General features: G+C 35.0%; 59 protein-coding genes and 1 tRNA gene (2 of these 60 only partly in view). 40 read left to right on the top strand and 20 right to left on the bottom strand.

What is annotated here, in order from left to right; all coding sequences use genetic code 11:
- Positions 1-1,673, top strand: partial view of a phosphoesterase gene (locus ABJ955_RS10460; RefSeq protein ID WP_347374569.1) — the final stretch only. It extends 2,008 nt beyond the left edge of the window; 1,673 of the gene's 3,681 nt are visible here — the last part of the coding sequence; its start codon lies beyond the left edge, outside the window; the stop codon is at positions 1,671-1,673.
- Between the two features lie 7 nt (positions 1,674-1,680).
- On the top strand, positions 1,681-5,394 hold the full coding sequence (locus tag ABJ955_RS10465; RefSeq protein ID WP_347374570.1) for a metallophosphoesterase: 3,714 nt from the start codon (positions 1,681-1,683) through the stop codon (positions 5,392-5,394).
- Positions 5,395-5,533: 139 nt separating this feature from the next.
- Here the strand turns inward: ABJ955_RS10465 and ABJ955_RS10470 are convergent, their stop codons facing one another.
- Complete coding sequence (locus tag ABJ955_RS10470) at positions 5,534-6,211, bottom strand: class I SAM-dependent methyltransferase (RefSeq protein WP_347374571.1); 678 nt, start codon at positions 6,209-6,211, stop codon at positions 5,534-5,536.
- A 263-nt stretch (positions 6,212-6,474) separates the two neighbouring features.
- On the opposite strand from ABJ955_RS10470, the gene ABJ955_RS10475 reads away from it, so the two are divergent.
- The 25 genes from ABJ955_RS10475 (at position 6,475) to ABJ955_RS10595 (ending at position 28,137) form a co-directional block, all read left to right on the top strand.
- The gene (locus ABJ955_RS10475) at positions 6,475-7,704 is read left to right on the top strand and encodes a hypothetical protein (protein WP_347374572.1); all 1,230 of its coding nucleotides are present in this window, start codon (positions 6,475-6,477) and stop codon (positions 7,702-7,704) included.
- A gap of 207 nt (positions 7,705-7,911) precedes the next feature.
- On the top strand, positions 7,912-9,144 hold the full coding sequence (locus tag ABJ955_RS10480; RefSeq protein ID WP_347374573.1) for a hypothetical protein: 1,233 nt from the start codon (positions 7,912-7,914) through the stop codon (positions 9,142-9,144).
- Between the two features lie 209 nt (positions 9,145-9,353).
- Positions 9,354-10,592: a hypothetical protein gene (locus ABJ955_RS10485; protein WP_347374574.1), complete on the top strand. Its 1,239-nt coding sequence runs from the start codon at positions 9,354-9,356 to the stop codon at positions 10,590-10,592.
- Positions 10,593-10,993: 401 nt separating this feature from the next.
- Complete coding sequence (locus ABJ955_RS10490) at positions 10,994-11,440, top strand: DUF1572 family protein (protein WP_347374575.1); 447 nt, start codon at positions 10,994-10,996, stop codon at positions 11,438-11,440.
- A 109-nt stretch (positions 11,441-11,549) separates the two neighbouring features.
- A complete protein-coding gene (locus ABJ955_RS10495; protein ID WP_347374576.1) occupies positions 11,550-11,771 on the top strand; it encodes a hypothetical protein in 222 nt (73 codons plus the stop codon).
- A gap of 305 nt (positions 11,772-12,076) precedes the next feature.
- Positions 12,077-12,514: a VOC family protein gene (locus tag ABJ955_RS10500; RefSeq protein WP_347374577.1), complete on the top strand. Its 438-nt coding sequence runs from the start codon at positions 12,077-12,079 to the stop codon at positions 12,512-12,514.
- A gap of 58 nt (positions 12,515-12,572) precedes the next feature.
- A complete protein-coding gene (locus ABJ955_RS10505) occupies positions 12,573-13,922 on the top strand; it encodes a S41 family peptidase (RefSeq protein WP_347374578.1) in 1,350 nt (449 codons plus the stop codon).
- A gap of 149 nt (positions 13,923-14,071) precedes the next feature.
- A complete protein-coding gene (locus tag ABJ955_RS10510) occupies positions 14,072-14,629 on the top strand; it encodes a peroxiredoxin (RefSeq protein ID WP_347374579.1) in 558 nt (185 codons plus the stop codon).
- An 81-nt stretch (positions 14,630-14,710) separates the two neighbouring features.
- Positions 14,711-15,184 carry a hypothetical protein gene (locus ABJ955_RS10515; protein ID WP_347374580.1) on the top strand — a complete coding sequence of 158 codons (474 nt, stop codon included), beginning with the start codon at positions 14,711-14,713 and terminating at the stop codon, positions 15,182-15,184.
- Between the two features lie 202 nt (positions 15,185-15,386).
- On the top strand, positions 15,387-15,716 hold the full coding sequence (locus ABJ955_RS10520; RefSeq protein WP_347374581.1) for a hypothetical protein: 330 nt from the start codon (positions 15,387-15,389) through the stop codon (positions 15,714-15,716).
- Positions 15,717-15,755: 39 nt separating this feature from the next.
- Entirely contained in the window at positions 15,756-18,155 is a 2,400-nt protein-coding gene (locus tag ABJ955_RS10525) for a TonB-dependent receptor (RefSeq protein ID WP_347374582.1), read from the top strand.
- Between the two features lie 18 nt (positions 18,156-18,173).
- The gene (locus tag ABJ955_RS10530; protein ID WP_347374583.1) at positions 18,174-18,728 is read left to right on the top strand and encodes a type 1 periplasmic binding fold superfamily protein; all 555 of its coding nucleotides are present in this window, start codon (positions 18,174-18,176) and stop codon (positions 18,726-18,728) included.
- Between the two features lie 291 nt (positions 18,729-19,019).
- Positions 19,020-19,511: a hypothetical protein gene (locus ABJ955_RS10535; RefSeq protein ID WP_347374584.1), complete on the top strand. Its 492-nt coding sequence runs from the start codon at positions 19,020-19,022 to the stop codon at positions 19,509-19,511.
- Positions 19,512-19,919: 408 nt separating this feature from the next.
- Positions 19,920-20,159, top strand: coding sequence for a hypothetical protein (locus ABJ955_RS10540; protein ID WP_347374585.1), 240 nt, complete (start codon positions 19,920-19,922; stop codon positions 20,157-20,159).
- Positions 20,160-20,285: 126 nt separating this feature from the next.
- Complete coding sequence (locus tag ABJ955_RS10545) at positions 20,286-20,603, top strand: hypothetical protein (RefSeq protein WP_347374586.1); 318 nt, start codon at positions 20,286-20,288, stop codon at positions 20,601-20,603.
- Positions 20,604-21,028: 425 nt separating this feature from the next.
- Positions 21,029-21,463 (top strand): cupin domain-containing protein, encoded by a 435-nt coding sequence (locus ABJ955_RS10550; RefSeq protein WP_347374587.1) that lies wholly within the window; start codon positions 21,029-21,031, stop codon positions 21,461-21,463.
- A 275-nt stretch (positions 21,464-21,738) separates the two neighbouring features.
- Complete coding sequence (locus tag ABJ955_RS10555) at positions 21,739-22,554, top strand: sialate O-acetylesterase (protein WP_347374588.1); 816 nt, start codon at positions 21,739-21,741, stop codon at positions 22,552-22,554.
- A gap of 124 nt (positions 22,555-22,678) precedes the next feature.
- Entirely contained in the window at positions 22,679-23,338 is a 660-nt protein-coding gene (locus ABJ955_RS10560; RefSeq protein ID WP_347374589.1) for a hypothetical protein, read from the top strand.
- 115 nt (positions 23,339-23,453) lie between these two features.
- On the top strand, positions 23,454-24,017 hold the full coding sequence (locus tag ABJ955_RS10565) for a TetR/AcrR family transcriptional regulator (RefSeq protein WP_347374590.1): 564 nt from the start codon (positions 23,454-23,456) through the stop codon (positions 24,015-24,017).
- Positions 24,018-24,145: 128 nt separating this feature from the next.
- Positions 24,146-24,706 (top strand): carboxymuconolactone decarboxylase family protein, encoded by a 561-nt coding sequence (locus tag ABJ955_RS10570; protein WP_347374591.1) that lies wholly within the window; start codon positions 24,146-24,148, stop codon positions 24,704-24,706.
- Between the two features lie 71 nt (positions 24,707-24,777).
- Positions 24,778-25,434, top strand: coding sequence for a DsbA family oxidoreductase (locus ABJ955_RS10575; RefSeq protein ID WP_347374592.1), 657 nt, complete (start codon positions 24,778-24,780; stop codon positions 25,432-25,434).
- 592 nt (positions 25,435-26,026) lie between these two features.
- Entirely contained in the window at positions 26,027-26,935 is a 909-nt protein-coding gene (locus tag ABJ955_RS10580; protein ID WP_347374593.1) for a DUF5996 family protein, read from the top strand.
- 10 nt (positions 26,936-26,945) lie between these two features.
- Positions 26,946-27,365, top strand: coding sequence for a DUF3995 domain-containing protein (locus ABJ955_RS10585; protein ID WP_347374594.1), 420 nt, complete (start codon positions 26,946-26,948; stop codon positions 27,363-27,365).
- A 253-nt stretch (positions 27,366-27,618) separates the two neighbouring features.
- Positions 27,619-27,969, top strand: coding sequence for a DUF2200 domain-containing protein (locus ABJ955_RS10590; RefSeq protein ID WP_347374595.1), 351 nt, complete (start codon positions 27,619-27,621; stop codon positions 27,967-27,969).
- 18 nt (positions 27,970-27,987) lie between these two features.
- The gene (locus ABJ955_RS10595; protein ID WP_347374596.1) at positions 27,988-28,137 is read left to right on the top strand and encodes a DUF6122 family protein; all 150 of its coding nucleotides are present in this window, start codon (positions 27,988-27,990) and stop codon (positions 28,135-28,137) included.
- Positions 28,138-28,283: 146 nt separating this feature from the next.
- On the opposite strand, the gene ABJ955_RS10600 is transcribed toward ABJ955_RS10595, so the two are convergent.
- Complete coding sequence (locus ABJ955_RS10600) at positions 28,284-31,019, bottom strand: fibronectin type III domain-containing protein (protein ID WP_347374597.1); 2,736 nt, start codon at positions 31,017-31,019, stop codon at positions 28,284-28,286.
- Between the two features lie 168 nt (positions 31,020-31,187).
- Here ABJ955_RS10600 and ABJ955_RS10605 point away from each other — a divergent pair, with 168 nt between their 5' ends.
- A complete protein-coding gene (locus ABJ955_RS10605) occupies positions 31,188-31,496 on the top strand; it encodes a DUF6122 family protein (protein ID WP_347374598.1) in 309 nt (102 codons plus the stop codon).
- Positions 31,497-31,659: 163 nt separating this feature from the next.
- On the opposite strand, the gene rlmH is transcribed toward ABJ955_RS10605, so the two are convergent.
- The gene (gene rlmH / locus ABJ955_RS10610; protein ID WP_347374599.1) at positions 31,660-32,133 is read right to left on the bottom strand and encodes a 23S rRNA (pseudouridine(1915)-N(3))-methyltransferase RlmH; all 474 of its coding nucleotides are present in this window, start codon (positions 32,131-32,133) and stop codon (positions 31,660-31,662) included.
- Positions 32,134-32,239: 106 nt separating this feature from the next.
- Between rlmH and nadC the strand changes: the two genes are divergently transcribed.
- From nadC to priA, 4 genes are all read left to right on the top strand, one after another.
- Complete coding sequence (gene nadC, locus ABJ955_RS10615; RefSeq protein WP_347374600.1) at positions 32,240-33,097, top strand: carboxylating nicotinate-nucleotide diphosphorylase; 858 nt, start codon at positions 32,240-32,242, stop codon at positions 33,095-33,097.
- The gene (locus tag ABJ955_RS10620; protein WP_347374601.1) at positions 33,097-34,023 is read left to right on the top strand and encodes a YihY/virulence factor BrkB family protein; all 927 of its coding nucleotides are present in this window, start codon (positions 33,097-33,099) and stop codon (positions 34,021-34,023) included. Before nadC ends, ABJ955_RS10620 begins: the two co-directional genes overlap by 1 nt.
- 11 nt (positions 34,024-34,034) lie before the next feature.
- Positions 34,035-34,463 carry a DUF2147 domain-containing protein gene (locus ABJ955_RS10625; RefSeq protein ID WP_347374602.1) on the top strand — a complete coding sequence of 143 codons (429 nt, stop codon included), beginning with the start codon at positions 34,035-34,037 and terminating at the stop codon, positions 34,461-34,463.
- Positions 34,464-34,558: 95 nt separating this feature from the next.
- A complete protein-coding gene (priA, locus tag ABJ955_RS10630; protein ID WP_347374603.1) occupies positions 34,559-37,009 on the top strand; it encodes a primosomal protein N' in 2,451 nt (816 codons plus the stop codon).
- On the opposite strand, the gene ABJ955_RS10635 is transcribed toward priA, so the two are convergent.
- The gene (locus tag ABJ955_RS10635; protein WP_347374604.1) at positions 37,003-37,722 is read right to left on the bottom strand and encodes a LytTR family DNA-binding domain-containing protein; all 720 of its coding nucleotides are present in this window, start codon (positions 37,720-37,722) and stop codon (positions 37,003-37,005) included. The two genes, priA and ABJ955_RS10635, sit on opposite strands and share 7 nt — an antisense overlap.
- 216 nt (positions 37,723-37,938) lie before the next feature.
- Between ABJ955_RS10635 and rpsF the strand changes: the two genes are divergently transcribed.
- The 4 genes from rpsF to ABJ955_RS10655 all read left to right on the top strand — a co-directional run bounded on the left by rpsF (position 37,939) and on the right by ABJ955_RS10655 (position 39,585).
- The gene (rpsF, locus tag ABJ955_RS10640) at positions 37,939-38,277 is read left to right on the top strand and encodes a 30S ribosomal protein S6 (protein WP_347374605.1); all 339 of its coding nucleotides are present in this window, start codon (positions 37,939-37,941) and stop codon (positions 38,275-38,277) included.
- Positions 38,278-38,280: 3 nt separating this feature from the next.
- A complete protein-coding gene (rpsR, locus tag ABJ955_RS10645; RefSeq protein WP_111881944.1) occupies positions 38,281-38,577 on the top strand; it encodes a 30S ribosomal protein S18 in 297 nt (98 codons plus the stop codon).
- A gap of 15 nt (positions 38,578-38,592) precedes the next feature.
- Positions 38,593-39,045, top strand: a complete 453-nt coding sequence (gene rplI, locus ABJ955_RS10650; protein ID WP_347374606.1) for a 50S ribosomal protein L9 — start codon at positions 38,593-38,595, stop codon at positions 39,043-39,045.
- Positions 39,046-39,111: 66 nt separating this feature from the next.
- Positions 39,112-39,585, top strand: coding sequence for a DUF6495 family protein (locus ABJ955_RS10655; protein WP_347374607.1), 474 nt, complete (start codon positions 39,112-39,114; stop codon positions 39,583-39,585).
- A 145-nt stretch (positions 39,586-39,730) separates the two neighbouring features.
- Here the strand turns inward: ABJ955_RS10655 and ABJ955_RS10660 are convergent, their stop codons facing one another.
- Complete coding sequence (locus tag ABJ955_RS10660) at positions 39,731-40,972, bottom strand: ABC transporter permease (protein WP_347374608.1); 1,242 nt, start codon at positions 40,970-40,972, stop codon at positions 39,731-39,733.
- Positions 40,973-41,131: 159 nt separating this feature from the next.
- Between ABJ955_RS10660 and hisS the strand changes: the two genes are divergently transcribed.
- Positions 41,132-42,505: a histidine--tRNA ligase gene (hisS, locus tag ABJ955_RS10665; RefSeq protein WP_347374609.1), complete on the top strand. Its 1,374-nt coding sequence runs from the start codon at positions 41,132-41,134 to the stop codon at positions 42,503-42,505.
- 260 nt (positions 42,506-42,765) lie between these two features.
- Here the strand turns inward: hisS and ABJ955_RS10670 are convergent, their stop codons facing one another.
- The 13 genes from ABJ955_RS10670 to ABJ955_RS10730 all read right to left on the bottom strand — a co-directional run bounded on the left by ABJ955_RS10670 (position 42,766) and on the right by ABJ955_RS10730 (position 55,022).
- Positions 42,766-43,599, bottom strand: a complete 834-nt coding sequence (locus ABJ955_RS10670) for a DUF1266 domain-containing protein (RefSeq protein ID WP_347374610.1) — start codon at positions 43,597-43,599, stop codon at positions 42,766-42,768.
- 70 nt (positions 43,600-43,669) lie between these two features.
- Positions 43,670-43,864, bottom strand: a complete 195-nt coding sequence (locus tag ABJ955_RS10675; protein WP_347374611.1) for a LemA family protein — start codon at positions 43,862-43,864, stop codon at positions 43,670-43,672.
- Positions 43,865-43,882: 18 nt separating this feature from the next.
- Complete coding sequence (locus tag ABJ955_RS10680; protein ID WP_347374612.1) at positions 43,883-44,605, bottom strand: hypothetical protein; 723 nt, start codon at positions 44,603-44,605, stop codon at positions 43,883-43,885.
- A gap of 2 nt (positions 44,606-44,607) precedes the next feature.
- Complete coding sequence (locus tag ABJ955_RS10685; RefSeq protein WP_347374613.1) at positions 44,608-46,485, bottom strand: hypothetical protein; 1,878 nt, start codon at positions 46,483-46,485, stop codon at positions 44,608-44,610.
- A gap of 3 nt (positions 46,486-46,488) precedes the next feature.
- Positions 46,489-46,641: a hypothetical protein gene (locus ABJ955_RS10690; RefSeq protein WP_347374614.1), complete on the bottom strand. Its 153-nt coding sequence runs from the start codon at positions 46,639-46,641 to the stop codon at positions 46,489-46,491.
- Between the two features lie 25 nt (positions 46,642-46,666).
- Positions 46,667-48,001 carry a hypothetical protein gene (locus tag ABJ955_RS10695; protein WP_347374615.1) on the bottom strand — a complete coding sequence of 445 codons (1,335 nt, stop codon included), beginning with the start codon at positions 47,999-48,001 and terminating at the stop codon, positions 46,667-46,669.
- A gap of 8 nt (positions 48,002-48,009) precedes the next feature.
- Entirely contained in the window at positions 48,010-48,351 is a 342-nt protein-coding gene (locus ABJ955_RS10700) for a hypothetical protein (RefSeq protein WP_347374616.1), read from the bottom strand.
- Complete coding sequence (locus ABJ955_RS10705) at positions 48,352-49,521, bottom strand: hypothetical protein (protein WP_347374617.1); 1,170 nt, start codon at positions 49,519-49,521, stop codon at positions 48,352-48,354.
- Entirely contained in the window at positions 49,518-49,964 is a 447-nt protein-coding gene (locus ABJ955_RS10710) for a hypothetical protein (RefSeq protein ID WP_347374618.1), read from the bottom strand. Before ABJ955_RS10710 ends, ABJ955_RS10705 begins: the two co-directional genes overlap by 4 nt.
- Before the next feature lie 202 nt (positions 49,965-50,166).
- Complete coding sequence (locus ABJ955_RS10715) at positions 50,167-50,934, bottom strand: hypothetical protein (RefSeq protein WP_347374619.1); 768 nt, start codon at positions 50,932-50,934, stop codon at positions 50,167-50,169.
- A gap of 1 nt (position 50,935) precedes the next feature.
- Entirely contained in the window at positions 50,936-52,012 is a 1,077-nt protein-coding gene (locus tag ABJ955_RS10720; protein WP_347374620.1) for a hypothetical protein, read from the bottom strand.
- A gap of 128 nt (positions 52,013-52,140) precedes the next feature.
- Complete coding sequence (locus ABJ955_RS10725) at positions 52,141-52,878, bottom strand: LytTR family DNA-binding domain-containing protein (RefSeq protein WP_347374621.1); 738 nt, start codon at positions 52,876-52,878, stop codon at positions 52,141-52,143.
- Entirely contained in the window at positions 52,875-55,022 is a 2,148-nt protein-coding gene (locus ABJ955_RS10730; protein WP_347374622.1) for a tetratricopeptide repeat protein, read from the bottom strand. Before ABJ955_RS10730 ends, ABJ955_RS10725 begins: the two co-directional genes overlap by 4 nt.
- A gap of 290 nt (positions 55,023-55,312) precedes the next feature.
- Here ABJ955_RS10730 and ABJ955_RS10735 point away from each other — a divergent pair, with 290 nt between their 5' ends.
- Complete coding sequence (locus ABJ955_RS10735) at positions 55,313-55,522, top strand: hypothetical protein (protein WP_347374623.1); 210 nt, start codon at positions 55,313-55,315, stop codon at positions 55,520-55,522.
- A 248-nt stretch (positions 55,523-55,770) separates the two neighbouring features.
- Here ABJ955_RS10735 and ABJ955_RS10740 read toward each other — a convergent pair.
- Positions 55,771-55,844, bottom strand: a tRNA-Met gene (locus tag ABJ955_RS10740).
- A 170-nt stretch (positions 55,845-56,014) separates the two neighbouring features.
- Here ABJ955_RS10740 and ABJ955_RS10745 point away from each other — a divergent pair.
- The gene (locus tag ABJ955_RS10745) at positions 56,015-56,401 is read left to right on the top strand and encodes an START-like domain-containing protein (protein ID WP_347374624.1); all 387 of its coding nucleotides are present in this window, start codon (positions 56,015-56,017) and stop codon (positions 56,399-56,401) included.
- Positions 56,402-56,455: 54 nt separating this feature from the next.
- Positions 56,456-57,301: an aminotransferase class IV gene (locus ABJ955_RS10750; RefSeq protein WP_347374625.1), complete on the top strand. Its 846-nt coding sequence runs from the start codon at positions 56,456-56,458 to the stop codon at positions 57,299-57,301.
- Here ABJ955_RS10750 and ABJ955_RS10755 read toward each other — a convergent pair.
- On the bottom strand, positions 57,298-57,671 hold the 3' portion of the coding sequence (locus ABJ955_RS10755; RefSeq protein WP_347374626.1) for a YqgE/AlgH family protein. 187 nt of this gene lie beyond the right edge of the window; 374 of the gene's 561 nt are visible here — the last part of the coding sequence; its start codon lies beyond the right edge, outside the window; its stop codon occupies positions 57,298-57,300. The two genes, ABJ955_RS10750 and ABJ955_RS10755, sit on opposite strands and share 4 nt — an antisense overlap.

Consider the following 57,671-nt stretch of genomic DNA (forward strand, 5'->3'; position numbering starts at 1 on the left):
GAATTAAATTAGATCACGCATTAATTAAAAACTACGGCAAAAACGCTTGGTTGGAAGAAGCTGCTATCATTCAAAAATCCATAACTGATGCGGTAATAGAAAATGCTTTTAACGACCTTCCAAAAGAAACACAAGATGAAACAGCTTCAGAAATTAAACAAAAACTAAAAGGCAGACGTGATAATATTGTAAAAATTGCAGGAGATTATTACGACTACTTTGCAAAATTACAGGTTATTACGGGTACAGATAAAGATGATTATTTTGAAATAACACGCTTGCCACAAGGAAAAACCAATATTAAAACCTTTAGAATTAAAGATGATAAAAAAGGTGATTTAATGGTCGATCGCACTTTTGATGCTGCTGAAACCAAAGAAATTTGGGTGTATGGTCTTGATGATGATGATATTTTTGAAGTAAAAGGCGAAGGTGATCACCCTGTTTTTATTCGCATTATAGGAGGTCAAAACAACGATACCTATAGAATTGCAAACGGTCGAAAAGTGAAGGTTTATGACCAAAAAAGCAAAAAAAATACCGTTGAAACTAAAGGTGGCGCTGCATTTAGATTTACAGATAATTATAACTTCAACACTTATGATTATAAAAAACAAATTCAAACTATAAACCTTTTGCTTCCCGCGCTGGGTTACAACCCTGATGACGGCATGAAACTTGGTGTTTCAGATGTATTTACAGTAAATGGTTTTCAGAAAAATCCATTCTCACAGCAACACAGTATCGCTTTAGGGTATTATTTTGCGACCAATAGTTTTGACATTACTTATAAAGCAGAATTTGCAAACATCTTCGGAAGTTGGAATTTTTTAGTTGGGGGATACTTTAAGAACCCAAACTTTTCTGAAAATTATTTTGGTTACGGTAATGAAACAAGCAATCCAGATTATGAATTTGAAATTGGTAAAGATTACAACCGTGTTAGAATTGGGGGATACGGCGCAAGTATAGGTGTTACAAAAGATACTCCCTATGGAAGTAAATTTCAAATTAAAGCAACTTTTGAAGGGATAGAGGTTGAAAACAATCCAGATCGGTTTATTTCAAACGCCACGCCAGCACCAATCGAGCTTGATAAAACAAAACTTTTTGTAACTGCAGAAGGTACCTACCAATACGAAAGTTATGATACTAAAGTTAATCCAAGCCGAGGCATAATCTTCAAAATTGTTGCCGGAGGAACCCAAAATATAGAAGCTAGTGAACGCGTTTTTGGATATCTAAAACCTGAACTAATTTTTTATAATGCATTGACAAAAAACAGAAAATTAGTATTAAAAACAGACCTTCGTAGTCAATTAAATATAGGTAATAGTTTTGAGTTTTACCAAGGGGCCAAATTGGGTAGCGAAACAGGTTTACGTGCTTACAGGGATGAACGTTTTACAGGAAGAAGCGCCGCAGTTGGTGGCGCAGACCTACGGTATAGTTTTAATAAATTTAGAACCGCGCTTATTCCAATTCAGATTGGAGTTTTTGGAGGGTATGATGTAGGGCGTGTATGGATTCCAAATGACACTTCAGATGTTTGGCATAGCTCCTATGGTGGCGGATTTTGGGTTAATACTGCTGATATTTTAAGTGGAACTTTTAATCTCTTTACAGGCGAAGAAGGCTTACGGTTTACCTTTGGTGTAGCAATTTCAATGTAATTGGTGTATGATTTTTAAAAAGTGCTACTTCTTAATTTTTATTACTTTTTTTATTTCAGCTTGTGCCACTTATGCTCCACAGTTTAAAAATAAAGACCCCCAGCCAGTTTACCCCTCAGATAAAAAGATAGCAAAAACCTTTTATTTGGTTGGCGATGCAGGTTTATCGCCAATGGGAGGAATGAGCGATGCGCTAATAACTTTCAAAAATTTCCTTAAAAACGAAAAAACTACAGGGAATTACACCATTTTTTTAGGCGATAATATTTATCCTTCAGGTCTCGAACCAGAAGGGCATCCCCGCCGGAAAGAATCTGAAAATATGATAGATGCACAGCATAAGGCTGTACGTGATTATGAGGGCCAGACAATTTTTATTCCTGGAAACCATGAATGGTATAATGGTGGCGTTTTAGGAGTTGCAAGAGAAGAAAACTATGTAGAGGCTAAATTTCCAAATCAAGATGCTTTTAGGCCTAGTAATGGGTGCCCTTTAGAGAGCATAACTGTTTCTGATGCCATCCAATTAATAGTTATTGATACCCAATGGTTTTTGGAAGACTGGAATAAAAACCCCACTATTAACCAAAAGTGTGAGATTAAAACCCGTGAAAAATTCTTCATAGAGCTAGGTTTAGCCTTGGATAAAAATCAAAATAAAACCATTGTTTTTGCTTTACATCACCCCATGTTTACCAACGGAAATCACGGAGGGTATTTTGCTTTAGAAAAACACCTATATCCTTTTCAAAAGAAAATCCCTTTGCCAATTTTATCTTCACTTGTGGTGCAAATACGTTCACAAGGCGGTGTTTCTGTTCAGGATAGGTATAACGAGCTTTACAATAATTTGATGATTCGCTTACAGCAATTGGCGAAAGACACCAAGCGAATTGTTTTTGTTTCTGGTCATGACCACAACCTTCAGTATATTGAAAAAGATGGATTTAAGCAAATTGTTTCAGGTGCAGGTTCTAAGGAGTCGTATGCTGCAACGGGAGAAGATGGTTTTTTTAGTACAGGTAAGCAAGGTTTTGCTGTTTTAGATGTTTTTGATGATGGTTCCTCTTGGGTTCGTTATTTTGTAAAAGGTGAAAACTACACCCCAGAATTACTATTTCAAAAAGAAGTTATTCCTGCTCCTGAAAGCATAGATACTTCTACATACCCTAAAACTTTTCCACAGGAATATACAGTGCCAATTTATAAGCAAGACAGTATAAATGAAGCCTTATTTTTTAAAACAGTTTGGGGGGCTAAATACAAAAACGCATATTCCACAGCTGTAAACGCACAAGTTGCTTCGTTAGATACTTTATTTGGAGGTTTAACAGTGTTTCAAGAAAGTAATGGAACAGATTACAATTCACTTTTGCTAACAGATAAAAAGGGCACACGTTACCGTATGCGTGCAATGGGTAAAAATGCGCTGCAGGTTTCCAAACAAGTAGTTTTTGAAGACAATAAAAACAAACCCTCAGAAATTGAAAACACCGATGCACCATCCTTAAAAGGGCAGGATTTTAGCTTTTATACAGCCTCGCATCCGTATGCCGTTATGGCTATACCAGAGATGGCAAAAGCTATCGATGTTTTTTATACTACACCCCATCTTTATTATGTTCCCAAACAGCAACGTTTAGGGAATTATAATGAAAAATTCGGGGATGATCTGTACCTTATTTCCATAGAACCTTCCGAGAGAAGTGAAGGAGAAGGTTTGTTTAAATACCCCGATGAGGTTGAAACTACAGACGACATACTTACGAAGCTTCAAAAAACAGGAACTGTTTTCTTGGATGAAGAAAACTATATAAAGTCAAGACTTTTTGATATGCTAATTGGCGATTGGGATCGCGAACCAGACCACTGGCAATGGGCAGAATATTACAACAATGCTAAGAAAAACGTATTTGTTCCTATACCAAAAAATCGTGATAATGCTTTTTCTAGTTTCGAAGGAAACGTTTTAGATTTTACACGCTCACTTTTTAACGGCACTCAACAAAGTCATGTGTATAGCAATACACTAAACGACCTAAAATGGTTTAATAAAGAAGGCGTTATTCTAGACAGGGCCTTACTAAAAAATTCGGGTCGTGGCCAATGGACATATCTTGCAAAACTACTTCAAGATAATATTACGGATGCTGTTATTGAAAAAGCATTTAGTAGAATTCCGCAAGCGGTACAAGATGAATCTTTAATTGCCTTAAAAAACACCCTTAAAGAACGCAAGAAAAACCTTGTAGCTATCGCCAATCGCTATTATACCTACCTTTCTACATTACAAACAGTAGTGGGCACGGATTACGATGATATATTTGAAATTACACGTTTGCCAGACGGAAGAACAAACATTCGAAGCTTTACAACGATAAACGGCGTTACATCGGATACCCTCATTAACCGAACTTATTCATATAAAGACACAAAAGAACTTTGGATTTATGGTTTGGATGGAAAAGATAAATTTATTGTAAACGGGAAAGAAAATAACCTGATTTACCTTAGAATTGTTGGTGGCAATGACGAAGATATTTATACTTTAAATGAAGGAAGGCGTGTAAAGGTATATGATTCTGAAAGTCTAAAAAGTAAGGTAGTAGCTAAAAATAGAGGTACTTTTCGATTTACAGACGTTTATAATTTAAACACCTATGATTATAGAAAACAAATAGAGAGAAATCAAGGATTGGTTTCTGCAATAGGGTACAATCCTGACGATGGGTTTCGGGCTGCACTTCAATATGTATACCGTGTGGATAATTTTCAGCGAAATCCTTTTTCACAGAAACATATACTTAACGCTGCTTATTTTACCGATGTTAATAGCTTTGATATTTCCTATGCTGGCGAATTTGCAAATATTCAAGACGATCTCAATTTAAGCATTGGCGCACGGCTTACCAGCTCAAATTTTAAGCGTAACTTTTTTGGCTTCGGAAACGAGACACCCAATTTTCAGAATAGCAAAGGCTATGAGTACAATAGGGTTGCAGTACAGCATATTTCAACACATATCGGGCTCCTTAGAAACAGTAATTTCGGTAGCTATTTTAAATTACAAACGAGATTTGATGGTTATGAAGTAGGTACTTATTCAGAAGGATTTATTTCAGAAGTAACTATAGGTAACAAAGGAGAAACCAATGTTTTTGGAACTTTAGAAGGAATCTATAACTACCGGAGCTACGATGATATTCTAAACCCAACCATAGGGATGATGTTTGATTTAAATATTGGTGTTACTAATACTTTAGAAGAAGCGAAAGCTACTTTTGGTTTTCTAAAATCGCGCATAGGGTTTTACAATACTTTGGTAAAAAACCGAAAGCTGGTGCTTAAAACGAATATTGCATATCAATTAAATATAGGGAGTCAATACCATTTTTACCAAGCTGCCATTTTGGGGGGTGATACAGGTTTACGAGGGTATAGAGAACAACGGTTTTCTGGGAAATCATCTTTGGTAGGTAGTGCCGATCTTCGGTATAGCTTGCCGGCATTCAAAATTGGCTTGATACCTATTAGCTTAGGCATATACGGAGGAGCAGATGTAGGAAGGGTATGGTTGGAAAATGAAAATTCTACCCAATGGCACAATGCACAAGGTGGTGGATTGTGGGTGTATGGCTCTGGTGGCTTAAACGCTACGTTTAGTATGTTTAACTCCATTGAAGGCAACAGATTCGTTTTTGGTTTGGGATTTGACTTTTAGCCAACAAGCTTTAGAAAAATTACTATAACTTATAAAAATTAGTAGTTAAAACACAATAACTCAAAGCTAATTAACTTAAATACTTTCGTTGCGGTTTTTGGTATATTTGAAATTTATGTAAAAAACAGTTGTATTAAACCTACCAAAGCCTATAGATAGTAGTAACAATAACGCCTTTAGAATTATTTAGGGCTACAGTTAAAACTTGCTTTTCTTCCTTCACTTTAAAATTGAATGGCGGTGCTAAAATGTTTAAGCCGCTTTGTTTTTTTAGCCGAATGCCTTGTCCCGAAATAATATCTTTATTGGGTATAAAATTGCCTTGAGGAAGATGCTCCGTTAAAACAACATATTTAAAATTAGTTAATTTAGGTAGGATGCTTTGTATTTCAGCATTCGAAAGGTGTTGTAATACTTGCCTTAATATAGCACAATCTCCAGAAGGTAAATCAGCAACTGCAATGTCTAAACAATGAAATTCTAAATTGTCTACTTTAAACTTTTCTTTATTATGGCTTATCAAGCTTTCTACAATATCTATCCCAATATACGCTTTGGTGTGCGCTACCAACGCCTTCCCCACATTAAAATCGCCACAGCCTAAATCGCACACAACCAATGGGGAGGTAAAAGAAGTTAAAAAAAATTGGAGTGCTTTTATATATGGATTTATAATTTCAGGTACATGCGACCCTTCACCTGAATAGAATTCAGTCTTATTGTCACCCCAAAGTTTGAGCGCATAAACTTGTGCCATGGCATCCTTTGTTGGCCAAGGTTTCTTTCCGTTTTTAACTTCTTTTCTTGTATTATTCATAAATAAATTATTGCTTTAAAAAGCATTAAACAAATGTATGGTTACTAATAATTTCTTCAAACTATTTAAATCAATCATTCTAAAATAAACATGCTAGTAGTAAGCTGATGAATATACAGTTGTTGAAAATTAAAACCTTATAAAGTAGTGATTTAACCAGTTGTATTTCAGCTTATTGTTAATGTTGGTATAATCATTTAACATTTATTTTATTAATTAATAGCCTATATTTGCCTATATTAAAGTGCCTTAAAACCTACATATTGAAAATCAATTTTTTACTTATTATTTCTATTCTTTTATCAAGCTTTACGCTTGTTACAAACGCACAAGTTGGTATCGGTACTATCACGCCAGCTGCGGCTTTAGATATAAGCTCTACCAACAATGGGCTTTTAATTCCACGCGTTGGTTTAACTAACACAACTTCAGCGGCTCCATTAACAGAAACTCCTACAGTTTCTGAAATGATTTACAACACCGCAACTATTGCAGATGTAAGCCCGGGGTATTATTATTGGGATGGCACTAAATGGGTTAAATTGACCGTAGGACAAAATTGGTCTATAAAAGGAAATGCTGATACTACGGCTGGCACAGACTTTTTAGGAACTACAGACGCTCAAGATTTTAGGATAAAAACAAATAACGCAAACCGTTGGAATATTTCGAGTTCAAACGGACAGTTGCAATCATATTCTTTAGGCACGGCTGGCTCTCCAGCTTATTCTTTTCAGGCAGATACCAATACAGGTATTTATAGCGCTGCTGCAGATGCTGTGGGCATTTCCACAAATGGAACGGAAAAAATGAATATAAGTAACTCGGGGGTTTCTATAGGTAGTGGTGCAGCAGCTGCAAAACTACATATAAAAGGTGTTGGGAATACTGTTAGGGTAGAAAATTTAAATAGAATTAATAGTCCAACAGTAAAAGAAATAGGAACATTAGAAGCAGTTTTTGTTAACGATACTGGAGATTTGGTGTTGGGCGGTAGCACTACCAAATTGCCTGTAGCAGTTTATGGCACAACAGCGGTAAATCCCACACCACAAAGTATTGGTCATAACGATGGTGATGAAAGACATGGATTACTTACAGCCGCTCCCTATCGCATAACATTAGAAAGGGAGTCGATTGTACATGTATCTTATACAGTAGGCGCCTTAGTTACAGAAAATGGGTTAGGAGCTATTACGGATGGATCTACACGATTGTTTGGCTCTTATGTACAGATTAATCAAGCAACCCCAAATACAGGGACTAAATACGGGTATTCAAATAAACCATATGCGTCCAAGCCTAATCTTTTTGGGGGGGGCTATAGAACAATTTCAGGGTATTTTGTTTTAAATGGCTCAGCATATGTTCGCTTAGCCCCTGGCGTATATGATATACGGTTGTTTGGTCATATGCTCGCCAATAAACATAGTACGCGAGTTACTTACGCTGCTTCCGCTTATGATAGCTTTAATGTTATTATTATGAACTAATATAATTAAAAACCTTGAAACCTCCAGGTTCAGTGTACTCGCCTAAATATTTCTTACACTTTTAATATAAATTCCTAAATAAAGAATGCAGCACTATTAATATGCTATATATCAAGCCTTTACTGATATTGATATAATCATTTAACATTTATTTTATTAATTAATAGCCTATATTTGCCTATATTAAAGTGCCTTAAAACCTACATATTGAAAATCAATTTTTTACTTATTATTTCTATTCTTTTATCAAGCTTTACGCTTGTTACAAACGCACAAGTTGGTATCGGTACTATCACGCCAGCTGCGGCTTTAGATATAAGCTCTACCAACAATGGGCTTTTAATTCCACGCGTTGGTTTAACTAACACAACTTCAGCGGCTCCATTAACAGAAACTCCTACAGTTTCTGAAATGATTTACAACACCGCAACTATTGCAGATGTAAGCCCGGGGTATTATTATTGGGATGGCACTAAATGGGTTAAATTGACCGTAGGACAAAATTGGTCTATAAAAGGAAATGCTGATACTACGGCTGGCACAGACTTTTTAGGAACTACAGACGCTCAAGATTTTAGGATAAAAACAAATAACGCAAACCGTTGGAATATTTCGAGTTCAAACGGACAGTTGCAATCATATGCTTTAGGCACGGCTCGCTCCCCAGCTTATTCTTTTCAGACAGATACCAATACAGGTGTTTATAGCACTGCTGCAGATGCTGTGGGGATTACCACGAGTGGAACGGAAAAAATGAATATAAGTAACTCGGGGGTTTCTATAGGTAGTGGTGCAGCAGCTGCAAAACTAGATGTAAAGGGGGTGGGGAATACTGTTAGGGTAGAAAATTTAAATAGAATTAATAGTCCAACAGTAAAAGAAATAGGAACATTAGAAGCAGTTTTTGTTAACGATACTGGAGACTTGGTTTTAGGAGGAAGCACTACCAAATTACCTGTAGCGGTATATGGTGAATCAGCTATTAATCCAACACCACAAAGTATCGGTCATAATAATGGTAATGAAAGACATGGATTACTTACAGCCGCTCCCTATAGTATAACATTAGAAAGAGAGTCGATCGTGCATATATCTTATACGGTGGGCGCTTCAATTACAGAAGAAGGGTTAGGAGCTATTACGGATGGATCTACACGATTGTTTGGCTCTTATGTACAGATTAATCAAGCAACCCCAAATACAGGGACTAAATACGGGTATTCAAGTAAATCATATACTTCTAAGCCTGATGGTCTTATTGTTATAGGGTATAGAACGGTTTCAGGGTATTTTGTTTTAAATGGCTCAGCATATGTAACTTTAGCCGCTGGTAATTACGATTTTAGACTTTTTGGTCATATGTTTGCAAATAAACATAGTACGCGAGCTGCTTTTGCTGCTACGACTTATGATAGTTTTAAAATTACTATAATGAATTAATGCAGTTGTTTATCCTCCAATCTTCGTATGGAAGGGTCTTCTCCCTAGACATTTCTTACATTTTTAATATAAATTCCTAAATAAAGAGCGCGACACATTTAACTTGCTGTACTTCAGTTTATTATTGATATTTATGTAATCATTTAACATTTATTTTATTAATTAATAGCCTATATTTGCCTATATTAAAGTGCCTTAAAACCTACATATTGAAAATCAATTTTTTACTTATTATTTCTATTCTTTTATCAAGCTTTACGCTTGTTACAAACGCACAAGTTGGTATCGGTAATCCGGATCCAGCTGCGGCTTTAGATATAAGCTCTACCAACAATGGGCTTTTAATTCCACGCGTTGGTTTAAGTAACACAACTTCAGCGGCTCCATTAACAGAAACTCCTACAGTTTCTGAAATGATTTACAACACCGCAACCATTGCAGATGTAAGCCCGGGATATTATTATTGGGATGGCGCTAAATGGGTTAAATTGACCGTAGGACAAAATTGGTCTACAAAAGGAAATGCTGGGACCACGGCTGGCACAGACTTTTTAGGAACTACAGACGCTCAAGATTTTAGGATAAAAACAAATAACGCAAACCGTTGGAATATTTCGAGTTCAAACGGACAGTTGCAATCATATGCTTTAGGCACGGCTCGCTCCCCAGCTTATTCTTTTCAGACAGATACCAATACAGGTGTTTATAGCACTGCTGCAGATGCTGTGGGGATTACCACGAGTGGAACGGAAAAAATGAATATAAGTAACTCGGGGGTTTCTATAGGTAGTGGTGCAGCAGCTGCAAAACTAGATGTAAAGGGGGTGGGGAATACTGTTAGGGTAGAAAATTTAAATAGAATTAATAGTCCAACAGTAAAAGAAATAGGAACATTAGAAGCAGTTTTTGTTAACGATACTGGAGACTTGGTTTTAGGAGGAAGCACCGCCAAATTACCCGTATCTTTATATGGTACTGCAGCGGTTAATTCATCCCCAATACGAGTTGGTCATAACGATGGAGATGAAACACATGGATTAATTTCAGCCGCTCCCTATACCATAACCGTAGAAAGACAATCAATTATAGATATATCGTATACTGTAGGTGCAAAGATTACATTAAATAATGGTAATGTCATTATAGATGGTTCTACAAGAAAATTTGGAGCGTATATACAGATTAACCAAGCAACGCCTAACGCTGATCCTAAATATGCACATTCCAGTGAATCCTATATGTCTAAACCTGATCCTTCTGGAATTTTTTTCCCAACTTATAATACCGTTACAGGACATTTTGTTTTAAATGGTTCGGTTTCTGGAACTTTAGCCCCTGGTGTTTATGACATACATTTGTTTGGTTATATTTTTGCAAATGAGCATAGCACACGCGCTACTTTTGCGGGTTCAGAATATGATAGTTTTAATGTAGTTATAAGGAATTAATGCAATTATTAATTCTATAATTCACATAAAGCGAGATACTCGTTCAGATAGTATTGGTTTAGATCTCGGTATTACTTACTGCCTTTCAATCTTAAAAACGTATTATTGAAGCATAAAATCGTGTGCATCAGGTAAAATTTTTTCGTATTTCTTTTTTATTGGAATTAATTTTATACGAAAGTAAATCTTATAATCACAGAAAAATGAATACCTACGTTTACCAAAATTATTGTAATCACTAGAACACTTTATACCGTAGAAACATTTTTTTTAGGAAGAATCACACGTCATCAATTCAAAAAATAATCCCATTCCTTAAAACTAGTATATTTGTGTATACTAAATATAAGAATCAAGGGGGGACAAGCCGTTGAATCTATTTTAAAATAAAAAAATAACAAATGAATAAAGCCGAAATAATATCTTTTTTTGAAAGAGAATTAAACAAGTTAATTTCAGAAATTGAACTTTATAAGAAAGAAGAAAATATTTGGCATATAGAGAAAAATATTGCTAATTCAGCAGGCAACCTAACCCTACACCTAATCGGTAATTTACACACATTTATAGGCAAAGAGATTGGAAATACGACCTATATAAGAAACAGAGAACTTGAGTTTTTACAAAAAAATGTGCCTAGAAAAAAAATGATTGCCAGTATAAATGACACTCTAAAAATGATTGAAAAATCGTTAAATTCCATTACGAATGAAGATTTAAAAAAAGAGTATCCAGTTATGAAGTTTCCAAAAGCAGAAACAACAGAATTTTTACTGATTCATTTAATTAACCATCTTTCCTATCATCTCGGGCAAATTAATTATCACAGACGGCTAATTGATGGGTAAAAACCAACAGCATGCAAAAAACTCTTCTTACCAGCTTTTTATCTTTAAATCTTTATGGATGTACTATAAATCCATATAAGGAAGCCAGAATTCAGTATTTAGAATCTAAATGGAGCAGACATTGGAAAACGTAAAAAAGCCTGAAAACAGTGTTTATATACTTCAAAGTGAAAACGCTAAACCCCAAGCAAGGATTCTTTTGGTAGCGCAGCAATACAGCAACCACAGACCTATAGTATCAAGTTTTGGAAAAGAAAATTTCAAGCTGATAGAGAATGAGATTGGCGAATTAAAGTACAAAAAAATGGTTTTTAGAAAGTGCTATAGCTAAATTCAAAAACAGAAAAAAACGAACCAAACTCAAAAGCATTTGGATAAGCAAAGTTGATATTTATAAGAATGATAGTAGTATAAAAGCTATTACATTTAATTTGAAGCGTTATATGGTTATTCGATTAAAGAAACCAAACGGTAAAGAATGTAGCTATATAATGAAAAATAAACCACTATGGAAGCTTAAGTTTAAAGTTTTTGATAAATCTAGAATTCACCAATTCTCATTAAACACACCATACAAAGGTGCACCCTAAACAGTTAAAGAATTAAACCTATTTAAATCATTAATACAATAATAATATGGCAACAGTAAATACTTACCTAAATTTCAACGGAAATTGCGAAGCAGCGTTTAATTTCTATAAATCTATATTTGGCGGCACTTTTTCATATCTCGGTCGGTTTGGAGAAATGCCTGAAGATGACGGTTACACAGTCCCTGAAGCTGATAAAAATAAAATTATGCACGTGGGGTTACCCATCGGAAAAACCATTTTAATGGGATCCGATACAGGGGGAGATTGGGCACCAAAATTCGTGCAAGGAAACAATTTTTCAATTTCCATAAATCCTGAAACTAAAGAAGAAGCTGATACATTATTCAATGGCCTTTCAGAAGGGGGGCAGGTTACCATGCCAATGGAAGTGACCTTTTGGGGAGCCTATTTTGGAATGTTTACAGACAAGTTTGGTGTCAACTGGATGGTGAATTTTGAATCTCAACAAGACAATAGTTAAAACAATAAATATAAATTAATTAAAAAGTCCTCCTAATTTAAGTTCGTACCAAATAAAAATGAAAGTTGTACATTTAATTTTAGCATTATTTTTTATACCATCAATTTTAGTAGCTCAAAACCAATCATTTATTGCCACTGAAAAAGCAATAGAAGATATCAACTATATGATAAAATCTATTGAAGAGATACATTACAATCCATACTTTAAAACAGAAAAGGAAAAATTTAATACGTACAAGAACGAATTAATAAGAAATTTTAATAAGGATTCTATTTCACTAAAGCATTTTATTGCAACGGGTATGAAGATTTCCGCTCATTTAAGTGGAGGGCATACAGCTATGGATTGGCAAAACGATCGCATCATTCCAGAGTTAATGAATTACTATTTTATACCGTTTACAGGTAAATTATCGCCAAGCGATAACACATTTATAGTAAGCCGTTCTATTCATCAAGATATAAAAGAGGGCGTAAGGGTAAAGGCCATTAATGGTATAAGTATTATGGAGTTGTATAAAGAGTGTATGGCTTATTTAGGCGGCATAAAATCTTATAAAAATGCTTATTGTGAAAATATTTTCCCGCTGTATCTATTTTTCACAAATAAACTCACTCCTCCTTATAGCGTACAATTAGTTGATAGCGAGGTGCATACAACAGGCCTTGCTGTGTCAGAAATAAATAGTTTTTTAAGTGAAAGCCAAGCAGTTGACAATTATACTTTTGATATCATTGAAAATAAAATTGGACTTATCACCTACAATAGTTGTACAGATTATGATGCCTTTAAGGGATTTCTACACCAAACTTTTAAGGAAATCGAAGAAAAAAACATAAAAAAATTAATCGTTGATATTAGAGAAAATGCTGGTGGAGATTCTAAGCTAAACGATTTATTGTTATCATATATCACCACAAAGCCCTATCGGCAATCTAGTGGGAGGTATTGGAAAGTAAGTAAGCAAGCGAAGCAAGCTTTTAAAGATAACAACTACGAGAATCATTTTGGGGCCGAATTTATGAAGTCGTATTACGAATTAAAAAATGAATCAATAATCGAGTCGCTTGATGAAGAATTAATTCATCCAGAAAAACAGGATAATTATTTTAATGGCAAAACTTGTTTTCTAATTGGACCTAAAACATTTTCTAGTGCCAATTTTTTAGCTGACGCTGTAAAAACATATAAAATAAGTACTTTAATTGGATCTGCAACAGGTGAATTAACGAACGATTTCGGAGAAGTTATTTATTTCATGCTACCAAATTCAGGTAACTACGTTAATGTAAGTTCCACTTATGATATAGGAGCAAATGGAAACCCTAATCTTTTTCAACCTGTTTACCCAGACATTCAGCAAGAGGAAAATGTTCTTGAATTTGCCATTAATTGGATTAGATAAAATGCTATCATTAGCTATACCTATTGTTGGAAGGAGTGTTGATGTAAATACTACATTAATTAAACTTTGCAGTATGCAGATAGAGAAATGCTCTGAAATCTCGTAATGCGTCATATTCAAAACCATTCTATGTAATCAAAAAAAAAATTGTGAATAAATTAGAAAAATTACCTGCAAATTTACCAAAACCAGTAGATGATGGAAAATGCAACCATCTGCTGGGAATGGAAATTCCTACTATAAAACTCTGGGCTACCGATGGCAAACAGGTGGAGTTAGCAAATTTTAAAGAAAATTTGGTTATTTATTGCTATCCAATGACAGGCAGGCCAGATACAGAATTACCAAATGGTTGGGAAGAAATTCCAGGAGCAAGAGGTTGCACACCACAAGCCTGCTCCTTTCGTGACCACTACTCGGAGTTAAAAACCCTCCAATTTGAAGTTTTTGGAATTAGCACCCAATCTTCAGAATATCAAAAGGAAGTCTCAGAAAGATTGCACCTTCCATATGTTTTATTGAGCGATGACAATCTAAAATTTGTTTCAGCATTGAAACTACCGACTTTTCAAGTTGGCCAAATGGAATTGATAAAAAGATTGACTTTGATTTTTAAAAAAGGTAAAGTTGTTAAATATTTTTATCCGGTTTTTCCTCCAGATGAAAATATAAATCAAGTGATTAGATGGATAAATAATAATGATTGAAAAAGCAAATACTCATGCTTCTTAATTAAGTTTTAGATATTTTATAAGAAATGTCAAACACCCCATCGTCACACCTAAGAAATGAAAAAAACCACTAAAAAAATCCTGATTTGGGTCGCTTCAATTGTTGGATTCGGAATAATTGGGTACTTAAGCTTTGTAGGCTATGTAATCTATTCTTTAACGAGGGGTTGTGGAATGGATGACGGACCATTCAATGCTGTTTTAATTAATCAAATTAAAATATCAGAAAACTCGGAGATGTTTGACCTTAAAAATAATGGAATTCTTATTTTGGACAATCGAACAGATTCGCTTTCACCTACTTTAACCTTAAAAGAAAATGGAATTGTTAAATGGACTTTAGACACTGACACACGAAATACAAAAGGTTATGAATCAACTCGAATCTGGAAAATCAGGAATGTAACAGTACTTAAAAATACGGACCCAATAAAATTGAATTTTACTGGACATTGGACTTATGGAAGAGAAGCAGGTTCAATGAAAATTGACAGAGAAGATGGAGAAAATAGTTTCTGCTTAAGTTGGTAAAAAGCTATAATACGGAAGCTACTAGCACCTCAAACCATCAATTAGAACCTACCACTCAAAAACTTTTCACCCCTCATTTTACAGAGGGAGTATAAGTTAAAAATGGTACATTGAATTTAGTTTTATAGTTATTACAAAAATTTTATTGCTTAACTCCAACAATATTTCTTTACTTTTGCGTTTTCGCTATCAGAGAAGAATAATGGATTATAAAAAACAGATTGGTAAAAATATAGTAGCGTTGTTGCTCTTTGCAGCTATCATGCTACCTACTGCCGTTCAGTTTTTTCATGTGTTCGAAGATCACGAACATATTGTTTGTAATGAAAAGTCCACTCATATTCATGAATCTATTTCAAAATGTGATATATGTGATTTTCACCTTGCATCATTCAACTACGATTTAGCCAAATATCCGGATTTAGAACTACCAAAAATTCCTGTAAAAAATGATGTAAACTTTGCATCTTTACAGTTCCATTCATTTAAAATAACCAACACCCAGCTACGCGCACCCCCTGTTTTTTCTTAATAAACAAACAAATACGTTTTATGTTAATTAAGAATTTATATGCGCAACTATGCACTAGTAATACTGCTATTATGCAGCATTACTTCTATTTCACAAAATTGTAACAACACACTTTCTGGTACGATAACAGACCTCCACGATGGCTCGATGCTTATTGGAGCAACGCTAATTATTGCAGGTACTGAACAAGCTGTAGCATCAGACTTCGATGGAAAATTTACCATCCCGAACTTATGCAACGGCACCTATTCCATACAGGTATCACACCCCAATTGTTTAACTAAAGGTTTTAGTGTTACAATAAACGGCAACACTGCCAAAACCTTTAAACTGGAGCATCATTTGGAAGAACTCAACCAAGTAACAGTAGCGGGAAAAGCCTATCGTAATAAGTCTAAAACGATACTTGAAAATACACTTTCTAAAGAAGAGTTGGAACGTTTTAGTAGCGGTTCTCTTGGTGATGCCCTTAATAGTTTGAGCGGCGTTTCTTCCCTTAATTCAGGAAATACCGTTATAAAACCATTAATAAATGGACTTCACAGCAGTCGCGTTGTCATTATAAATAATGGAGTTCGTATGGAAGACCAAGAATGGGGAGCCGAGCATGCTCCAAATGTAGATGTTAATGCTGTTGGTAAGCTTACATTAATAAAAGGCGCTGCTGCTTTGCAGTATAGTGGCGACGCGCTTGGCGGCGTTATTGTTGCAGAAGCTACAAAAATTCCTGTAAAAGACAGTCTTTATGGTAAAACGCTACTTACTGCTGCTAGCAATGGGCGTGGTGCTTCCTTTACATCGCAACTAACCAAAAGTTATCGAAGTGGTTGGTATGCATCGGTTCAGGGTACATTAAAACGCTTTGGTGATTTTGAAGCCCCCAATTATATTGTAAGCAATACAGGTATTTTTGAACGCAACGCTTCTTTAGGCGTGGGTTTCAATCGTTTTGACTATGGTATAACCGCATATTATTCACTCTTTAAAAATGAAATCGGCATATTAAGAGCTTCACATTTGGGGGGAGCACAAGATCAGATTCGCGCTATAAATAGCGACATACCACTAATTGTTGACGATTTCACATACAATATCAATGCCCCAAACCAAGATGTTACCCATCATTTGGCACGGCTAAAAGGTTTTAAAAAGTTTCCTGGGTTTGGAAAATTAAACATGCAGTATGATTTTCAAAGAAACAACCGTTTGGAGTTTGATATCAGGCGAGGGGAGGACAAAAATGATGCTTCCTTAGACTTACAACTCGACACCCATACACTTTTGTTGGATCTAGAGGCACACCAAAACGATGCCTTAAACTTAAAAATTGGTTTAACGGGAAAGTATCAAAACAATTATGCAGACCCAAATACAGGCGTCCGAAGATTGATACCCGATTATAATAAATACGACCTAGGGGTATATGCCGTAGCAGATTATCAATTAAACAACCAATGGCTCCTTGAGGTAGGGGGACGTTTTGATTATACGACTATGGATGTTTTTAAATTTTACAGAACTTCCTTGTGGGATTCACGAAATTATGGGGAACTCTTTCCTGAAATAGTGGTCGAGGAATTGGACAATCAAGTTTTGACAAATCCGAAACTCAATTATTATAACAGTTCAGGAACTTTAGGGGCTACCTATTCTTTTGGCGATGTGTATAAGCTTTTTTTGAATTATTCAGTTGCTTCACGAGCGCCAAATCCCTCAGAACTTTTTAGTGAAGGTATGCACCATTCCGCTTCTCGTATTGAGCTGGGCGATTTGCGTTTCAATTCAGAAATAGGTCATAAAGTATCGCTTACATTTCAAAAGGAAAATACTGTTTTTAGCTTTTCTATAAACCCGTATATAAACTCAATTTCAAACTTTATTGTAATTGAACCCACAGAAATTCAGCAAACGGTGCGCGGCAATTTTCAAGTTTGGGAATATCGACAGACCAATGCACAACTCTTAGGGGTAGATATGGATGCATCTTATGCCTTTGCAAATAACTTCCGTTTTCACAATCAGTTTTCAATGGTAAAAGGCTATGACCACACAAGGGGTGAACCATTAATAAGTATGCCACCAGTGAACATAAAAAACGAAATTGTGTATCAAAACCCAGAATTCAATAACATTCGCCTGTCTTTACAGAGTGAATATAACTTTAGGCAAAACGAATATCCCGATACTAATTTTGAAGTATTCATTCCAGAAACAGAAACAACGGAAACGGTCGATGTAAGCACGCCACCCGATGCATATCATTTGCTTAATTTCCATTCTAGTATCGATTTTAAAGCCACTAAAACAGCAACCTTAACAGTAGGTTTGGGAATCACAAACCTATTAAATACTTCGTATCGAAATTACCTAAACCGCTTGCGCTATTATGCAGATGATTTGGGTAGAAACTTTTTATTAAATCTAAAAATCAATTATTAATAGTTAAATTAAAACAAAATGAAAAAAGTAAAATTTTTAAGTGCAGTCGTATTAGTAACCCTTTTATTTACAGCTTGTTCAAAAGATGACGACACTCCACAACCCGTAAATGAGGAAGAGCTAATTACCACAATGACGGTAACCTTAAATCCACAAATAAGTGGTACGCCTATTACCTTACAAATGAAAGATTTGGATGGAGATGGGCCAAATGACCCAGTAATTACTGTTTCGGGGTCTTTAACGGCAGGAGCTGTTTATGATGGTTCTATTGTATTATTAAACGAAACGGAAACCCCGGCAGCTAATATTACACTTGAAGTAGAAGAGGAGAGTACAGAACATCAATTTTTTTACACTTTAGGAGGAGGATTGGATTTAACAACCACCTACACCAATTTTGATGATAATGGCAACCCATTGGGCACGCAATTCTCATTAACTGCTGGAGCTGCGAGCTCGGGCACACTTACGTTTACCTTGCGTCACGAACCTACTAAACCAAATACAGGACTTGCCGATGCGGGTGGAGAGACTGATATTGCAGCCACATTTAACGTAACAGTACAATAGATTTGAATTAGCTTCACTTTTTTTTGTTCTAAAAAAGATACCCTTTACAGCTTTTTTGTAAAGGGTATTTTGTATTTATAACCTAAGCTTTTCATAGGTGCCACCGCGCCTAGCATGTAAACGATAGCCTACACCTTGGTTTTAACAACCCCAAAATTCAAATAGTATGTAGTATAAAAATCTATAATTGCCTCAAAGCCTCTTTCCTAAAAAAAACTATATTTGTGTGTATTACACATAAAGAACACTGCTGTTGCTAGTGTTAGGCTTTTTGTACACAAAACTAAAACCTTGAAAAGATTTAAAAATGTTTTTTTTATACTTATTTTAATTTCATTAATCACCTCTTTAGCTTCCTGTGGCGCAATGGTTAAAGGAACAGCAAATAAAAAATTAACGGTAGAAAAAGGAGCAATACCTCCAGAATTTGGATCAGAAAAAACAACTATGCTATTTATAACTCACCATAGAAGTTATAATAAGTATTTAAAGAAAAATGTAGCGGATATTTATAAAGGTGATTTTGAAATTATATCTGAAAAAGAATTCAAATCTGATGTCAAATATGAAGATAAACAAAAATATAGATACGTTTTTAATTTTGAGAGTAAATCCTATTCTTATACAAAATCCGACCTTTCTAGCGGTAGTGGGGAAGTAAAAAAATTCTACGTTTTAGATAGAAAAAATGAAAAAAAATATTTCAGCCCAATGACATCTTCTTTTTGGAGTAAGCTTCAAAAAGTATATCTAAAAAAATTAACTGAAAAACTAAAAGTATAGTAATTTATTTTTGAACTCTACAATCATAATATCAAATATTAAGCAAATAGCGGTTAACTTCAATGATTTACCTTAGAATTGTGTTTTTCGCTATGTTTCTTTTAGAATTAAGACTTCTAAACTTTAAGTACAAACGAGACAAATATATTTGGATTGCTATAGTTCTTTTATTCAGTTACATTGGTTATTCTTTCTTTTTAATTAATAAAAGAAAGCTACTGATTAAAAGAGATTTTGAACCGAATTTTAATCGCAATAGAATAAAAAACTACTGAATATAAACCATTCATATCAATCACTCTCTAAAACCTGATACCAAATACAGAATTTTTTTGTATACTATAATTTACGTGTCTTATACATGAAATATGCTATTAATACGCTTGTAAAACACTTAGATATAACCTTATGAATAATAAATTTATTCGGGTTTTAGTAATTATTAATGGAATACTAATACCTGTCTTTATCATTATCATTGTAACAAGCATTGTAATAAGAGAATTTAAATCTAGTAATGGTATAGTTTGGGATGATGAAAAGTATATGGAGCAGGTAAATGAATTTGAAGTGAGATACAACTCACCCCAAAAAGTACCAAACGCTGAAAATTATTATGTGGCAATTCGAAAGATTTATGCAGATTAATATGATTTATATACAGGAGAAGATCTCCTCAATCTAATTCCTACACATACCAGTAATATCATTTTTTTAGACAATGATTTCAATATAAAAGGAAAGATATTAGCTAATGACGGCTCTATTTTAAATATGTACATTCCTAGCACAACGTTGGACCAAGAAAACTCAGCCCTCTATATTTCGTATTTTATAGCAGAAAACGATACTAATTCAGACGGTAGAATTGATGAAAACGACCAACATTATGTTTATTTATCAGACTTAAATGGAGCAAACCTAAAACAAATAACAACGCGAAAAGTTAGTCAGTATAAATGGATTAATAACAACGCACAATTACTACTTACTTTTAAAAACGGGGAGTCGGATTCAAATTTGGAATTTGGAATTTATGATGTAACTACTCAAGAAATAAAACAGACCAAAAGCTTAACCCCTCACGAATAAAAAACGGTTTATAACATCACTTATAAAACCCCAAAACCCATTCCTATTAGAAGAATGTAATAGTAGCTAAGCCCCTTATTATTAAGAATGTGCTGTTCATTTTTATGCTAAAGATGACACCAGGCCTATTTTGTTAATGAACTCTTTGGTGTTAAGACAATAAAAATCAGAGATTTGGAAAACTTTACATTTGAAATGATCGATGAAATTGGATATGCCAAAGACTCAAATTATAGCTATTAAAAAGGGAAAAGAAAAGAAATGAATACAAGGACCAACAACCACTCCCCAATACCTTTAAACCAGCCAGAATTATTAAAATCCAACCCCAAGTTCCAAATCTCAATTCATTTAAATGGTATATTTGTGTGCAGCACAACTTTAAAAGTGCTTTAAATACATAGTGTTCCTTATTAAAAGAAATTATGAAATCCAAACAATACATTAAAAATGGCGAAGGCGAGAATTACAACTACTCGCAAGATCACTGCTTTGTTAAACTGTCATCAAGCGACACAAATGGGGAGTTATGCTTAATCGAAGACACCTTAAAACCTGGGTTTCACTTAAAACGGCATCATCATAAATTGATGACAGAAGTATTTTATATGCTGATAGGTGAAATGGAACTCATTTTTGATGATGAGACAATAATGCTAAAAGCAGGTGATACCATAACAGTTCCACCAAACGTATGGCATGAAGCCATTTGCAGGGAGGGTGGAAAAATGCTTACAATATTTAAGAATGGACAATTTGATGTTTTTTTAAATGAACTTTCTAAAATGACTCAAGAAGATTTCTCCAATAACGAACTAATGAAATCTGTCTCTAATAAATTTGATATCTACGAAGATTAAAAGTGTGTACTGTACAGAGCTAAAGTAAAAACAAGTCCTTTCACCATATGGTAATACACAATAGGGCAGTAGTACTCAAAACCAATCAAAAATTTTCCTTATTACAGAAATATTTCTTGCTATTACACTTAGCGTTAAGCCATTGTTACATAAAAATATAAAATACCGCCTTCGCTACACATTATCATCTTTATAAAAGATGCAATTCCCTAAAAGAGTATCTTTGAATAGATAAAAAAGATGGCGCTCCTTACGGTTCAGCAACCTATAAATAGATGATATACAAGCTAAATATACTTATTGCAATCATATTGTTTTCTTGCTCGGAGTATAAATATGAAGCCCGAACAAAGAACTTCCCAACAGAAGAACTTCCGGTGCTTAAGGCTCCAAAAAAAGAAAATATATGGGTATTTGTATTGGCGGGACAATCTAATATGGCTGGCCGTGCTTTTGTAGAACCTAACGATACACTTCCTAATAAGCGTATTCTAACAGTCAATAATAAAGACCAGCTTATATTTGCAAAAGAACCCCTGCATTTTTACGAACCTTCACAGAAAGGTCTCGATTTAGGTATGTCTTTTGCTGAAAATCTTTTAAAGAGAACCGCAGACTCTATTCATATTTTGTTAATACCAACAGCAATTGGAGGCAGTTCAATAGAACAATGGATAAATGATAAAAAACATAGAGATATAAAGTTGCTTTCAAACTTTAAGACAAAACTTGAAGTTGCACAGCACTATGGTAGTTTAAAAGGAATAATCTGGCATCAAGGGGAAAGTGACGCAAATAATAAAGCAAGCATTAATGCATATTATACAAACCTAATACGTTTAACTTCTATATTCCGTAAGCTTGCAAATAACGACCAACTTCCAATTCTTATTGGCGAACTAGGTGCTTTTTCAAATAACAAAGAGAATTGGAGTTTATTAAACAAAAAAATTAATGACTTCGCTAAAACAGATAGCCTAATAAAAGTAGTTTCTTCCCATAATCTAAAAGACAAAGGCGATAAACTTCACTTTAACGCTAAGAGTATTCGAGAATTAGGCAAGCGCTATGCTGAAAAGTTTTTTGAATAAATTTATACAAAGCTTGATTTTTTATAATTAAGCAAGCCCGTTATGTCTTAAAATCAAACATCTAGTAAAATAATAAAATTGTTGTAAGTTTAATTCACAAACAAACAACAACCTACCAATCACTATGAAATATACAACCATCCTCTTCGTTCTTCTTACCACAAACAGTATGTTGGCTCAAAATATTAAACAAATAGATTCAGTAGCTAAAGTAATGTGTACCTATTTAGAAACGCTGCATATAAAAAACGATACACTAAAAATTACAAGACTGTATGAAGAGCAATTATATCCGTATCTGGATATGGTAACTGCGGAAAACATAAATAGAGTAGGGCAGCAAGTATATTATAGGCTGCAACGAAACTGCGTATCTTTCAGAGATTTATTAGATAGATTGGAACCCCCAAAAGAAGCCTCGGTACGTATGGGTAATAAGCCAACATCCATAATCACTAATAAACAACTCAAAGAATTTAAAAAGAAATCCAAATTTTACTATTTCGAAGTCTCAGGAGATACCACAAATGTACTTATGAGCAACGGAAAATGGACAGATACTTTTACAAATAATACTTATTCCAAACTAACATATACCTGGCGTAACAAGACCGAATTCGAGTTGGTGTTTGTGGAAAGTAATAACCATACAAGATCTTTCCTCAGCGTTGCAGGCGATAGCTATTGGTATCAGGTATTAGCAAAAGAAGACGGCTACTACCTTTTGTCTCTTACTATTCCTGAGCAAGACATGTACGAGACCTTTAAGTTCTATTATTATTAAAATGAGCTTTTTTTACCCCTTTTAACTCTCTTCGTGATTTTAAATGATTAAAATAAAGTTAAAGAAGATGTTTGTTTCTAAACGATTGTTTAGTTTTGCCTTGTAATTAATACGAATGGCACGTAAGAAGCAATACATAGAAGAAGAGGTTATCAGCAAAGCCATGCAGCTTTTCTGGCGAAATGGCTACGAGAATACATCTATGCAAATGCTTGAAAAAGAAATGGGCATTAATAAATTTTCAATTTATGCCAGTTTTGGTAATAAAGAAGGTCTCTTTTTAGAGAGCTTAAAGTGTTATAAAACAAAAGTTAATACCATCTTTAATAAATTTAAAAATGGAACTCAGGGTGTAAATGATATCAAACAGTTTTTTTACGATTCGGTAACGCTCTGCCTACAGGACGATAATGAAAAAGGCTGCCTTGTTACCAATACTTATTATGAGTTTTCGGATACTGAAAACCCATTAGTAAATGAACAAATGCAAAGCTTTATGGAAAATCTTAAGAGCCTGTTTATTGAAAAACTCAAAATAGATTCCACCAAAGATGAAAAGACAATCTTAAAACAAGCGAACTATTTAGTTCTTGCAAAACACGGCTTAGCCACTGCCACAAAAGTAAACAGCCAACAAGAAATTGAAGATTACATCGAAATGACGTTTAATAATTTGTAACCCTTTTTTTAAATCATAACTAAACGATTGTTTAGAAATAAAAAAGGATAATCAAACAACAACAAAGAATACACACTACAAATAAGTAAAATCAAAATAATAAGAACAGTAATTTAAAAACAATAATTATGACAACATTAAAAGTGCATACAATTGAAACAGCTCCAGAAGGGAGTAAAGCATTATTAGAACAATCTCAAAAAGAAAACGGCATGATTCCAGGCTTACATGGTGTGCTAGCAGGTACTCCCGGGCTTCTAGAAGCATACCAAACCATTCATAAGCTATTTACAAACACTTCTTTCAATGAAGAGGAGCTAACAGTGGTTTGGCAGACCATAAATGTAGAACACGCATGTCATTACTGCGTTCCCGCACATACGGCAATAGCAAAAATGATGAAGGTAGACGATGCCATAACGGAAGCACTACGCAACGAAACCCCGCTAGAGAACCCTAGACTTGAGGCATTGCGCACCATGACCTTGCTAATTACACGCAACCGTGGGCATGTTTCTCAAGAGGAGTTAGATGCTTTTTATAAGGTGGGATATACCGAAACTCAAGTGCTGGAAATCATCCTCGGACTTTCGCAAAAAGTAATCAGCAATTACACAAACCATATAGCGAATACTCCAGTAGATGCGCCCTTCCAAAAATTTGCTTGGTCGAAAGCAAATGCGAAGTAATAATCACAAATTTTAAATAAAACCAATAAGCCTGCCGCATCTTATAAGGCAGGTTTATTAACTTTGAACAGATGAAAGAGAAATTAAAAATAGATATCGTTTCGGATGTTGTATGCCCTTGGTGTACCATTGGTTACAAACGCTTAAATAAAGCAATTACAGAGCTCAACCTTCAGGATCAGATAGAGATTGAATGGCAGCCTTTCGAGTTAAATCCAAACATGCCTGCCGAAGGTCAGAAGCTTCAAGAACACATCCTTGAAAAGTACGGCACTACTGTTGAACAGTATAAAGCCTCTCAGAAAGCAATGGCAGATGCGGGTGCCGAGCTAGACTTTGCCTTTAATTATTTTGATAGCATGCGGATGGTAAACACTTTTGATGCGCATATCTTATTGGAATACGCGAAAGACTTTGACAAACAAACCGAATTAAAAATGCGTTTAACTACCGCCTTCTTTAGCGAACAGAAAGATGTGTCTAAACATGAAGTTTTAAAAGAAGCTTTGCTTGACGTAGGGCTCAATGCAGATGAAGCTCTAGCAAAACTAGAGGATGCTGACATACGTAACCAGATTAAAAGCAAACAAGGGTACTGGCAAGAGATGGGGGTTAGTTCTGTTCCCACAATTGTTTTTAATAGAACAAGCGCAGTTACTGGCGCCCAACCCGTGGATGTGTTTAAAAAGGTGCTAAAAGATATGCTCGCATCCCCCAACGTAGAATAACGAAAATATCCATGTAAAAATCCCGAAGCAAATGAAATTAGTTTCCACCACTTCGGGATTTTTTTTAACTTCTATTAGCTAAATTTGTAGCTTAAACCTACTTGCAAATCCCATATAAGGTATAATGCAATGACCTAGTCAGTCCCCTTCTAGATTTTTTTGCTAGTTGTCTTCTTAGTTTATTTGCTAAAAATAATTTTAGAAATATCTAAGAGGTAGAAGAAATTAAACTCTTTACCACCGCTAAATCTTTTCAATCTGAAGAAAGAAAGGAGTTTGGTTACCTTCTTAATAAATACACAGCAAAGAGCAACCCCTTCATTTCCAAAAAAAAAGATAGCGCGTAATCTTTAGAGGAGGTCTTCTTATGCCTTTCTATAATGGCAGTGATTATGGTATAACAGCAGTAATAAAGTTTTAATAAGCATCATTAAACTTTTTAAGTAATTTGTGGTAGCATACTTATACATGCTTTTCCCATAAAGCTAAATGCCTCCATTTTCTATTCGGTTTTTATTTGCTATTTTTAAGTGCTTAAACATAACATGCTATCATTACTATACTTTGGTAAGTAGCACACAAAATTGAGTTTATGAAAAATAATCAGCAGTGGCCAGAATTAAATTTTGTCGAAATGCAAGATACCATTGAAACACTTCATCAATGGCTTCAAATAGTTGGGAAAATACGATTAAAAACCATGCCTTGGCAAAATCATTCTTGGCATACAACATTATACATCACCCCAACCGGTTATTCAACAAATGCAATTTCCTACCAAGGACGTATTTTTCAGATAGATTTCGACTTTAAAAAGCACAAACTCTTTATACAGTGCTCAAATACAGAAACACGTGCTATGGATTTAAAACCAAGAACTGTAGCAGACTTTTATAATGAGTTGTTTGAAAAACTCACAAGTATGGGGATAGATGTCTCGATCTACGCAAAGCCAAATGAAATGGAACCAGCAATACCATTTGCTGAAAATGTTATAAATAAGGAATATGATTCCGTTGCCGCAAATGCCCTCTGGCAAGCAATGTTAAAAACAAATGCTGTATTTAATGAATTTAGAAGTGAATTTATTGGTAAAGCAAGTCCAGTGCACCTGTTTTGGGGCGCATTCGATTTGGCTGTAACACGGTTCTCTGGAAATCCGGCGCCCTTACACCAAGGAGGAATGCCAAACATGCCGCTAGCAGTAATGCAAGAGGCATATTCACAAGAAGTTGCAAGTGCTGGTTTTTGGCCAGGTTCGAAAGATTCTCCAATTCCCGTATTTTACGCCTACGCATACCCAAGTGATGCCCGTTTTGGGGAACAAAAAGTACTTCCTAAACAAGCTTTTTACAGCCCTGAAATGGGGGAGTTTTTCCTCAAGTATGAAGACGTTCAAAAAGCTGATAAGCCTGAAAAAACATTACACGATTTCTTGCAGACTACCTACCTTGCAGCAGCCACAACTGCCAACTGGGACCGTGCAAAATTAGAAAAGTAAAACGCTACCAATGATTTTAGCTATTATATTAAGTATTCTGCTATTCGTATTAGGGTTAATACATTTTAATTGGGTAATAGGAGGCACCTTTGGGTATTCAGAGGCACTTCCAACCAATGAGAATGGCGATAGAGTCTTGAGCCCTAAAAAAATAGATAGCGCAAGTGTAGCGATAGGTTTAATAGCTTTCGGCACGTTTTATATATTTAAAGCTGGCATCATAGATTACAACCTTCCTCTATGGATACTAAACTATGGCAGTTGCATAATCCCAGCAATATTCTTATTACGCGCCATGGGGGACTTTAAATATGTAGGTTTCTTTAAAAAAATAAAGAATACACCCTTCGGAAAGCTGGACACCATACTGTTTTCTCCCTTATGTTTATTAATTGGAATACTAGGCTTATTAATTCTGTTGAAGTATTGAAAACCTATAGAAATTTGTATGACGTTCTTATTGTATCCACTCCAAATACGATTACATTTTTAAGTAGTAACAAAGACTTCCTAAGATGATCTAAACAGAGCGTATAAAAAGTCAATCTTAAATTTTGTGATAGAGCGAGGTATAAAATAATATAGTATTTTAAATAAAGTGTTTTATAATGCTTTAAGTTATAGCTACGGGCGAAATATCATTATCAACCGAGCAGTAATAAAAGTTTAATGAAATAAAGACAATGAAGAAACATAGCATCTATACAATGACCTTTGCAAGTGTATATCCTCACTATGTAACTAAGGCGGAAAAGAAAAATAGAACGAAAGCTGAGGTTGATACTATTATTTGCTGGCTCACAGGCTATAATCAAGAGCAGTTAGACGAACAAATAGAAACTAAAACTACTTTTGAAACCTTCTTTAAAGAGGCGCCACAGCTTAATAAAAACGTATCCAAAATTACTGGTGTTATTTGCGGCTATCGCGTAGAAGAAATTGAAGATAAACTCATGCAGAAAGTACGCTACTTAGATAAATTGATTGATGAACTGGCAAAAGGCAAAAAAATGGAAAAAATTTTGCGAACTTAATTTTAAAAGGGAGTTAGTGTGCTACAAAAACCAATACATAACACTTTACGCCTGTTAGTTCCAGGTGTTATCGCTTTTGTGTTTTTTAGAAAAGTATGGAAAAAAGCTTGGCTAATTATGTTTGCTGCGATGCTAATAGGTGCAGATCAATGGAGGGAGTTTAAATAGCAGTTGTGTTATTTAATATGTTTTTTTTGTGTGGTTACAACATGCTGATTTGGTGATATTCACCCTTGGTGTATGTTTTTAAAGTTTATTATAAAATAAATGGACTGCCTATAATAGGGCAGCCCATTTTTATAAATACACATTATTTATTTTACAATTAGCTTAGCTGTATGTAGTTTTCTAGAGTGAATTTTTACAATATACACACCAGTTGGCAAATCTTGAGTGATAAATGAATAACGCTCATTATTCACGTTCTCGGTAGCGTACATCAGTTTTCCCGTTGTATTGAATATTTCAATTTTTTCAATAGGATAATCAGATTTAATAATTGTTTTATCGGCGTTATTTGTTGGGTTTGGATACATAACCAAACCTTGATCTACCGAGTACTCTTCATTGGTAAGCAAAGGGTCTATAACCTCAAAGTTAACCCTATTAGACACTTCGTCATAACTGTCATTTGTAAACATTACAATAAAATAATTTCCTTCTTCATTTGGTAATGCGTCTCCTTCAATAGTTTTGGTTCCTTCGGCTAAACCATCAAAATAGGTATAACTATATAGAGGGTCGATATTAGGATCTGCACCTTCGTAGTAAATACCTAACCAATCTTTTATAATTCCAGGAGCATCTGTCCAAGAAGTTATTATTTCTTCGCCTAATTCATAGACAGATTCATTTATCCATAGTTCGGTTACTAATTCTCCAACTTTAAAAAAGACTGTGTTTCCAACAGCGTTATAACTGTCTTCAATAAAGTATTGTGCATAATAATAGCCTTTTGTAAGCTCTGAAAAAGTTAAGGTTTGTGAAGCTCCACTTACATAATCCCAAGCAGTAGCATTTATATCGCCAGGAGTCTGCCCCATTTTGTATATTCCAATCCAATCATTTGTAAGTTCGGGGCCATTTGTAAACGAAATTTCAATTGGATCTCCTACTTGATATTCGGTTTGGTTTGAATTAAGAACTGGTTCTGGTCCAACATAGAAATATTTTCTATCTGCAATTTCTGTATACCCTCCATTTTCAAAAATGGCTGCATAAAATCTTCCTTTTTCAGAAATTCCGTTTGGAAAAGTAATAGTTCCGCTTGGCAAGCCATCTGTATAGTTCCACACTATAGAAGGAGAACCACTACCGGGAGTTTGATCTTCATCGTACAGTCCAATCCAGGTAGAAGTATTTTCAGGAGCATCTGCATACGAAACTTCTATTGCTTCGTTCAGGTCATAAGCTTCTTTGTTTATAGAAATCTCTGTGTTTGTATAAGTGCTTCCTTCCACTGTAAAGTCTTTTACTTCACTCCAAGATGACCACATGAGGTTTCTGTCTCTGTATCTTGTCTTTACATAGTAAGTTCCGTTTGGAATTTCATCTTGATCTATTAAAAGTTTGGTAATATCTATACCTAAATTAATATCTACTGTAGAATCTTTTTGTTGCTGATACATGCCATAAAGATTTTCATAATCTCTATACACATCTTTTTCAACAATATTGAAATCTTGATCTTTAGCAATTAAAAATTGAGTTGTATTTAAAAGCTCATCTGTAGTTGTAGAAAAAGGAGTTCCTTCAAGCTCTATGGGTAGTGTTACATTTGTAGTAAACACATTTGTGATTTCTGGTTGCTCTGGAGCTGCCTTGTCTTTATAGTGATGAAACTCATCCATTAATTGATTGTTTTTCCATTTTATAATGCTTCCAATAGAATAACTCTCTACATCCATTTTTCCATTTTCAACATCTATATCAACAATTTGATACATCCAGTTTGAGATTGTTTTTTGAACATCTTCAAAATCTTCTTCGGTAGACATACCCCAGTATTGATCCCAAGCGGTTCCACCAGAGATAATATTATACACAGCATCATCTTTAAGTTGACCTCTGTGATAAAGGTGATGATGCGCACCTATGTGTAATATATACTTGTCTGTTGTGCTTAGCATAGGCACAGCGGTATTGCGTACCCAAGGAGAAATATCGCCCACATATTGTTCGGCTTGATAAGGGCGGTGGCTAAGTGAAAATATCCAGTCTACAGTGTTATCATCTTCTGCTGCGTTAATTACAGCTTGTAACCAGCTTGCTTGTTGTGCGCCTGTGTGTTCTGAACTTAAGCTTAAAAAAAGTACATTTCCAGCTTGGTAAGCATAGTAATTTTCTGTACCCGATGAAATTCCTTGGTAGCTAAAATCGTCTAGGTAAAAGTGATCGTAGTAAGCAGACATTCCTAATGTGCCATAAGTTTCATGATTACCAACAGTAGTTTGTATTGCTAAATGCTTTGAAAGCTCGCGGTTTTTTATAAAGTGAACATTTTCGTAATGATCTAGAGTACCCACATCTACTTGGTCCCCAACCATAAATGTCATGGCGATACTTTCTTCTGGTGATCCTCCGTATTTTTCAATAATCTTTCTCTTTGCTGCAGAAACTAATGAATCGTACCTAGGCACATTTCGCAATTGATTGTCGCCCATTATTAAAAAGCGTATATGCCCATCGCTAGTTGCAGCTTCTCCTGGATTTGGTAAGGTTTTAAATGAAGCGATTTCAGAATAACTATTCCCTGTTTTTGTTCTGTAAAAGTAACGTGTGTTTGGGGTTAAGTTTACTAATTTCACAGAGTGATAATAATAGTTTCCAGGGTAGCCTGAGTCTACAAATATGTTTGTGTTTCCTGTTACGGTAACATTAAGATTAGAAGCAGTTGTACCGTATTCAACTACAGATTCGTTGTTGCCTTCTGTTTTCCAATTCACATAAATAGAAGTGGGGGTTACAGCCTGTAAGTATGGAGCTAGATCCTGCGCTGTAGCTACATTAATTACTAAAAATAATAAATAAATAAAATAGTTTCTAAACATGATTTGATTTGTTTTTAATTTTCAACCAAGATAAATTGACATAGTAAGCTAGCTGTTAGGAAGTGGTTAATGAACGTTTAATTTTTATTGAAGTTAAACCGTGAGTTAAACTCTAGTTAATGTAGAAAAAGACAGCTTCTGCCGTATATTTGCTTTAAAACTGCTTGAATGCTGCAAACACTAATACATTATACCTTACATCTGTTAGTTCCAGGTGGTATCGCTTTTGTGTTTTTTAGAAAAGAATGGAAAAAAGCCTGGCTAATTATGCTCGCTACTATGCTAGTAGATGTAGATCATCTTCTTGCCACTCCTATTTTTGACGCAAATAGATGTAGCATCAATTTTCATCCATTGCACACCTATTGGGCAATGGTGGTTTATGTAATGCTATTGTTTTTTAAAAAGACAAGAATTATCGCAGTTGGCTTATTATTCCACCTGCTAACAGATTATATAGATTGTCAATGGAGTTGAAAAAGGAGTCCGTTGCAGTATTTGGCAGCAGTATAAAAAAAATCTATTTAGGTTTTTAGCCCCGATACTCGATTATTGTTCATGAATCACACATCACTAATCACACATCAATAACCACCAATTATACATTAATAATCATTCATCAATCATCATTCATCAAATATCACCTATGATGATATGGCTCATTGCGAAGAATTGTAAAGCCTCTATAAAGTTGTTCTATAAAGAAAAGCCGAACCATTTGGTGGGAAAAGGTCATTGAAGAGAGTGAGACTTTTCCATTAGCACGAGTGTATACGGCTTCACTGAACCCGTAGGGCCCACCTATAACAAAGATGAGGTTCTTGAGACCGCTATTCATTTTTTTCTGAAGAAATTGCGCAAAGCCTTCAGAAGTATATGTTTTTCCTTTTTCATCGAGAAGTATTAAAACATCGGCAGTAGTAGTCCGTTTTAAAATTTCTTCGCCTTCTGCTTGCTTCTGAAGTGCTTCAGATAGATTTTTTGCATTTTTTATATCTGGAATCACTTCCATATCAAAAGAAATATAAAAGCCTAAGCGTTTGGTGTAATCATCCATAAGGGATTGCAATTGCTTGTTATCTGTTTTGCCTATGGCGAGTAGCGTAATTTTCATACTTCAAAAGTAAGAGATTTTAAAGTTTTTACATAACCGTCAGGATTACCATCTATTATTCGAGACTGACAAGTCTTTTTATTATTTTAGCTAAAATTTCATTGCTATGATTTCAGAAAAACAATTCAATAAAGAAATAGACATAATTATTGCAAATGCAATCCGAGAGGATATAGGGGATGGCGATCATAGTTCGCTGGCATGTATTCCTGAAGAAGCAACGGGCACTGCAAAGCTATTGGTAAAAGACGAAGGTATTATTGCTGGAATAGAATTTGCCAAACAAGTGTTTGAATACGTAGATCCAGGCTTAAAAGTAGATGTGCAAATAAATGACGGTAGCCCTGTAACATACGGCGATGTGTGTTTTTACGTTTCGGGTCTTTCGCAATCTATATTAAAGTCTGAAAGGCTTGTGTTAAACGCGATGCAACGTATGAGCGCTATTGCAACTAAAACAAATGAGTTTGTAAGGCTTTTAGAAGGTACAAATGCAAAGATTCTAGACACACGTAAAACCACTCCCGGCATACGCGCATTAGAAAAATGGGCTGTAAAAATAGGAGGGGGTGAGAATCATCGCTTTGCACTTTATGATATGGTAATGCTAAAAGACAACCACATCGATTTTTGTGGCGGCATAACAAAAGCTATTGAAAAGACTAAAGAATATTTAAAAAGTCATCACTTAGACCTTAAGATTATAGTAGAAGCCAGAAATCTAACCGAAATAGAAGAAGTTCTTAAAAGCGAAGGTGTATATAGAATTCTTATCGATAACTTTAATTATGAGGATACTAAAACGGCGGTAAAGCTTATAAATGGTAAATGTCTTACAGAGTCCAGTGGCGGGATTACTTTAGATACCATACGCGCTTATGCCGAATGTGGCGTAGATTACATTTCTAGCGGTGCTTTAACGCATTCTGTTTACAATATGGATTTAAGTCTAAAAGCTGTTTAATGAAAGAAACGCAAGAAAACGAAATAAATATTCCTGTTATTAGGGATTTGATACGGGTTACTAAGAAAATTAAACTCCCTGGTATGGGGGAACTGTCCTTATATCATTTACTCGACATTTATGGCACTGGAATATTAAAAGGTTCGTTCTCACCTCGTGCTAGCTCTATTGCGTATAGTTTTTTTCTTGCGCTGTTCCCGTTTTTATTGTTTCTATTAAACCTAATACCATACATTCCCATAGATGGCTTCCAAACAAGGTTCCTTATATTTATAGAAGCTTTATTACCAGCACAAACAACTCAGTTTTTTTACCCAATCATTGCTGATATTGCTGTAAACCCAAGAGCAGGGCTAATCTCTTTTGTATTTTTTCTATCCATATTTTTATCAGCCAATGGTGTAAACGCTATTTTTGGCGCGTTTGAATACTCTTTTCATGTTACCATGAACCGAAGTTTTTTTAGGCAATATTTTGTGGCATTAGTTATTTCTATTTTATTGGCATTGTTGTTGTTAACATCTGTTGGGGTAATCCTTTATGGTGAATACATTATACGGGACCTTCAATCTAGAGCGTATATACAAAATGACCTTTTCTGGATTTCGTTCTTTCAGTTTGTTGTCTTTATCATAATGATATATGTGGTAATTGCCACCCTGTATTACTACGGAACAAAGGAGGGAAAAGCATCGCATTTCTTTTCGATAGGGGCAATAACAACGACGGTACTTTTTGTGCTAACAACATACTTTTTTGGGGTTTATATAAATAATTTTTCAAATTATAACGAGTTATACGGTTCCATTGGTGCTCTTTTGATTTTGATGTTATATATTTGGATAAACGCAAACCTTTTATTGCTTGGCTTTGAACTTAATGTCTCAATAAGACGCCTAAAAGAAAAGATTAACAAGAAAAATTAATATAATAAATTATGAAAAAATTATTTTTAAGTATCTCCCTGATTGCTTTAACTGTAATGACCGCAGTTGCTCAAGACGTAACCGGAAAATGGAGAACTATAGACGATGAAACAGGGGAAGAAAAATCTGTTGTTGAAATCTACAAACAAAACGGGAAAGTTTTTGGTAAGGTTGTTGAAATTTTTGATCCTTCAAAGCGCGATCTAACATGTGTTGCTTGCTCTGGAAATGATAAAAATCAACCTATCTTAGGTCTTGTAATTATTAAAAACCTAGAAAAAGATGGTGACGAATATAACGATGGTACTATTACAGATCCTAATAATGGTAAAGTGTATAAATGCTATATCGAGTTAGATGGTGCTAATAAACTAAATGTGCGTGGTTATATTGGTTTCTCACTTTTGGGAAGAACACAAACTTGGGAACGCATTAAATAAATTTTTTAAAAATGATACCTTTAGGCTGCCATTCGTGGTGGCCTTTTTTATAGTATTTTCATAATCCTTATACCCAATATTTTAATATACTTCTTTTGTATTTTATAGACGTCATACTTCCCATTCCTTTAAAGCAAGCCTTTACCTATAGTGTGAATAAGGATGAGGCTGCTTTTTTAAAAGCAGGAATGCGCGTTGCAATCCCTTTTGGGAAATCAAAGATTTATACCGGAATTGTATACCAAGTTCACGACCAAGCACCAGTGGGCTATGAAACAAAATCTATTGATTACATTCTTGATGAAACCCCTATAATAACAAGCTTTCAATTAAAACATTGGGAGTGGCTTGCGGCCTATTATATGTGTTCTTTAGGCGAAGTAATAAAAGCAGCACTGCCCAGCGCTTTCTTGTTAGAAAGTGAAACAATCATTAAGCTCGCAGCAGAAAATTTTCAAGATGAAGCAGCTTTATCCGATGAAGAGTTTTTGTTATATGAAGCGTTACAACACCAATCATCGCTACATATTAATGATGCACGCTCTATATTAGATAAAAAGAATATAGTTTCTATAATTCAAAAGTTATTAGAAAAAAACATCATTGAAGTTGAAGAGAAAATCTATGAGCAATACGTGCCAAAGCTTAAACGCTATATAAAACTCGCCCCAGAATATACTTCCGAAGAAAAACTCCGGGAATTATTAGACTCCCTCAGTCGCGCAAAAAAACAACGCGAAGTGCTTATGCACCTCTTTATGTTAAATTCGCAAACTAAAAAACCAATAAGTGCCAGTGCGCTTCAAAAGAAAAGTGAAGCTTCTGCAGCTACCCTAAAATCACTTATTACTAAGGGTATTTTGGAAGCGTATTTTATTCAGCAAGATCGCATAGGTTTTGCAGGGGAAGCAGCTACAGAAATTAAAACTTTAAGCGAGGCACAGACAGAGGCTTTCAATGAAATAAAAACTTCCTTTGAAAGTAATGATGTTGTGTTATTACACGGTGTCACTTCCAGTGGAAAAACCGAAATTTATGTTCGTCTTATTGAAGAAGTAATTGCCTCGGGCAAACAAGTATTGTATATGCTTCCCGAAATTGCTTTGACAACGCAACTTATAAGCAGACTGCAAAAATACTTTGGAGAAAAAATTTCGGTGTATCACTCTAAGTTTTCTATTAATGAACGTGTTGAAGTGTGGAATAATGTACTTGCTGAAAAACCAAAGGCACAACTTATTATAGGGGCACGCTCCTCCTTGTTTCTTCCTTTTAAAAACGTAGGGCTTATTGTGGTGGACGAAGAGCATGAACCTTCTTTTAAGCAATACAGTCCTGCACCGCGCTACAATGCACGTGATAGCGCCATAGTGTTGGCCAACATCCATAAATCAAAATTAGTAATGGGGTCTGCCACACCTTCCTTAGAAAGTTACCATAATGCAAAAACAGGAAAGTATGGATTGGTTACTTTAAAAAAACGTTTCGGAAATGTGCTGATGCCAACAATTGAGCTTGTAGACATTAAAGAGAAAACACGTAAAAAAGAAATGACGGGCCATTTTAGTGATCGTTTGTTAGAAGAAATGCGTGAAGTATTAAGTAATGGAGAACAAGTGATTTTGTTTCAAAACAGAAGAGGTTTTTCCCCAGTGGTAGAGTGTACAACTTGTGGAACTTCACCCCAATGCCCGAACTGTGATGTAAGCTTAACTTTCCATCAGTATAAAAACCAATTGCGTTGTCATTACTGCGGCTATCATATGGCTATGATGCATAGCTGTATTGCTTGTGGTAGTGAAACTTTAGACACCAAAGGTTTTGGAACAGAACAGATAGAAACAGAGTTGAAATCGCTTTTTCCAAACCATAGAGTGGCACGGATGGATCAAGATACAACCAAAGGAAAGCATTCTTATTCAAAATTAATTGAAGCACTTGAAAATGAAGAGATAGATATATTGGTGGGTACACAAATGTTAGCCAAAGGTCTCGATTTTAGAAATATAAGCCTTGTAGGGGTGATGAACGCCGATTCCCTATTAAACTTTCCTGATTTTCGTGCTCATGAAAGGAGTTTTCAACTATTACAACAGGTTTCCGGTAGGGCAGGGCGTACCCATAAACAAGGAAAGGTTTTAATACAAACCTATAATCCATACCATCAAATATTAAGGCAGGTAAGCGTTAATGATTATGGTGCAATGTATAAAGAACAGCTGGATGAGCGTTATAGTTATAAATACCCTCCATTTTTTAGGACAATAAAAATTGTGTTTAAAGACAAAAATTTAGCGCGAGTTCAAAAAGCTTCAGTTTGGTATGGGCATGCGCTCGAATTACAGTTTAAAGAAAATATATTAGGTCCTGAGCCCCCGCCAGTAGGAAGGATTAAAAATAAATACATAATGAATCTGTTGGTTAAAATACCGAAGCATCAATCGTTAGAAAAGACAAAGAAATATATAGAAACCGTGGAACGAAGCTTTAATTCAATTAAAGAATTTTCAAGTGTTCGTGTTAATATAGATGTAGATAATTATTGAGAAGGGTTTTGCGTCGCAGCTAATGCTTCAATAAGTTCAGCTTTTCTATTTCTACTAAGCGGAAGTTTGTCTTTTTCTAACTCTATCTCCTTGCTATTATAGCGTTGCACTTTATCTAAATTAACAATATACGATTTGTGAATACGCATAAAACGATCACTAGGTAATAAAGCCTGAAATGCTTTCATTGTTGAAAGAACAACCAAGGAATCATATTCCGTAATAAGTTTTACATAATCTCCTAGGGCTTCAATATAGCGAAGTTCATTAAGAAAAACTTTTCGTTTTTTTAAATTACTCTTTACAAATATAAAATCCTCTTCATCAAATCCTTCTTCATTTTTAAGCTTGTAGTTGGTGATTGCTTTATGAACGGCATTTAGAAAACGGTCTTTTGCAATCGGTTTTCTTAAATAATCTACAGCATCATAGTCAAAAGCCTTAAAAGCATATTTAATCTTTCCTGTAACAAAAATTACCTGTGGTTTTTTTTGTATATCATCTAAAAGATCAAACCCCGAAAGTATTGGCATTTCTATATCTAGAAAAATAAGGTCAATTTCATTAGAAGCCATTCCTGTTTTTGCTTCAACCGCATTTTTGTATTCTCCAACAAGTTCCAGAGAAGGGTGCATCTGAATTAGCCTTACAATAGAAAGCCGTTGCAAGGTAGAATCATCTACAATGGCGCATTTTAGGATTGTTTTTTCCACAGATAAGCAGGTTTTACTTATAGCAATATTAGTTAAATAATCGATGAAATACAACTATTTTTTGGCTATAAACAAAAATTGAACACACTTTGGCATTGAGACAGAAAGTTTTAAGTATAGTTGCTTTTTGGTTTGATAATACCAAATAAAGTATTATTTTTGCACCCTCTTTGGCAGAAGGCCAGAGATTTAATTATTAATTTTAATAGATTTTTTATGAATCATTACGAAACTGTTTTCATCTTAAATCCCGTTTTATCTGAAGATCAGATAAAGGAGACAGTAAAGAAATACGAAGATCTTCTTGTTTCTAAAGGTGCTAAGATGATATCCAAAGAAAATTGGGGCTTGAAAAAACTTGCTTACCCAATTCAAAACAAAAAAAGTGGGTTTTATCACCTGTTTGAATTTACTGTTGATGGTGAAGTAGTAAACGAACTTGAAACTGAATTTAAAAGGGACGAACGTTTTATGCGTTACCTTACAGTAAGCCTTGACAAACACGCAATTGCTTGGGCAGAAAAAAGAAGAAACCGCGATAAAAAATCAGCATAAGTTATGGCAACATTACAACAACAAGCAAAAGGAAAAAAAGACGGAGAGATCAGATATCTTACTCCTCTTAATATAGAGACCAACAAAACAAAAAAATACTGTCGTTTCAAAAGATCAGGTATTAAGTATGTTGATTATAAAGATGCAGATTTCTTATTGAAGTTTGTAAATGAACAAGGTAAAATTCTTCCAAGAAGGCTTACTGGAACTTCATTAAAGTACCAACGTAAAGTGGCTGTAGCTGTTAAAAGAGCAAGACACTTAGCACTTATGCCGTATGTAGCGGATTTATTAAAATAAAAACCAGAGAAAATTATGGAACTTATATTAAAAAAAGACGTAGAAAATCTGGGATTTACAGATGATCTTGTAAACGTTAAAAACGGTTACGGAAGAAACTTTTTGATTCCTCATGGGCATGCAGTACTAGCTACGCCTTCAGCTAAAAAAGTATTGGCTGAAACTTTAAAGCAACGTGCTTTCAAAGAGAAAAAAATAATTGATGCAGCTACAGCCGAATCAGAAAAATTAAATGGACTTGAAATTAAAATCACTGCCAAAACTGGTGAGGGTGATAGATTGTTTGGTTCAGTAACTAACGGCGATCTTGCTGAAGCACTTGATAAAGCTGGTGTTTCTATCGAGAAAAAGTATATCAGTGTTGCTGGTGGCGCAATTAAGCGTACTGGGCAATATGATGCTACAATCCGTTTCCACAGAGATGTGGTTAGCAACTTTACTTTTGAAGTAGTTGCAGAAGCTAAATAAAAAACACGATTAATTGTTAATAAGCCTTCCTCGTTTTCGGGGAAGGTTTTATTATTTTATACCACAATGAAGTACGCTAGATTAACAAAAGAACAATTTGAAGAATTACACCAAGAATTTATTAATTTTCTTGCTACACAATCTATCACCGGTGAAGAATGGAAAAAACTTAAAGCAGAACAACCTGAAGCAGCAGAGCAGGAGCTCGATGTTTTTAGCGATTTAATCTGGGAAGGGGTTTTAAATAAAGTTAAATACTTAGAGCATATTTCTCCCAGTCAATTGATGCTTTTTCATATTTCAGATGCATTTATTGAGCTTGTAGCCATTAAAATTGAAGATACAAATATCGATATTACAACTAAATATGGATATAAATGGCTGCAACAAAACATTCAAGATGATAGAGTGAGTCTTTATACATCAACAAAAGCAATTAAAGAAGACCGTAATAAAGATATTTTTGCTTTAATCCAACAAGGTGCTGTTATTACAAAAGGGGAATTATATACTTATTTTAGCGATTTATTGAGTGAATAAAGATTTTTAATATTCAGAATTCAAAAATTAAACGTTTTAAAAAAAGATTTACTTCAGCATATAGTTTTATAAAGCGCTATAGCATTCTATAAAATTTGGTCTTTGTTATTTAGTTGGAATTTGGAGGATGTACTTTGTAATTTTTTTATTCGTAACGCAAACTTTCTATTGGGTCTAAGCCAGCTGCTTTTGAAGCTGGATACGAACCAGCAATTACCGCGACTAAAAAGGTAATAATGGTGGCCCACGTTATAGCTGCCCATGGTAATTCAAAATCAAAACTAAAAATTTGAGCAAAAGCAAACCCGGTTAATATTCCGAGAATAATTCCGAGAATGCTTCCTAATTGTCCTATAACAATAGTTTCCATAAAAAATTGGGTGGAAATAGTGGAACGTTTTGCGCCTAAAGCTTTTCGCACTCCAATCTCACGTGTACGTTCACTTACAGAAACAAGCATTATATTCATTAAAGCAATGGAAGAGCCAAGAATAGTGATGATACTTATAATCCATGCGGCCCATTCCAAATAGCTTGTGATGGAAGCAATACGGTTTATTAAATCGTCACTGCGTTCTATTCCAAAATTGTTTTTTTCCACAGGATTTAAGCCACGAATGTTTCTAAAAGTAATAATAGCTTCATCCTGCGCAGCTTCCATAAGCTGTTTGTCATCAACTTTAACACTAATATTGTAGTTTATATTTGGTTCTGTATAAATGCCGCGCGCAACTTGTACTGGAATTAACACCTTTAAGTCTTGGTTGTTACCAAATGTGGAGCCTTTTGATTCCAGTAAACCAACTATTTTAAATTTTATTCCCCGAATGGAAATAGTTTTATTTATAGGGTCTTCATTCGCAAAGAGATTTTTAACAAAATCAGAACCAATCAAACAGACTTTATTATTGTTTTCGACATCAAAAACGGTGAAATTTCTACCGCTATCTATTTCTGTTCCTGTGTTTTCTAAATAATTTTCATTAACACCATAAACCTGTACTTCAGGATCGGTTTTTTCGGAACCGTATTTTACTTCCGCAGTTGAAGTTCCTCTAAATGAAAGTGATGTTTTTGTAGCTGGAAATTCATATTTGGCCAAAAATTCACGAACATTATTATAGCTGATTATCGGGTTTATTTTTTCCTTTTCACCTCTATTGTTAGATTGAACATTAAATTCGTATTGCTGTATGTTGAAAGTATTTGCCCCCATAGAGGCGAAACTTCCAGAAATAGTTATTTCCAATGCTTTTACAGCACTTAAAATACCTACGAGTGCCCAAATACCAATACCTATAATAACAATGGTAAGAATGGTTCTTAACAACTGGCTTTTAATGGAATCCAGTGCAATGCGGACATTTTCCCAAAAAAGTGAAAACATAGTTTTAGTTTGTGTTTCTCGTTAGACTCTAAAAGCGTGATAAAGTTACAGAAATACTATAAAGCAAATAATTATTCGAACAATCTTATTGTGGTAAACTTCATTTATATTTAAGATATTTGCCAATTCAGAAATACAAATTTCATAAACACATACGTTTTGTCAAAAAAACCATCCATTCCAAAAGGTACGCGCGATTTTAATCCGGAAGAAGTTTCAAAGCGCAATTATATTTTCAATACAATAAAGGAAGCATTTTCATTGTATGGGTTTCAGCCTATTGAAACACCTTCATTTGAAAATAGCGACACTCTCATGGGAAAATACGGGGATGAAGGAGACCGATTGATATTTAAAATCTTAAATAGTGGGGATTATTTAGCGAAGGTTGCAGATAATTTGTATTCTGAAAAAGACAGCGCTAAAATAACTTCAAAAATCTCTGAAAAAGCACTTCGTTATGATTTAACCGTTCCGTTTGCGCGCTACGTTGTGCAACACCAAAACGAAATTACATTTCCTTTTAAACGCTACCAAATTCAACCAGTTTGGCGTGCTGATAGGCCACAAAAAGGACGTTTTCGTGAATTTTTTCAATGCGATGCAGATGTAGTGGGTTCTAAATCTCTTTGGCAAGAAGTGGAGTTTGTGCAATTGTACGATGCTGTGTTTGCTAAACTTGGCTTAAAAGGAACGACTATAAAAATAAACAATAGAAAAATTTTAAGCGGAATTGCCGAAACAATTGGCGCTGAAGATGCGTTGATAGATTTTACGGTAGCCTTAGATAAACTCGATAAAATAGGAGAGGAGGGTGTAAAAAAAGAAATGCGTGAAAAAGGTATTTCAGAAGATGCGCTTCAAAAACTACACCCTTTATTTTCATTAACGGGTTCAGCTTCAGATCAGTTAAAAAGCTTAAAAGAACTATTAAGCAATTCAGAAACTGGAATTCAAGGTGTTACGGAGATGGAATTTATCACTGATACCATAGAAACTCTTGGTTTGCAAGTAGCTTCATTGCAAATAGATGTTACTTTGGCCAGAGGATTAAATTATTATACAGGAGCCATTTTTGAAGTTTCAGCGCCTGCTGAAGTCAGTATGGGAAGTATTGGCGGCGGTGGAAGATATGATGATCTTACCGGAATCTTTGGATTAAAAGATATGAGTGGGGTTGGTATTTCATTTGGGCTTGACCGAATTTATCTTGTTTTGGAAGAATTAAACCTTTTCCCAGAAACCATTTTAGAAAATAGTAAGGCTCTTTTTATCAATTTTGGAGCAAAAGAAGCGCTTTATGCAATGAAAGCAATAGCAAAACTTAGAAAAGTGGGCGTTAATGCAGAACTATATCCCGATGCTACAAAAATGGGCAAGCAAATGGGCTACGCCGATAAACGGAATATTCCTTTTGCAATTCTTACTGGCGAAAAGGAGATAGCCGCAGAAAAATATACACTTAAAAATATGAAAAGTGGGGAGCAAAGCGAACTTACTTTCTTAGAATTGGAAGCAGTATTAAAGATATAATAGTTTATAATGAAAGTCTTAATTACACATAAATTATTGTTTTCTAATTGATTAAGGGTAAAATTGCTTAATAAAAACCTATTGTAAGTTAAGTTTATCACCTTAAAAGTAAAGCAAATAAAAAACCCTTCAGAAATGAAGGGTTTTTTTGTAGCGAGAGCGAGACTTGAACTCGCGACCTCCGGGTTATGAAAATTTAAAAACACCCTTCAAAACACTTTAAAAAGCTTTATAATCAATAAGTTGCATATAATTTTATTTTACATAATATTATTTGATATCAAGGAAGTTTGCCATTTTATGGTGTTCCACGGACTGTCTGGGTTTTCCAAAACCTGTTTGTAAAGGTGGTATACTTCTTCTTTGTACGTACTGGAATCGGCACTCATATCTATGGTAAAACCAAGGGCAAAGCTTTTTCCAAAATCTTCCCAAGAGGAAAAATGTTGCAAGGCCAATGCTTTGGCAAAATTGATGACCTTCCAGGCTTCTTCCTCAGAAATAAGATTGCCGGTATAGGCTTTACGTGCCTGCCCGACCAATACTGTCGCATCATAACCTGCCACACCAAGCTGTAATTCGGAATCAAAAATGATGATGCCCTTTTGCTTTAAGGTGTTCAAGGCTTCCCCAGAACTTAAGGTTTTCAAATAACGATGGGCCCGCTCATTACTGCCGAATTTTTGATCCATTAGTTCACCCCATTTTTCTTGAGGTTCGTTTTCAATCATTCTTTGGATAAAATCAAAGTACCATCGGCGACCATCTTTCATAAAATACTCGGTCAAATTCCAATATCCTTCTACAGTGTCAATGCCCCAACCTTCCAGATAGGGCCTAACATCTTTGGCATTGAGAAATGACAGGGTGTTGGTGTTCGCTTTCCACCATTCGGAAATGGGTGTATACAAGGCTAAGCCAAATAATTGTTCTTCATTGAGTTCACTGTTTGGCGACTTTCTAAATTTTGCCTTCGTTTTGTCTGGGGCATCGTATTCTTTTTTTCCAATTTTAAAATAACGAATTGCATAAGAAGCACTGGCTACGAATAGTATAACATAACCGTACCAAGGTATGTTTTCTAACATTTGCATAATTTATGGGTTTAAAAGTTGATTAACGTTGATTTCTTTATGTTCCGATTTTGGGATTTCCAAAAGTGAACTAACTAGGTTTATCTTTTCGAATAGCTGCAACAATACTTGCGGGAAACATTTGTATGGTATTATTGTAGCTTGTTACCGCTGCATTGTAAGCACGTCGAGCAGCGGATATCTGGTCTTCAATATCAGAAAGTTCATACTCGAAGGTAGTAAGTCCGATAAACACTGGAATTAAAATGATGATAATGATTTTCATAGTACTTTTTTAAAATGGTTATATGCGTAACTGTTGAAATTTCCACTCAAAGGGTTTGCCTAAAGACTGGATTGTTTTTAAGTGATCTAACTCAAATTTTTTTAAGGTTTCCTCATATTCAGGTTCATCGTCTTCATTGCGAGTTTCGGTTATGATTTTCAGTGTTTTATTTTGAAAATCAATATTGTAATAGATTTCATTAGCCGATATCCTTTGGGTTACACTTTCCTTGTATTCGACCAATTCAAAAGCTCTATTTTGAAACCTGAAAATATATTCGTGGGAAGACCATGTTGTACATTCCCGACTCCGCCATATATAAAAATCAATTTGCAAATCTCCATTTGGAAGAATTTGAAGCCCTTTAAAAGGCTCGTCCATTGTGGGTGAATCATGATTTACGATAAATGTGTTGGATTGCAACTTCTTCTTGAATTTTCCATTGTGCTTACCAAAATAGATACCCAATATTCTAGGTTTAAATTCCAATGTATCTCTTTCCGACAGCTGAATTTTAGTAAGACCTTTTCTTTTGGAACCTTCAATGGCAACGACCAAATCTTCAACACCATCCCCGTTCAAGTCTCCTGAAGCTTTTAACAAAATTTTCCAATCGGTTGGGATAATCTCGTGCAGGGTCCTTCCCTTGGCGGCTAGCTCCGGCAAGATATGTCCACTTTGGGCGTGAAACACCTGAACCAAAAAGACAGCTATTAACAATGCTACGTTCCTAAAACTCATTTCTAATTCATTTTCAATACTAATTCATTGTTTAGATACACGTATATGACATTTTTGTTGGTCTTAAGTGTGTCTTCTGAACCAGGATTTATAATCACTTCTTCAGATTTGAGGGCGAAAACAAGGGTGTCCTCAACCTCATTTATTTCTACAATTTCCGTCAAATATGTTTCTTCATCACTTCCTTCAATATCCAGGGGTCCGATATGTTTTAAACTTCCGTTTTCAAGAACAAAAATCTCGCCCCCAAATGGATATTCGTATGCCTTTTGGCAAATAATGATGACCTTGTTTGATATGTCGCTTTTATAGAAATGGGGTTCAAAAAGGTATGCATCGCCCACGCCCTGTGATTTAAACACTATTTCGTTAGACGCATCAAGCATTAAAAGCCTATCTCCCCAATTTGTTTCGGTTTCTGTATCCGATGCAAAACGTTTTCCCTCCTCTGGAATGTAATTACCACTTACAATTTTATACCCGTTCAATTCAAATGAATGTGCTATATCAAAGTTGTCTATTTGGAGGCTTTCCGTTTTCTGGGGATGGTATTCTGGATATGAAAAGCTTTCAACATTGGTTTCAACATATTTCTTGCCATTGAATTCTAAAATAGTGTTTTTAAAGTGAAAGGATTTTTCTGTTCGGCATTCTCCGGCATTATCTTTATAATCTTTGGTTTCCACTATTTTATTATTGACCATAAAGTTAAAATACCCATCAGATTTTTTTGTACCGGGCACCAAAGTTTTTCTCTTCTGAACAAATTCACCGTCACAATCACCATCCCATTCTCCTCCATAGTTCATCACACTATAGTTGTGCAATACTTTTTTTAAGGAATCACCAGATTTTATGAATAATGATAGTGTTTTATTTAAATAGGGATTGACCCGTGACATTCCGTGGTAATTCACGCGTATTCCAAAAGCGTCTATTTTCTCGTTAATGCGATACAGGGCCGTGTCTATGATTATTTTTCGCAATTCAATTGCGTCTGAGACCCATTGGTTCGATTGGTAGCTTTCAAAGTGCTTGTTCATTATTTTTCCAGAACGTTTGTCTGCAATAACAATGTAGCTGTTGAGGTCAAAATATTGTTCACCTTCATTTACGACTTCTGGGATGACCACAATCTTTTCGTTGGGATTGTGAGGGTGTTCCAGAGTAGTGATCAAATTGGTCTTTGTTTGCACCCAATCCAATTTCAGATCTTTTAAAACGCCATTGATCAGCGCAAAATCCTTAAAGGAATCGTTCAATCTTTTGGTATCTATTTTTTTTATGGTACCATCACCCCTAATCTCATATTCAATTTCCTCCACCTCTCTGATATTGCTCCAAAAGATTCTGTTTACCATTACTTTGTTTTCGCTAATGCGGGAGACTGTTCTGGACATGCCTTCGGCTATTTCATCATAGGCTACGACCTGATGTGCAAGAACGTTTCCTTCGGCATTGTAATTGACTAGAACCGACTCCATTTCATTGTCTCCGTGTTTAACGGTTGTGACAATGGTGTGAAAATTCGTATTCACTGGTATTGTATAGATGGAGATTGCTCTGTAATTGTGGCCTTCCGAATTAAAATCAGGATAGATTTGGTCCAATTTCAAAGCGTTGACATCTACTTCATCATAATCGCCTTCATCGTTAAAACTGTCAAAATTTGTGTCTTCGAACTGTGGCAATTTTTTAGTTTGGATATTGGCAATTACTTTGGTAAAATCTAAATGCACACTTTTAGGTAAAGTGTCTAAAGCCGTTTCAATGATTTCAACGGCGCCTTGGATGTCGACCTCCGGCTCTTTTTCCGTTTTGGATTTTTCACCACATGAGATCATTAATACTATTAGGATTATGTAATAGTTGGTTTTCATAGTTTACTGGTTATGGCTTATATAGCTCGCAATGGTCAATTCACGGTCGTATATTGTTTTTTCATAAGAATCTATCTGGGCATATAAAACGCCAGCCTTTATCCCAAATAGCTGGGGCGTGATTCCAAGAAATACCGTTATTAATTTTAATCGCATTTACTAATATAAAAAGCTTTAATGTTTAGTCGATTAATGAGGATTTTAAGGTCCCTATCTTAAAGTTTTCAGCATCTATAACTGTTAAAATATAGGTTTCTTCTAAGATTACATTACCACCGGCACCACCTCCTTCGTTGGTAAGCGTTAGGTATATGGTTTGGGGTTCATTGGTTCCGTTAATGACCACCTCATTAAAATCATAATTACTTAAAGTAAATCCCTCATTGTCTTTTATGTTTAAAACATTATTGGTAAACGTGATTTTAATGGAATCAAAATTATCCTGTTTCTGCCATTCGTTCAGTATGTGGTCTTTGAGAGCCAAAATAAAGTTTTGAGGGTCAATATTTTCAACGGCATCTGGATTCATATTGATTTCATCTTCGGTTAAATCCGATTTTTGGGAATTGACCAAAATAATAAAGTCCTGGCCATATTCAAAAACATCGGTCTGTGACCATTGCCATGATTTTGACTCTCGCATATTTATACCCGTAACCTTATAACTCACCGTAATCGTTTTATTGGTTTCATTTTTCTGTATCAAAATTTCATCAAAAGTGGTCTGAATAGTGGCAGTATTGGGCATAGTGGGACAACTTCTCAATTTTTCCATAGCGACCGTATCTTTGGCAAACCACTTTCGCAAAAAGCTGAGCTGCTTGTCGGAACATTGGTGGCCCAAATCTAAGGCCGATACAATTTGGCACCATAGTACACGACTGTTTCCTTCCGAGTCGTAGCCCCATTCGCATTCGTTACCAATATCAAAGGCTACAAGACCCAAGGCTGCTTTTTCTTGGGGTATGATATTTTGCAAAAAGGATTGGTTGATTACCATAGTGTTTACCTCGGCACCCACTGCTTCATCATAGGCTATTTTGCGGCTTAAAAATTGTACCGCATGGTTGTTAGATGTTATTTTTCTGGCATCAACGGCCCATTCTAAAATCTCAATCTCTTCTTCATCACCGGCCTTAACTAGACTATCCATTTTCCATTGTACCGCAATAATATCTCCTTGTCTAAAATTGTATTCTTGATTATTCATCCAATCCCAAGTATATACCAATGAAACATCAATACCATTTTTTTTGCCGATGAGTAAGTAGACATCTGCATCGTCGTAATAATCGCTAAACTCTAGGGTGTCGGTATATATTTCATCAAACACCACCGGTTTGTTAGGCCGTAATGCACTGCTTAATATTGAGGGCTTTTTATTGGTTACTAGCGTGTCAACTTGCTCCTGAATTGTTTCTGTTTTCTGAACTTTTGTTTCACGTATGTTTTTCTCTTTAACACTTTGATTACAGGAAACAAGCGAAAGGAGCAGTATAAATATTATCTGTTTCATTTGTGATTTTATATTACGTCAATGACTTTTTCGAGTAAATAATGCACTATGGCAACGAGTACGCTAATCATTAGCAAAACCACCAAACGGATAATGGTCTTTTTGGAGTTGTTTTTCAGTTTCTTTCGTAGGTAAAAAACATCCAACAACACGAAGCAACTTGCTATGACACTCCCAACCCATAGTCCTACCTGAATCATTCCTATATCAAAAAAAAGATGCAACAAATATCCCAGTCCTTCTTCGCTAACCGTATTAGAGCCTAAAAGCAAACGCATATAGCCTATACCTATGCACAATGACAACAGTATCCAAAACAGATAGGTCAATATATGTTTTAAAATTCGCATCTATAACATTTCTTTTGTGCAAACAGTATCTCTTTCATCTTCTTCGGGTATCCCTTTAAGTTTCTCAAATAATTGGGCGTCGGCCATATTTAGTCCTTGCGTCACATCGCATACATAGATAAAAGCATCTTCTTGATTGCTGCTTTGGGTTTTGTAGACTGAATTTGTCAATATCCAACTATTGTCATTAAAAGCTATGTGATGGTAGGCCTCGTTAAATCCACGGTCAGGAAATACGGTTTTAATGAAAAAGCCGTTCGCTTCTGCAAGCACATCAACTATTTGATTGCCACCATCTTCAGAAAAATTGGTTGTTTTTAAGCTGAAATGAAATTTTTCTCCATCATTTGTAAAGAGCAATAGTTCGCCACCTTGATAAGGACCGGCACTTACTATTTTATCGAGTGCACCATCGTTGTTTATATCAATATCTCTTATAAAAAAATGCTCGTTTTCTACGTAATCCGAAAAAATGTAGGTGCTATTGGATTTTTCATCTTGATACGGGGCAGGACTTTCATTATTGTCAATAAAACCTGCTTCAAATAAGTCTTCAAAAATCTGCTTTTTTGAAGCATTTAAATGGGATGCAAAATCAGCATCAAATTTTGGATGTGGCCCGTCAAAGAGAAAGAATAGCACAGATTTTGCTTTTTCATCACCTAACTCATTTATTAAAAAGTACTTTTCGTTTTCCTTGATGTGGTTTAGTACATGGTTTTGAAAGTAATTGACCGCATCTGCTTCCCAATGGCCATTCTCACAAATACTGATGATGTTTTTTTCATAACCAGGGTATTTATTGGTACTCAACAAATAAAACAAGTATTCTATATAATGTTCACTGTGTTCGTAAAGCTCATGGGGGGCGTCATTTGGTGTATCCCAGCCAAAATAGTTTTGAAATTGTTTAAAATCCTTAGGAAACTGCCGTAGAAATTCTTCTTCGTCTTTATCTTTCATGGATTTATACAGGTTTAGGATGTTGATTTCCAATGGTTTTTTTTCTTGAATCTGGGCCGGAGCTTCCCATTCGTTCTCGTTTATGTTTTCTACCGATTCCATATGGGAGGATATTGAATCTTTAGCTTTTTGCTCTTTTTCAACACGCTTGTTCTCTCGACCACAAGACAGTAATATGAGTGCTAGAATGACAAATTGAAATTTCATTTTACACTTTTTGATTTAGGATAAATATCGATTGAAATAATATTGTATAGGTTATCGGCTTTTAAGAATTCCCCTTCCTTGAAATAATTGATTTCGCCACAGTATAGGCTTGAATCATTTGCGCAGGGCTCATAATAAAATTCTGCCAATCGATAATTCTGATACATGCCCAATTCTTCGGTAACAAAGCCCCCTAAATCTTCTTCGTGGTTAATAAAATAGCCGGTACCTGCAACTCCCAAAAAGCCAAAGGTCTTGCCTCCGTATTCATAAATATAAATGGCTTTTTCTCCTGAATACGAAAGTGGTTTTCCCGTGGTATGGTTGGTTTCCAAGTGTTCCTTTATTTTTTCTTGTATGGCTTTTTGAACTTTGGAATAATCCTTATCAGGGTATTTTACCAAATACAAATTGGGATATACCTTAGATTGGATGAACCGCATATTTTTAAAAAAGAAGTGATTGATGCCTATTCCAAAGATAACAACTGCCAGTACTGTTAAAGTTACCTTTACCCTGATTTTCTTTCTTAAAACCCACTTAACAAATACAACACCCAGGAGCACCAGGCTAGCTAATAAGAGGAGCAGAAAGATGACGAGGATTATTTCCATGGGTTTGTTTGTTGTTACAGGTATCGGCTTACTAATTATAATGTTGTTTTATTTCGTTTAGGATTGTGAAAATAATCCTGTCGTTCTTTTCTATTTCCCTTCTCTTCCAAAAGGTATATTTCCAATATTTACTATGTAAATTTTGGGAGTCGGCTTTAAAATAGAGGTTTTCAAAAAAAGTCTCTTTATTTTTCTGTTTTTTTATTTCTTCGTAGGTGGACAACAATTCGTTCACTTGGTTTTCAAAAACCTTTTGGTATAGACTTTTGGGAGTGTTCTTAAAAAAGTCGCCACTGTACTTATCAAACGCATCTCGTAAGTGTTCCGGGTTACGGAATCGGTTCAAAAAACCGAGGGTAAGTCTATTAGCCAATGAGGTGTTCTTTTTAAAGAGGTTGGGTAAAAACCTACGGTCAAGAACAAGATGGTCATAGTCTATACAAGAACCGATCGTAGCCTTTAAAAATGCCAGTTCACCAAAATCATCGACAACAACATTCAATAGGTTGTTTAAGCATATAGCATCAAGTTCACCTTTGGCCTGATAGTGCTGCATGCACAGGTTAATTGTTGCATGATCTGGTTTGCTGAAGTCTATAGATTGATGGCTGAATGTGTTGCCATAAAGCAATTCTTCCCTGGCAGACCTATCGGCTATCATTTGTTTTTCAATCGTTTCATTGAAAAAATCGCCTTGCTGTTTCCTTTCAATCAACCTTAGCGATTGGGAGGAAAAATAATAGGCCAATCCTACAAGGCAAAGACCGACAATAGCAAAGATGGTTACCAATTTTTTCATATCAATCTTTGTAATGATTCTGAATTTCCTTTAGTATGGTATATACTTCGACAGCGTTACTTTCAGAAAGACGACGGTCCCAAAAACTAAACGGCCATGAATAGTGGAACGAGCGGGTATATTTCTGGGAAGGGAAATCCAGAAAACCATCGTCGGAAATATCATTTTCCGCATAAAACTTGACATAGTTTGGGGTTGCTATTATAGTGTCATACACTTCTATTAAGTCGTTGACAAGCTGTTTGCAGAGCTCGTCATATCTCCTTTTTGAGAAGAAGGTATAGATGTAGGGTTTGTTGTGATTCCATAGACTGTTGATACTTTCTGCCGACCGGTCATACGATTTTATCTTTTGCCCTATGTACAATAGTTGGCTCATACGCTCAAAAAAAGCATAGTCCTCTGCATCTCCCAAATCGCCATAATTTTCTTCTAAATCATGATATTCATATTCACTAGGCACAACATACATTAACTCGTAGTTTTGCCTGTGGAATTCTTTTGTGTTTTTATCGTTATCAAATGTAACGTTCAAAACAGTATTCCAATACGCCTCCCCATATTCCTGGCTTTCCAAACCGGCCATTATCTCACCTCTTATCGTGTTTTGATAGGAAACATTATCTATATTGTTCAAACCAAAATTTAACAGGAAGGCTTCGTAACCGTGCAATGCATTTCTATATTCTTGAAAGTGCTTAAAGGCGTTAAGCTCTTTACTTACCGAAGAATTTTTATCAGATAATCCATAAACACGTTTTTCTTGAAGTGCGTAACGTTCCTTTCTTTTTGTATAGGATGAATACTCGATATAAGCATAAAAAAATGCTGCCGCAAGGAAAGCCCCGACCATTACCAACAATACTACAGTAAAGAACTTCTTTTTTGATAGGGCTAAAAGAGCCAATATAAGAAGACAGAAAATTGCAGATGCTGTAAATAGTATTTGGGCAAACGTCATCATAAATCGTTCTACTTTTTTTTGGTTTAATATTCCACGATAAGCACCAATGGAAAAGTTTGGTTTCCGAAGTGAACTTAAGTAAGGAATGGTTTGGTCAGGGTAAAGATGGAGCAATGGTATTTCCTTTCAAATAGCCAATCTATTTTCGTGAACCAGGATTTATTATTTGCGCAATATAAGGGAATATGCGTTTTTAGCCAGATAGCTATTTTCAGTGATTTTAATCACTGGGTCAATGGTCATCATTGACTATTGTACTTCAAAAAAGTGTGTATAAAAGCTTCTTTTTTTCGGGAGGAGACAGGAACTTTTCGACCATCTTTTAAATAGATGATGCCCGATTTATCGTACTTATCTATAAACTTCAAGTTTACCATGAAAGACTGGTGGGGCCTGGTGAAATTCACTTTTTCAAGTTTCTCCTGGTATTCCTTTAGTGGTTTGGAAGCCACGAATTTTTTATTGTTGGCCAAGTAGAACGTTGTATAGCCTTTATCGGATTCGCAGTACAATAATTCTTGTAGGTTTATGACTTGAAAACTGTCACTGAGCGAAAGAACCAATGTAGCATCATTTTGATACCAAACTTTTTTAGCCCTATTTATTTGCTTTTTTTGTTCAGGAATAGCTATGGTCTTTATCTTTTTTAATGCCAAATCCAATTCCTCAATATCAACAGGTTTTAAAAGGTAATCTACTGCTCCAGCCTTAAGTGCCTTCAAAGCAAATTCTTCGTAAGCGGTAATGAATATGGTTTTAAAGCTAAGATGCCCAGTTTGGTCGAGAAAGTCGAACCCAGTACCGTCGGTTAGATTGATATCCAGAAATATCAATTCTGGTTTACAGGCATTCGAGACCACCACTGCCTCCTTAACGGAAGCACATTCACCTATGATTTCTACATTGGTTTCAATCATTTCCAATAGATTTATCAAGCCTTTTCTAATATAGGCTTTGTCCTCAACGATAAGTGCCTTCATAAATTCTTTATTATTTTATAGGGAATAATTAAAGTAACTTTGGTTCCTTGCTCATTATACCTTTTTCTATCCTCGATGGATATGCCAGCTGCCGTTTTAAAATCTTTGGCCAACATTTGCAGTCGTTCACCAGTAATGGTGGTGGCCAACGACTTCTTTTTGGAATTCGTTTTGTTTGAAACAGTATCGATTCCAATGCCATTATCCATTATGGTACAGCTTAATTTTTTATTGGTAAAACTAAGGTGCACCACTATTTCACAATCTTCCTGATCTACTGCAAACGCATGTTCGATGGCATTTTCGATGAAGGGTTGGATTAGCATGGGCGGTATCAAAAAAAGGTTGATGTCTATGTTTTCATCCACCCCCAAACTATAGTCATAAGGCGGGTCGGCATCCAAATTTTGGAGGGTCATATAGTTATCGATGGCGTCTAGTTCCTGAATCAGGGGAACGACCTTGTCCCTCGAGTTTTCCAGAACGATACGTAACAGTTTTGAAAATTTGGAAAGGTAGGTGATGGATTTTTTCTCTTCTTTATTCAAAATCATGCCTTGTAGGACTGAAAGCGAGTTAAATATAAAATGTGGGGTCATTTGCGAGCGCAATAACCTTTGTTCGGTAATAATATTTAGGTTTTTTACTTTAACGTTCTTGTATTTTTGATAGAAGACCAAAGAACCTGACAGTATAGAGATAACCAAAATGCCGATAACGGCCCAAAGGTAATTTTGTTTGGTCTTTATCAGATCGTGAGATGTCGTCATGACGGTCTTGGTGAGTTTTAGCTCACGGATACTGGCAGAATCCAATGCCTGTTTGTATTTGTACTCGTATTCCAATTGGACAATTTTTTCAATATTTTTTTTATTAAAAAGGCTGTCACTCAATAATTTGAATCTCTCATGACTTTCCAGGGCATCTTTGTAGTTACCGGTAGCTTTATAAATCTTGGAAAGGATTTTCGAGACATGTTTTTGATGATCCAAAAAAACGGATTTTTCGGAAATTTCCTTTGCTTTATACAAATTGTTTAGAGCATTGCTATATTCTTTTTTATTTGTATATGCTCTTGCAAGACCAATGTAGGCACCACACAATGTCTCCTTGTTTTCTATTTCTGAACTGATTTTTTCTGCTTCCGTAAAGTTCTGAATAGCAGTGTTATGATTGTTCATTACTAAATTAACCCCACCAATATTTATCAGTATATGTGCAATTTCACTTTTGGCACCAATTTTTTCACCCATTTGCAATGCCTCAACAAAATAGTCTAGGGCTTTCTTATAATCTCCAATTTCCTTATGTATCGTTCCGAGATCATTTAATAATGAGGAAATTCCTTGCTTCTTATTTACATGTTTGTGGATTTGCAAAGATCCTTTATAGCAACTCATTGCCTTATTATAATATTTCTGTGTCTGGTAAATTTGCCCCATATTTTGGAGATTATTGGCCATGCCTAGACTATCACTAAGTTTTTCGTTAATATATAATGATTTTTTATAATGCTCTAGGGCAAGAGGATAGTTTCCTTGACTTGTGTAAATAGTACCTAAATTATTTAAGCTATATGCTACCCTTTGTTTGTTTTTATTGGTTTGAGCGATGGAAAGTGCTTTATTCAATAGTGCAATGGCAGCATCAAACTCTCCCAAATTCTGATACGTAGCTCCTAAATTAATTAGACTAGCAGAAAGGTTTTTACCCCTAATTTCCTCTTCTATGCTGATGGATTTTTCAAAATAGGTTATTGATTTTCTAAGTTGCCTCTTATTCTTATAGGTTATGGCAATGGCATTGTAACAGTTTGCAATTCCTTGTTTGAAACCGATATTCTTGTACAATTTTAATGCTTCATTATAGTTATGAAGTGCTTGGTCAAAATTAGATTGTATGGCCTCGGTTATTCCCCTAATATACACACTTCTTGCTTTTCCTTTTTCAAAACTGATAATTTCGGTGGTAGCATCTGCTTCATCCAAATATTCAATGGATTTTGGTATGTCACTACTGAAATAAGAAAAAGCAAGGGCATTTAAAATATTTACCCTTGTAGAGTCATTTACATTATGGTTTTCCAACTCAACTTTAAGACTATCAATTTTCTTGTTTTGAGCTTGTACGATATTAGAAATCAATAAAAGGCTAATAATGAGTATTATTTTATTATAAGATAAGCCAATTTTTTTACTTCTTTTTTTAATACAAACCGATAAGAAATACATAGTTAGAATCGCACAAGGCTTTATAAGGGTTGAATACTCATTTTCTCTTCACTTTGGAAGAGTTTGCACAAAACAAAATACAGGTTTTTATTCTACTTTAGGAAAAAAAAGCACAATTTTATTGATAGAAGACTACTGACAATATATATGCGTAATGTTTGAATTAATATTTGCAAAGGAAAGACATTTATTTGTTGAGTAATATGAAATCAAGAAATTCTGAAAACTTAAATAAACTGGCAAGGCCAAAAAATGAACTAGTTGTTATAAATTATTTTAAAGATAATAATTGGCCAGCTAAGAAGGTAATATATACTATACGTGTTATGAAGCCAGAGATTGGGAGCAGGGCAGAGGGTTTAAAATTACAAACTGAAAGACAGTTGCTATTAATATCGTTGAGAAAGGAATAAAACTAAAGAAAGAAAGGGCTAGATTAAATTCTGGCCTGCAAGATAATTTGCAAAAATATGAAAACAGAAACAAAGACTATGGGATGCCGTTATAGTTGTTAAAAAATTAGATGAAAGAAACTTGTTAATTTTGTACTGGATTGGTGACGTTTGAGTTTTTAAACGTTAAAACATGTTAATGTTTCACCTATGTTGTACCTAATATAAAAAAGACAGCTACAAATAAATGTAACTGCCTTATTTTCAAGTAGCGAGAGCGAGACTTGAACTCGCGACCTCCGGGTTATGAATCCGACGCTCTAACCAGCTGAGCTACCTCGCCGTATTTTTGAGTTTGCAAAGATAGAAACAAAATTAGCTGTTGCAAATATTAGGTTCTCTTTTTATTGAAATTATTTAACTTTTATTAATTAAGTTCATTAAAAAATTTTCAATCTTTCATTTGACGTTAAAATTAATATATATATATTGGGCACTAACTAACAAAGCGCTATGGAAGACAAAAAAAAATATGAAATGGAGTTCCCGATTCAGGTTTCCCCTTCGTTATTATACCAATACATTTCCACGCCTTCAGGGCTTTCGGAATGGTACGCGGACAACGTAAACTCTCGCGGAGAATATTATAGCTTTATATGGTCAGAAAGCGAAGAACGTGCTAAGTTATTGAGCAAAAAAAGTCCAGAACGCATCAAATTTAGATGGGATGAAGATGAAGGCGAAGAGTTTTATTTCGAACTTCGCATTCAGGTTGATGAAATTACCAAAGATGTTTCGCTTATGATAACGGATTTTGCCGAAGAAGATGAAATTGAAGAAGGAAAAATGCTTTGGGAAAATATGGTTTCAAACTTAAAGCAAATCCTAGGATCTGTCTAAAAGCCTATAAAATATAGTATATTTGAACCGTCTTAAAAAAAAGACGGTTTTTTTATGGTAAATATTAATGGCTCTTTAACGGAAAACAAAAAAGCAGCACTCGCTATTGATAATCGCGGGTTAAATTATGGCGATGCTGTATTTGAAACCATTCGATTTTCTGGCGGAAAAATATATTTCTGGGAAGATCATTATTTTCGATTAATGGCTTCAATGCGAATTCTTAGAATGGAAATTCCAATGAATTTTACCATGGAATTCCTTGAGGCCGAAATAAATAAAACCATTAGTTCTACAGGGGCTAAACAGGGTGCATATCGAATAAAACTTCTAGTTTGGCGTAAAACAGGAGGAAAATACACCCCCGTCACTAATGATATTGAATATATAATTTCTTTTGAAAAACTTAATACTCCATTTTATACAATAATAGAGACTTTTTATGAAGTTGAGCTTTTTAAAGATCATTATGTACCTCGTGGTTTGCTTTCAACATTAAAAACCAATAATAGGCTTATTAATATTTTAGGAAGTATTTATGCCACAGAAAATGAGTATCAAAATTGCTTGTTGCTAAATGAAAACAAACAAGTTATTGAAGCACTTAACGGGAATGTATTCTTGGTTTCAGGGAGTACAATTAAAACCCCTCCTTTGGCAGAAGGCTGTATGAATGGGATTTTACGGAAACAACTAATAGCTATTGTAAAAGAACTTCCAGAATTTTCACTTGAAGAAGCTTCAATATCTCCTTTTGAGCTTCAAAAAGCAGATGAACTATTTATTACAAATGCAGTTCAAGGAATTATTCCTATTACAAAATATCGTAAAAAAGAATTTGACACTATTGTTTCAAATTCCTTATTGCCAAAACTAAATTTAAAAGCTAGAATGAGTTAATTGTAACTGGGGTTTTCTGGTGCGTTTGACCAGAGGACATAATCGCCCCCAAATTCAATCATTTTTTCTTTCCAAAAATTTATATTGGTTTTTCCGATGATGCTGTTGTTATAATTATTTGGCGCCACAACCCAACTATTTACTTGTAATTCCTGCTCAAGTTGTTGACTTTCCCAGCCAGAATACCCTAGAAAAAAGCGTATTTGATCTTTCTTTAACTTGTCTTCTTTTAGCAAATCAATGATAGCATTAAAGTCTCCCCCCCAATAAATACCGTTTGATATTTCGATACTATCCGGAATAATTTCTGGTATACAATGAATAAAATAGAGGTTGTCTTGTTCCACTGGGCCGCCATTATAGACGGGTA

Source organism: Aequorivita sp. Q41 (assembly GCF_039831855.1).
Lineage (GTDB): Bacteria > Bacteroidota > Bacteroidia > Flavobacteriales > Flavobacteriaceae > Aequorivita.

Bases quoted from the DNA above. Each gene is read 5' to 3' on its own strand.
- ABJ955_RS10715 (WP_347374619.1), bottom strand. From the start codon at position 50,934: ATGAAAAAATTGGTAACCATCTTTGCTATTGTCGGTCTTTGCCTTGTA.
- ABJ955_RS10520 (WP_347374581.1), top strand. From the start codon at position 15,387: ATGGATTATAAAAAACAGATTGGTAAAAATATAGTAGCGTTGTTGCTC.
- ABJ955_RS10735 (WP_347374623.1), top strand. From the start codon at position 55,313: ATGAAATCAAGAAATTCTGAAAACTTAAATAAACTGGCAAGGCCAAAA.
- ABJ955_RS10750 (WP_347374625.1), top strand. From the start codon at position 56,456: ATGGTAAATATTAATGGCTCTTTAACGGAAAACAAAAAAGCAGCACTC.
- ABJ955_RS10515 (WP_347374580.1), top strand. From the start codon at position 14,711: ATGAAAAAAACCACTAAAAAAATCCTGATTTGGGTCGCTTCAATTGTT.
- ABJ955_RS10620 (WP_347374601.1), top strand. From the start codon at position 33,097: ATGAAAGAAACGCAAGAAAACGAAATAAATATTCCTGTTATTAGGGAT.
- ABJ955_RS10465 (WP_347374570.1), top strand. From the start codon at position 1,681: ATGATTTTTAAAAAGTGCTACTTCTTAATTTTTATTACTTTTTTTATT.
- ABJ955_RS10605 (WP_347374598.1), top strand. From the start codon at position 31,188: ATGCTGCAAACACTAATACATTATACCTTACATCTGTTAGTTCCAGGT.
- ABJ955_RS10695 (WP_347374615.1), bottom strand. From the start codon at position 48,001: ATGAAACAGATAATATTTATACTGCTCCTTTCGCTTGTTTCCTGTAAT.
- ABJ955_RS10745 (WP_347374624.1), top strand. From the start codon at position 56,015: ATGGAAGACAAAAAAAAATATGAAATGGAGTTCCCGATTCAGGTTTCC.
- ABJ955_RS10670 (WP_347374610.1), bottom strand. From the start codon at position 43,599: ATGCAAATGTTAGAAAACATACCTTGGTACGGTTATGTTATACTATTC.
- rpsF (WP_347374605.1), top strand. From the start codon at position 37,939: ATGAATCATTACGAAACTGTTTTCATCTTAAATCCCGTTTTATCTGAA.
- ABJ955_RS10700 (WP_347374616.1), bottom strand. From the start codon at position 48,351: ATGCGAATTTTAAAACATATATTGACCTATCTGTTTTGGATACTGTTG.
- ABJ955_RS10600 (WP_347374597.1), bottom strand. From the start codon at position 31,019: ATGTTTAGAAACTATTTTATTTATTTATTATTTTTAGTAATTAATGTA.
- ABJ955_RS10690 (WP_347374614.1), bottom strand. From the start codon at position 46,641: ATGCGATTAAAATTAATAACGGTATTTCTTGGAATCACGCCCCAGCTA.
- ABJ955_RS10625 (WP_347374602.1), top strand. From the start codon at position 34,035: ATGAAAAAATTATTTTTAAGTATCTCCCTGATTGCTTTAACTGTAATG.
- ABJ955_RS10525 (WP_347374582.1), top strand. From the start codon at position 15,756: ATGCGCAACTATGCACTAGTAATACTGCTATTATGCAGCATTACTTCT.
- ABJ955_RS10500 (WP_347374577.1), top strand. From the start codon at position 12,077: ATGGCAACAGTAAATACTTACCTAAATTTCAACGGAAATTGCGAAGCA.
- ABJ955_RS10555 (WP_347374588.1), top strand. From the start codon at position 21,739: ATGATATACAAGCTAAATATACTTATTGCAATCATATTGTTTTCTTGC.
- ABJ955_RS10545 (WP_347374586.1), top strand. From the start codon at position 20,286: ATGTACATTCCTAGCACAACGTTGGACCAAGAAAACTCAGCCCTCTAT.
- ABJ955_RS10550 (WP_347374587.1), top strand. From the start codon at position 21,029: ATGAAATCCAAACAATACATTAAAAATGGCGAAGGCGAGAATTACAAC.
- rlmH (WP_347374599.1), bottom strand. From the start codon at position 32,133: ATGAAAATTACGCTACTCGCCATAGGCAAAACAGATAACAAGCAATTG.
- nadC (WP_347374600.1), top strand. From the start codon at position 32,240: ATGATTTCAGAAAAACAATTCAATAAAGAAATAGACATAATTATTGCA.
- ABJ955_RS10565 (WP_347374590.1), top strand. From the start codon at position 23,454: ATGGCACGTAAGAAGCAATACATAGAAGAAGAGGTTATCAGCAAAGCC.
- ABJ955_RS10575 (WP_347374592.1), top strand. From the start codon at position 24,778: ATGAAAGAGAAATTAAAAATAGATATCGTTTCGGATGTTGTATGCCCT.
- ABJ955_RS10710 (WP_347374618.1), bottom strand. From the start codon at position 49,964: ATGCGGTTCATCCAATCTAAGGTATATCCCAATTTGTATTTGGTAAAA.
- rpsR (WP_111881944.1), top strand. From the start codon at position 38,281: ATGGCAACATTACAACAACAAGCAAAAGGAAAAAAAGACGGAGAGATC.
- ABJ955_RS10725 (WP_347374621.1), bottom strand. From the start codon at position 52,878: ATGAAGGCACTTATCGTTGAGGACAAAGCCTATATTAGAAAAGGCTTG.
- ABJ955_RS10570 (WP_347374591.1), top strand. From the start codon at position 24,146: ATGACAACATTAAAAGTGCATACAATTGAAACAGCTCCAGAAGGGAGT.
- ABJ955_RS10490 (WP_347374575.1), top strand. From the start codon at position 10,994: ATGAATAAAGCCGAAATAATATCTTTTTTTGAAAGAGAATTAAACAAG.
- ABJ955_RS10530 (WP_347374583.1), top strand. From the start codon at position 18,174: ATGAAAAAAGTAAAATTTTTAAGTGCAGTCGTATTAGTAACCCTTTTA.
- ABJ955_RS10675 (WP_347374611.1), bottom strand. From the start codon at position 43,864: ATGAAAATCATTATCATCATTTTAATTCCAGTGTTTATCGGACTTACT.
- ABJ955_RS10655 (WP_347374607.1), top strand. From the start codon at position 39,112: ATGAAGTACGCTAGATTAACAAAAGAACAATTTGAAGAATTACACCAA.
- ABJ955_RS10470 (WP_347374571.1), bottom strand. From the start codon at position 6,211: ATGAATAATACAAGAAAAGAAGTTAAAAACGGAAAGAAACCTTGGCCA.
- rplI (WP_347374606.1), top strand. From the start codon at position 38,593: ATGGAACTTATATTAAAAAAAGACGTAGAAAATCTGGGATTTACAGAT.
- ABJ955_RS10590 (WP_347374595.1), top strand. From the start codon at position 27,619: ATGAAGAAACATAGCATCTATACAATGACCTTTGCAAGTGTATATCCT.
- ABJ955_RS10705 (WP_347374617.1), bottom strand. From the start codon at position 49,521: ATGAAATTTCAATTTGTCATTCTAGCACTCATATTACTGTCTTGTGGT.
- ABJ955_RS10585 (WP_347374594.1), top strand. From the start codon at position 26,946: ATGATTTTAGCTATTATATTAAGTATTCTGCTATTCGTATTAGGGTTA.
- ABJ955_RS10505 (WP_347374578.1), top strand. From the start codon at position 12,573: ATGAAAGTTGTACATTTAATTTTAGCATTATTTTTTATACCATCAATT.
- ABJ955_RS10560 (WP_347374589.1), top strand. From the start codon at position 22,679: ATGAAATATACAACCATCCTCTTCGTTCTTCTTACCACAAACAGTATG.
- ABJ955_RS10680 (WP_347374612.1), bottom strand. From the start codon at position 44,605: ATGAGTTTTAGGAACGTAGCATTGTTAATAGCTGTCTTTTTGGTTCAG.
- ABJ955_RS10495 (WP_347374576.1), top strand. From the start codon at position 11,550: ATGGAGCAGACATTGGAAAACGTAAAAAAGCCTGAAAACAGTGTTTAT.
- ABJ955_RS10660 (WP_347374608.1), bottom strand. From the start codon at position 40,972: ATGTTTTCACTTTTTTGGGAAAATGTCCGCATTGCACTGGATTCCATT.
- ABJ955_RS10685 (WP_347374613.1), bottom strand. From the start codon at position 46,485: ATGAAAACCAACTATTACATAATCCTAATAGTATTAATGATCTCATGT.
- ABJ955_RS10540 (WP_347374585.1), top strand. From the start codon at position 19,920: ATGAATAATAAATTTATTCGGGTTTTAGTAATTATTAATGGAATACTA.
- ABJ955_RS10580 (WP_347374593.1), top strand. From the start codon at position 26,027: ATGAAAAATAATCAGCAGTGGCCAGAATTAAATTTTGTCGAAATGCAA.